The sequence below is a fragment of the Pseudomonas frederiksbergensis genome (genome assembly GCF_003732665.1).
Classification (GTDB): Bacteria; Pseudomonadota; Gammaproteobacteria; order Pseudomonadales; family Pseudomonadaceae; genus Aquipseudomonas; species Aquipseudomonas frederiksbergensis_G.
Map to the genome: position 1 here is coordinate 1 of NZ_MOBP01000021.1, position 51,941 is coordinate 51,941.

49 protein-coding genes and 1 pseudogene are annotated in these 51,941 nt (G+C 60.7%); 29 read left to right on the plus strand and 21 right to left on the minus strand.

Translation table 11 applies throughout. From position 1 onward, the window contains the following. Positions 1-243 precede the first annotated feature (243 nt). From BK665_RS26735 to BK665_RS26750, 4 genes are all read right to left on the minus strand, one after another. Complete coding sequence (locus BK665_RS26735; RefSeq protein WP_185076658.1) at positions 244-753, minus strand: hypothetical protein; 510 nt, start codon at positions 751-753, stop codon at positions 244-246. Positions 754-1,030: 277 nt separating this feature from the next. Beyond that, complete coding sequence (locus BK665_RS26740; protein ID WP_259699662.1) at positions 1,031-1,984, minus strand: ABC transporter substrate-binding protein; 954 nt, start codon at positions 1,982-1,984, stop codon at positions 1,031-1,033. Positions 1,985-2,006: 22 nt separating this feature from the next. After that, complete coding sequence (locus BK665_RS26745; protein WP_123409538.1) at positions 2,007-2,786, minus strand: ABC transporter ATP-binding protein; 780 nt, start codon at positions 2,784-2,786, stop codon at positions 2,007-2,009. A 1-nt stretch (position 2,787) separates the two neighbouring features. Beyond that, a complete protein-coding gene (locus BK665_RS26750; RefSeq protein WP_123409539.1) occupies positions 2,788-3,660 on the minus strand; it encodes an ABC transporter permease in 873 nt (290 codons plus the stop codon). A gap of 361 nt (positions 3,661-4,021) precedes the next feature. On the opposite strand from BK665_RS26750, the gene BK665_RS26755 reads away from it, so the two are divergent. After that, positions 4,022-5,110 carry an LLM class flavin-dependent oxidoreductase gene (locus BK665_RS26755; protein ID WP_123409540.1) on the plus strand — a complete coding sequence of 363 codons (1,089 nt, stop codon included), beginning with the start codon at positions 4,022-4,024 and terminating at the stop codon, positions 5,108-5,110. Between the two features lie 204 nt (positions 5,111-5,314). Here BK665_RS26755 and BK665_RS26760 read toward each other — a convergent pair. Next, positions 5,315-5,959, minus strand: a pseudogene (locus BK665_RS26760) (glutathione S-transferase). A 96-nt stretch (positions 5,960-6,055) separates the two neighbouring features. Here BK665_RS26760 and BK665_RS26765 point away from each other — a divergent pair. Both BK665_RS26765 and BK665_RS26770 read left to right on the plus strand, forming a co-directional pair. Further along, entirely contained in the window at positions 6,056-6,622 is a 567-nt protein-coding gene (locus BK665_RS26765; RefSeq protein ID WP_123409541.1) for a TetR/AcrR family transcriptional regulator, read from the plus strand. 52 nt (positions 6,623-6,674) lie between these two features. Further along, on the plus strand, positions 6,675-7,622 hold the full coding sequence (locus BK665_RS26770; RefSeq protein ID WP_123409542.1) for a Dyp-type peroxidase: 948 nt from the start codon (positions 6,675-6,677) through the stop codon (positions 7,620-7,622). 138 nt (positions 7,623-7,760) lie between these two features. Here the strand turns inward: BK665_RS26770 and BK665_RS26775 are convergent, their stop codons facing one another. Beyond that, positions 7,761-8,555: a class II aldolase/adducin family protein gene (locus BK665_RS26775; RefSeq protein WP_123409543.1), complete on the minus strand. Its 795-nt coding sequence runs from the start codon at positions 8,553-8,555 to the stop codon at positions 7,761-7,763. Between the two features lie 119 nt (positions 8,556-8,674). Beyond that, a complete protein-coding gene (locus BK665_RS26780; protein ID WP_123409544.1) occupies positions 8,675-9,580 on the minus strand; it encodes a LysR family transcriptional regulator in 906 nt (301 codons plus the stop codon). A 230-nt stretch (positions 9,581-9,810) separates the two neighbouring features. Here BK665_RS26780 and BK665_RS26785 point away from each other — a divergent pair, with 230 nt between their 5' ends. The 14 genes from BK665_RS26785 to BK665_RS26870 all read left to right on the plus strand — a co-directional run bounded on the left by BK665_RS26785 (position 9,811) and on the right by BK665_RS26870 (position 30,569). Beyond that, on the plus strand, positions 9,811-10,419 hold the full coding sequence (locus BK665_RS26785) for a cysteine dioxygenase family protein (RefSeq protein ID WP_123409545.1): 609 nt from the start codon (positions 9,811-9,813) through the stop codon (positions 10,417-10,419). Continuing rightward, complete coding sequence (locus tag BK665_RS26790) at positions 10,416-11,999, plus strand: rhodanese-related sulfurtransferase (protein WP_123409546.1); 1,584 nt, start codon at positions 10,416-10,418, stop codon at positions 11,997-11,999. Before BK665_RS26785 ends, BK665_RS26790 begins: the two co-directional genes overlap by 4 nt. Before the next feature lie 238 nt (positions 12,000-12,237). Then, positions 12,238-13,107 (plus strand): TauD/TfdA dioxygenase family protein, encoded by an 870-nt coding sequence (locus BK665_RS26800; protein ID WP_123409548.1) that lies wholly within the window; start codon positions 12,238-12,240, stop codon positions 13,105-13,107. Positions 13,108-13,384: 277 nt separating this feature from the next. Then, on the plus strand, positions 13,385-15,859 hold the full coding sequence (locus BK665_RS26805) for a TonB-dependent receptor plug domain-containing protein (RefSeq protein WP_123409549.1): 2,475 nt from the start codon (positions 13,385-13,387) through the stop codon (positions 15,857-15,859). Positions 15,860-16,953: 1,094 nt separating this feature from the next. Beyond that, entirely contained in the window at positions 16,954-17,916 is a 963-nt protein-coding gene (locus BK665_RS26825) for an ABC transporter substrate-binding protein (protein ID WP_123409551.1), read from the plus strand. Positions 17,917-17,931: 15 nt separating this feature from the next. Further along, positions 17,932-19,278, plus strand: a complete 1,347-nt coding sequence (locus BK665_RS26830; RefSeq protein ID WP_123409552.1) for an LLM class flavin-dependent oxidoreductase — start codon at positions 17,932-17,934, stop codon at positions 19,276-19,278. Continuing rightward, a complete protein-coding gene (locus tag BK665_RS26835; RefSeq protein WP_123409553.1) occupies positions 19,275-19,958 on the plus strand; it encodes a peroxiredoxin-like family protein in 684 nt (227 codons plus the stop codon). The genes BK665_RS26830 and BK665_RS26835 overlap by 4 nt, the downstream gene beginning before the upstream one ends. A 13-nt stretch (positions 19,959-19,971) precedes the next feature. After that, on the plus strand, positions 19,972-20,982 hold the full coding sequence (locus BK665_RS26840; protein WP_123409554.1) for an ABC transporter substrate-binding protein: 1,011 nt from the start codon (positions 19,972-19,974) through the stop codon (positions 20,980-20,982). A gap of 36 nt (positions 20,983-21,018) precedes the next feature. Next, a complete protein-coding gene (locus BK665_RS26845; protein ID WP_123409555.1) occupies positions 21,019-22,206 on the plus strand; it encodes an acyl-CoA dehydrogenase family protein in 1,188 nt (395 codons plus the stop codon). Continuing rightward, the gene (locus tag BK665_RS26850; protein ID WP_123409556.1) at positions 22,203-23,162 is read left to right on the plus strand and encodes a D-isomer specific 2-hydroxyacid dehydrogenase family protein; all 960 of its coding nucleotides are present in this window, start codon (positions 22,203-22,205) and stop codon (positions 23,160-23,162) included. The genes BK665_RS26845 and BK665_RS26850 overlap by 4 nt, the downstream gene beginning before the upstream one ends. 410 nt (positions 23,163-23,572) lie before the next feature. Then, the gene (locus tag BK665_RS26855) at positions 23,573-25,705 is read left to right on the plus strand and encodes a TonB-dependent receptor (protein WP_123409829.1); all 2,133 of its coding nucleotides are present in this window, start codon (positions 23,573-23,575) and stop codon (positions 25,703-25,705) included. 139 nt (positions 25,706-25,844) lie between these two features. Beyond that, positions 25,845-27,419, plus strand: coding sequence for a flavin monoamine oxidase family protein (locus BK665_RS26860; protein WP_123409557.1), 1,575 nt, complete (start codon positions 25,845-25,847; stop codon positions 27,417-27,419). 138 nt (positions 27,420-27,557) lie between these two features. Next, positions 27,558-28,055 (plus strand): RidA family protein, encoded by a 498-nt coding sequence (locus BK665_RS26865; protein WP_123409558.1) that lies wholly within the window; start codon positions 27,558-27,560, stop codon positions 28,053-28,055. A 36-nt stretch (positions 28,056-28,091) separates the two neighbouring features. Continuing rightward, a complete protein-coding gene (locus tag BK665_RS26870) occupies positions 28,092-30,569 on the plus strand; it encodes a TonB-dependent receptor plug domain-containing protein (RefSeq protein WP_123409559.1) in 2,478 nt (825 codons plus the stop codon). A 198-nt stretch (positions 30,570-30,767) separates the two neighbouring features. Here BK665_RS26870 and BK665_RS26875 read toward each other — a convergent pair whose 3' ends face one another. After that, complete coding sequence (locus tag BK665_RS26875; RefSeq protein ID WP_123409560.1) at positions 30,768-31,970, minus strand: NAD(P)/FAD-dependent oxidoreductase; 1,203 nt, start codon at positions 31,968-31,970, stop codon at positions 30,768-30,770. 275 nt (positions 31,971-32,245) lie between these two features. On the opposite strand from BK665_RS26875, the gene BK665_RS26880 reads away from it, so the two are divergent. Next, positions 32,246-32,788 carry an RrF2 family transcriptional regulator gene (locus tag BK665_RS26880; RefSeq protein WP_123409561.1) on the plus strand — a complete coding sequence of 181 codons (543 nt, stop codon included), beginning with the start codon at positions 32,246-32,248 and terminating at the stop codon, positions 32,786-32,788. 37 nt (positions 32,789-32,825) lie between these two features. Here BK665_RS26880 and BK665_RS26885 read toward each other — a convergent pair whose 3' ends face one another. After that, entirely contained in the window at positions 32,826-33,161 is a 336-nt protein-coding gene (locus tag BK665_RS26885; protein WP_123409562.1) for a hypothetical protein, read from the minus strand. Positions 33,162-33,325: 164 nt separating this feature from the next. On the opposite strand from BK665_RS26885, the gene BK665_RS26890 reads away from it, so the two are divergent. Together BK665_RS26890 and osmE are read left to right on the plus strand one after the other, a co-directional pair. Beyond that, the gene (locus BK665_RS26890) at positions 33,326-33,565 is read left to right on the plus strand and encodes a hypothetical protein (RefSeq protein WP_123409563.1); all 240 of its coding nucleotides are present in this window, start codon (positions 33,326-33,328) and stop codon (positions 33,563-33,565) included. 12 nt (positions 33,566-33,577) lie between these two features. Then, positions 33,578-33,934 (plus strand): osmotically-inducible lipoprotein OsmE, encoded by a 357-nt coding sequence (gene osmE / locus BK665_RS26895; protein WP_123409564.1) that lies wholly within the window; start codon positions 33,578-33,580, stop codon positions 33,932-33,934. Positions 33,935-33,989: 55 nt separating this feature from the next. On the opposite strand, the gene BK665_RS26900 is transcribed toward osmE, so the two are convergent. Next, positions 33,990-34,181, minus strand: coding sequence for an SPOR domain-containing protein (locus BK665_RS26900; RefSeq protein WP_123409565.1), 192 nt, complete (start codon positions 34,179-34,181; stop codon positions 33,990-33,992). 212 nt (positions 34,182-34,393) lie between these two features. Between BK665_RS26900 and BK665_RS26905 the strand changes: the two genes are divergently transcribed. After that, positions 34,394-34,756, plus strand: coding sequence for an NUDIX hydrolase (locus tag BK665_RS26905; protein ID WP_123409566.1), 363 nt, complete (start codon positions 34,394-34,396; stop codon positions 34,754-34,756). A 153-nt stretch (positions 34,757-34,909) separates the two neighbouring features. Here BK665_RS26905 and BK665_RS26915 read toward each other — a convergent pair whose 3' ends face one another. From BK665_RS26915 to BK665_RS26935, 5 genes are all read right to left on the minus strand, one after another. Then, the gene (locus BK665_RS26915; protein ID WP_123409568.1) at positions 34,910-35,152 is read right to left on the minus strand and encodes a DUF1652 domain-containing protein; all 243 of its coding nucleotides are present in this window, start codon (positions 35,150-35,152) and stop codon (positions 34,910-34,912) included. A 119-nt stretch (positions 35,153-35,271) separates the two neighbouring features. Then, positions 35,272-36,171, minus strand: coding sequence for a polysaccharide deacetylase family protein (locus tag BK665_RS26920; RefSeq protein ID WP_123409569.1), 900 nt, complete (start codon positions 36,169-36,171; stop codon positions 35,272-35,274). Between the two features lie 152 nt (positions 36,172-36,323). Further along, the gene (locus BK665_RS26925; RefSeq protein ID WP_123409570.1) at positions 36,324-36,632 is read right to left on the minus strand and encodes an AtuA-related protein; all 309 of its coding nucleotides are present in this window, start codon (positions 36,630-36,632) and stop codon (positions 36,324-36,326) included. Then, positions 36,629-37,993, minus strand: a complete 1,365-nt coding sequence (locus tag BK665_RS26930; protein WP_123409571.1) for an acyclic terpene utilization AtuA family protein — start codon at positions 37,991-37,993, stop codon at positions 36,629-36,631. The genes BK665_RS26925 and BK665_RS26930 overlap by 4 nt, the downstream gene beginning before the upstream one ends. Continuing rightward, positions 37,994-39,286, minus strand: a complete 1,293-nt coding sequence (locus BK665_RS26935; RefSeq protein WP_123409572.1) for a CitMHS family transporter — start codon at positions 39,284-39,286, stop codon at positions 37,994-37,996. A gap of 131 nt (positions 39,287-39,417) precedes the next feature. Here BK665_RS26935 and BK665_RS26940 point away from each other — a divergent pair, with 131 nt between their 5' ends. Further along, positions 39,418-40,320 (plus strand): LysR family transcriptional regulator, encoded by a 903-nt coding sequence (locus BK665_RS26940; RefSeq protein WP_123409573.1) that lies wholly within the window; start codon positions 39,418-39,420, stop codon positions 40,318-40,320. Here BK665_RS26940 and BK665_RS26945 read toward each other — a convergent pair. After that, positions 40,294-41,241, minus strand: a complete 948-nt coding sequence (locus BK665_RS26945; protein WP_123409574.1) for an ABC transporter substrate-binding protein — start codon at positions 41,239-41,241, stop codon at positions 40,294-40,296. The genes BK665_RS26940 and BK665_RS26945 overlap by 27 nt on opposite strands. A gap of 296 nt (positions 41,242-41,537) precedes the next feature. Here BK665_RS26945 and BK665_RS26950 point away from each other — a divergent pair, with 296 nt between their 5' ends. From BK665_RS26950 to BK665_RS26970, 5 genes are all read left to right on the plus strand, one after another. After that, positions 41,538-42,518: an aliphatic sulfonate ABC transporter substrate-binding protein gene (locus BK665_RS26950; protein WP_123409575.1), complete on the plus strand. Its 981-nt coding sequence runs from the start codon at positions 41,538-41,540 to the stop codon at positions 42,516-42,518. A 117-nt stretch (positions 42,519-42,635) separates the two neighbouring features. Next, positions 42,636-43,472: an ABC transporter permease gene (locus BK665_RS26955; protein WP_123409576.1), complete on the plus strand. Its 837-nt coding sequence runs from the start codon at positions 42,636-42,638 to the stop codon at positions 43,470-43,472. Between the two features lie 3 nt (positions 43,473-43,475). Beyond that, a complete protein-coding gene (locus BK665_RS26960; protein WP_123409577.1) occupies positions 43,476-44,189 on the plus strand; it encodes an ABC transporter ATP-binding protein in 714 nt (237 codons plus the stop codon). Between the two features lie 243 nt (positions 44,190-44,432). Further along, on the plus strand, positions 44,433-44,705 hold the full coding sequence (locus tag BK665_RS26965; RefSeq protein ID WP_123409578.1) for a hypothetical protein: 273 nt from the start codon (positions 44,433-44,435) through the stop codon (positions 44,703-44,705). 189 nt (positions 44,706-44,894) lie between these two features. Continuing rightward, positions 44,895-45,122 (plus strand): DUF6555 family protein, encoded by a 228-nt coding sequence (locus BK665_RS26970; RefSeq protein ID WP_123409830.1) that lies wholly within the window; start codon positions 44,895-44,897, stop codon positions 45,120-45,122. Positions 45,123-45,792: 670 nt separating this feature from the next. Here BK665_RS26970 and BK665_RS34545 read toward each other — a convergent pair. From BK665_RS34545 to BK665_RS26985, 3 genes are all read right to left on the minus strand, one after another. After that, positions 45,793-45,951, minus strand: a complete 159-nt coding sequence (locus BK665_RS34545) for a hypothetical protein (protein WP_185076660.1) — start codon at positions 45,949-45,951, stop codon at positions 45,793-45,795. A 65-nt stretch (positions 45,952-46,016) separates the two neighbouring features. Continuing rightward, on the minus strand, positions 46,017-46,331 hold the full coding sequence (locus tag BK665_RS26980; RefSeq protein ID WP_123409579.1) for a branched-chain amino acid transport AzlD family protein: 315 nt from the start codon (positions 46,329-46,331) through the stop codon (positions 46,017-46,019). Next, positions 46,328-47,026 (minus strand): AzlC family ABC transporter permease, encoded by a 699-nt coding sequence (locus tag BK665_RS26985; protein ID WP_123409580.1) that lies wholly within the window; start codon positions 47,024-47,026, stop codon positions 46,328-46,330. The genes BK665_RS26980 and BK665_RS26985 overlap by 4 nt, the downstream gene beginning before the upstream one ends. A 160-nt stretch (positions 47,027-47,186) precedes the next feature. Between BK665_RS26985 and BK665_RS26990 the strand changes: the two genes are divergently transcribed. Continuing rightward, on the plus strand, positions 47,187-47,570 hold the full coding sequence (locus BK665_RS26990) for a DUF2784 domain-containing protein (RefSeq protein ID WP_123409581.1): 384 nt from the start codon (positions 47,187-47,189) through the stop codon (positions 47,568-47,570). Positions 47,571-47,690: 120 nt separating this feature from the next. On the opposite strand, the gene BK665_RS26995 is transcribed toward BK665_RS26990, so the two are convergent. Next, entirely contained in the window at positions 47,691-49,268 is a 1,578-nt protein-coding gene (locus tag BK665_RS26995; protein ID WP_123409582.1) for a GGDEF domain-containing protein, read from the minus strand. Between the two features lie 61 nt (positions 49,269-49,329). Next, complete coding sequence (locus BK665_RS27000; protein WP_123409583.1) at positions 49,330-49,857, minus strand: DUF3087 domain-containing protein; 528 nt, start codon at positions 49,855-49,857, stop codon at positions 49,330-49,332. A 217-nt stretch (positions 49,858-50,074) separates the two neighbouring features. On the opposite strand from BK665_RS27000, the gene ppnN reads away from it, so the two are divergent. Continuing rightward, positions 50,075-51,448: a nucleotide 5'-monophosphate nucleosidase PpnN gene (gene ppnN, locus BK665_RS27005; RefSeq protein WP_123409584.1), complete on the plus strand. Its 1,374-nt coding sequence runs from the start codon at positions 50,075-50,077 to the stop codon at positions 51,446-51,448. Positions 51,449-51,941 lie beyond the last annotated feature (493 nt).

The window sequence follows — 51,941 nt, forward strand, 5'->3', positions numbered from 1 at the left end:
GTCGACTGACCCACCTCATTCGCGAGCAAGCCCGCTCCCACAGGAGGTCTGCTGTGTGCGCCGATGATCAACAGTAGGAGCGAGGCTTGCCCGCGAAGGCGGTGTGTCAGGCACATGATGTGTGGACTGACACACCGCCTTCGCGGGCAAGCCTCGCTCCTACATTTTGATTTTTGGTGTTTGCTGGAATGCAAAAGCCCCCGCGGCCTTAGGCTCGCGGGGGCTTTTTTGTGGCGCCTGGGATCAGCAGGTGCAGCACATCAGCGGCATGCCGTTGCAGCTCATCATCATCGGCATGCTGCAATCGTTCATCATTTTCATCATCAGGGTGCAGCAATTTTTCATCATGTCCATGTTCATGCCGGCCATCGGCATGATTTTGCAGGTCATGCAGTCGGCCATCACGGTGCATTCCATCACGCACTTCATCGATGGCATCGGCATGCCCATCATCGGCATCGGCATCATCATGTTCATCATCGGCATGGCCATGGCCGCCGGGGACATGCACATCATGCTCATGTTGCCGCAATGCATCATCATCGGCATGCCGCAGTTCATCATCATCTGCATCATTTCAGCGCTGTTCTTGAACATCGCCATGTCCATGCCCGCAGCCGGCATCATCTTGCACATCATGCCGTCGTCCATCATGTCGCACGTCATGGTCGCCATCATCATCGGCATGCCCATCATCGGCATCATTGGCATGTTGGCGTTCATCGGCATTTGCATCTGCATGGCGTTCATCATGGTGTTGTTCCCCGAAGGATTGAATAGTTGGACGAAGCTGATGGGGAGGATTCTAAGGATTGGCCGACAGGCAACAAGATGGCGATCAAACAGCCGGAATGAATGCTCAAGCGACTTTAAATGGGCGGGCGGAACCAGATTATCCGTTGCTGCAACACTTCAGCTTTGATTGCAGATATACCGCCAACGGCAGCGTGTTTCTCCCGGCTATAGATATGCGATACAAGCCTATATAAATAACCGAAAGAAATAATTGATCTAACGCTGCCGCGTATTTTTACTGGCTGGAAAACACCTGGGCATCGGTGAACTTTTCCACGTCGACCCGATGGGGAAAGATCTTCTTCTCGACGAATAAATCATCGACCTGCTGCAACGCCTGAACGTCCCGCGCCTCGATCGGCAACAACGACTCATCACCCCAACTGCGCAATCGTTGCGAGACTTCCAGCGACACATCGTTGGTCTTGGCAAACACCCTCGCGTACTCGTCGGGGTTTTGCCGGGCCCATTCAAAAGCCTTGGCGAACCGCTGCAACACATCGCTGAGGGCCTGGCGCTTGAGCGGGTCGGTGAGCACTTCATCGGAGGCGGTGATAAAGGTCAGGCCGGTGTTGATCCCTTCGCCGCTGATCAACACCCGGGCGCCCTGCTGTTCGGCGAACGCCTGGTAGATGCCGAACGTGGCCCAGGCTTCGATCTTGCCGGCATTGAACGCCGCAAGGGCATCGGTGGGCAGGACAAAACCGACGTTGACGTCCTTCTCATCGACCCCGGCGCTGGCCAGGGCGCGAATCAACAGGTACTGGGAAATGCTGCCCCGGACCGACGACACCACCACGTTGCGACCTTTCAGATCGGCGACGCTGTGGATCGGCGAGTCGTGCGGAACCAGAATCGCGATCCCCCGGGATTGACTGCGCCGTACCGCGACGATGCGCAACGGTGTGCCACCGGTGGCCGCCGCGAGCACCGGCGTATCCCCCGCCGGCCCCAGGTCCACAGCCCCGGCGCGCAGGGCTTCGAACAGCGGCGCGGCGCCCTGGAAGTTCGCCCACTGGACCTTGTACGGGATGCCCTCCAGGGCGTTGGCGGCTTCGACCACGGTACGCAGGCCCTTGGCTTGATCGCCGAGGATCAGGGTGACGCTGGACAAGTCCGTCTGGGCTTTTTGCTCGACCGCATCGCCGCAACCGCCCAGCAACAACGCCGCACCGCAGAGCAACGCCATCGCCGATTTCCCTAGACCTCGATCAAGCATGGGCAAACCGCCGGATCGCAGTCTGACGCTCAACCACCGCAGCGGTTTCCACTTCGACGCCCAACAGGCTCAGGAGCCGTGCGCGAATCGCCTGGAACCCGTCCTGCCCGGTGTCGCGGCTGCGGGGCAAGTCGATGGTCAGTTGCTCGGCAATCTTGCCGTTGGCCAGCACGATCACCCGGTCGGCCAGCAGGATCGCTTCGTCTACATCGTGGGTCACCAGCAGCACCGCCGGCGTGTGTTTGCGCCACAACTCGATGATCAGCCGATGCATCTTGATCCGGGTCAGGGCATCGAGGGCGGCGAAGGGTTCGTCGAGCAGCAACAACTTGGGTTCGCGCACCAGGCCACGGGCCAGTGCCACTCGCTGCGCTTCACCGCCGGACAGGGTCGCCGGGTAAGCTTCCAGGCGATGGGCCAGCCCGACTTCGGTCAGGGCCTGTACGGCGCGGGCCTTGGCGTCGGGGATGTGCAGGCCGAGGATCACGTTTTTCCAGGCGCGTTTCCACGGCATCAAGCGCGGCTCCTGGAACACCGCCGCCCGCGCCTTGGGCACGCGCAACTGGCCGCTGTCGATGCTGTCGAGCCCGGCCAGGCTACGCAACAAGGTGGTTTTGCCGGAACCGCTGGCCCCAAGCAGCGCCACGAATTCGCCCGGGGCGATGTCCAGGTCCAGGCCATCGATGACCCGTTGCTGACCGAACTGGCGCACCACGTTGCGCAGTTGCACCGGTGCTTCTGATTGCAGGTTTTTCGCCGCGAGAGTCGACATGTCAGTTCCTCACAAAAGATGGGCGCCAGGCCAGGGCAAAACGCTCCAGCGTGCGGATCAGACCGTCGATCAACAGGCCGAGGACGCTGTAGATCAGCAGGCAGATAACGATCACGTCGGTGCGCATGAAGTCCCGGGCGTCACTGGCCAGGAAGCCGATGCCGGCGGTGGTGTTGATCTGCTCGACAAACACCAGGGCCAGCCAGGAAATCCCCAGGGAATAACGCAGGCCGACAAAGAACGAAGGCAGGGAGCCCGGCAGGATCACATGCCAGATCAACTCACGACGATTCAGGCCCAGGGTGTTGGCGGCCTCGATCAATTTGGGGTCAATATTGCGAATGCCGGAGAACAGGTTCAGGTACACCGGGAAGGTTGTGCCGGTGACGATCAGTGCAATCTTGGTGAACTCGCCAATGCCGAACCAGAGAATGAACAGCGGCACCAGCGCCAGAGAAGGAATGGTGCGCAGCATCTGCATGGGCGAATCGAGGATCACCTCGCCGCGCTTCGACAGGCCGGTGATCAGCGCCGCGACAACGCCAACGCTGACGCCGATGCTCAGGCCCAGCAGTGCGCGCTGCAGGGAAACCAATAGATGTTTGCCCAACTCGCCGGAGATGATCATCGCCCACAGCGTGCCGCCAATCTGCGAGGGCGCGGCGATGACCCGCTGCGGGATCAGGCCGAACTGCGACGCCAGTTCCCATAACAGCAGCAGCGCGATAGGGCTGAGCAGGCGTAGCAAGACTTCGGGGGTGCGCCAGTTGCGCAACCAATTGGGCAACAGCCTTGAGGCATCCGGGCGGTCAACAGCCTTATCGACAGAAAACGAGCTGCTGGCGCTCTGGGTATCGAAGGTCTTTTCGGTCATCAGGCTTCCTTCCTATCAAGAACATGGCTTCGGATTCATGCTATTCGCATAAAAAACCTCAGTGAAATTCTTTTTGGGAATAACCTAATATGATTAAAAATCAGATAGGACATCATCCAGATAAATTATTTGCATAATTAAAGCCTTGAGCCCGCGCCCCTTGCGGCGTCGGCTTCTGACGCCGCTTAAAATGCGGATTACTGATATCTGCATTTTCATATGATTCATTAAGTTAATAATTAACTTAGAACAAAACGGCATTTCACAGCATCACCCTCCTGCGCCTACTTTCGACACCACGGACCGACCCCCTGCCCGGTGGAGGCTTGAATCACGCCTATCCAAAGACAAGGAACTCAGCATGAGCATCGAATTTATCGGCTACATCGGCGGCCACCATGCCTCGGAGATTCACCCGCGCAGCGGTCCGGTGTTGCAGCCCGATTATGTGGAGACCGTCGCCCGCGCCCATGACGAAGCCGGGTTCGACCGCGCCCTGGTGGCGTTCCACTCCAACAGCCCGGACAGCACGCTGATTGCCTCCCACGCCGCCAGCGTGACGAAAAACCTGAAGTTCCTGATTGCCCACCGACCCGGCTTCGCCGCGCCCACCCTCGCCGCCCGCCAGTTCAACACCCTCGACGTGTTCAATGGCGGCCGCACCGCCGTGCATATCATCACCGGCGGCGACGACCGCGAACTGCGCGCCGATGGCAGTCACATCGGCAAGGACGAACGTTACGCCCGCACCGACGAATACCTCGACGTACTGCGCCAGGAATGGACCAGCGAGAAACCCTTCGACTATCAGGGCAAGTACTACCAGGTCGAGGGCGCGCACTCGTCGGTGAAGTCGCCGCAACAGCCGCACATTCCCCTTTATTTCGGCGGCTCATCGGCAGCGGCCATCGCGGTGGCGGGCAAGCATGCGGACGTGTATGCGCTGTGGGGTGAGACCTACGATCAGGTACGCGAAGTGGTGAACCAGGTGCGCGCCGAAGCGGCCAAGCATGGGCGCAGCATTCGCTTCAGCCTGTCGTTGCGCCCGATTCTGGCGGACACCGAAGCGCAAGCCTGGGAGCGTGCCGAACAGATCCTGCAACAAGCCACGGCCCTGGCGCAGCAGAATGGCTTTGTGCGGCGCGAACCACCGAACGAAGGTTCGCGACGCCTGCTGGCGGCAGCGGCTCAAGGCTCGCGACTGGACAAGCGCCTGTGGACCGGGATTGCAGGCCTGCTCGGCGCGCAAGGCAATTCGACCTCGCTGGTCGGCACGCCGGAACAAGTGGCCGAGGCGCTGCTCGATTACTACGACCTGGGCATCACCACGTTCCTGATTCGCGGCTTCGATCCGCTTAACGACGCCATCGACTATGGCAAGCGTTTGATCCCACTGACCCGGCAACTGGTGGCCGAGCGGGAGCGGCAGGCGGCGGAAAAAGTGGCCTGATTACAGCGCACACGACAAAGGGGCTTACCTTGCGGCAAGCCCCTAGGCCGTAACGCGATCCGTAGCAGCTGGCGAAGCCTGCGTCCGGCGGCGAAGCCGTCGTGAAATCAGGCGACGCGGTGTTTCAGGTAGATCCCGGGCGCAGGATTTACGACGGCTTCGCCGCCGGACGCAGCCTCGCAGGCTCGGCAGCTGCTACAACATTCAAGCCGGATTTTTCACACTTGGCCGCTCACTGACCTTGGCATTCCACGCCACCAGCGCCGTGCATTCCTCGGGGATCGCAATCTGCGCAAACCCGGCGAAGATCAACCCCGCCCACACGGTGATATCCGCCATCGAGAATTGGTCCCCCGCCACGTAAGGCTGGGTTTTCAGCACCTCGTCAAAATACTTCATGCCGTTGATGGCCTTATCGCGGTGCATCTACCCCCACACCGCACGGTCGCTCCACTCGGGCTTCTTATAGGGTTTGAGTTGCGCGCCGAGACCATCGGTGGCGTGGTGGAAATAGATGCCGATGGCGTCGATCAATTGGTCGTCGGCGCGTTTTTGCATCATGTGAATCAGCCCTTTCTCTTTCGCCGTGGTGCCGGTGAGCGTCGGGTTGCCTTCCAGATTGTCGAGGTATTCGGTGATGGCGGTGCATTCAGACAGGTAAGTGCCGTCGTCCAGCTGCAAAACCGGCACCGTACCAGTCGGGTTGATCGCCAGGAACGCGCTCTGCTTGTGCTCGGCGGCGGGCAGATCGACTTTGATGAACTCGATTTGGGAGGCAAGAGCCTTCTCGGCGATGACCACACGAATGCGTAACGGGCTAGGGAAACCGGGGATGTCGTAGATCTTCACGTGAACTCCGTTGCTATCTATCTATCGGGAGGTAGACAATGCGGGCAACGATCGATTCGGTCAACAGATATCTACCAGTAGATAGGCAAATAGATTATGACGGTAACAGATACCAAACAGACCATCCTCGACGCCGCTCGCCGCGTCGTGCAGGCTCGGGGCTACAACGCGTTGAGTTTTCGCGAACTGGCCAAGGAAGTGGGAATCAAGAGCGCCAGCATCCACTACCACTTCCCCACCAAGGGCGATCTGGGCGCAGCGCTGGCCAAGCGTTACACCGACGACACGGCGGGCTATCTGGAGCAATTGCTAACGCAATCCCAGGACCCCACCGCGATGATGGACGCCTACACCGCGGCTTTCCGTGCAGCATTGGAAAACGACAATCGCATGTGCCTGTGCGGGATTCTCGCCGCCGAGCACCACGATCTTCCAGCCGAAGTCCGGGTTGAAGTGGACGGGTTCACCGACGCGAATGTGCGGTGGCTGGGCAAGGTGCTGGCGCTGAAACAACCGGACGCTTTGCTCGATGATCTGGAACGGCAAGCGCTGTCGGTATTTGCCGCCATTCAGGGTGCGCAACTGGTGTCCCGTGGGCGCAACGACATCGCGGTTTATGACCAAATGATCGAATCCTACCGAGCGGCGGGCTTGATTCCCTGAGGGCGGAATCTGCTACTGTCTTGGCACTTTTTATCGATGACGATCAACGCCCATGACTAATCCAACGCCTGATCCTCAAGCCGTCTGCGCCCCGATCACCAAAAGCGCGATTTTCATCGTCGCCACTGTGGCGCCCGGCAGCGATGCCGCGGAAAAAGTCCGAGGCTGGTGCGGCGACATCGCCGCCCTCACCCGCTCCGTCGGCAAACGTGTGCCGACCGGTTACCTGTCCTGCGTCTGCGGCTTTGGCTCCAGTGCCTGGGACACGCTGTTCGGCGGCCCGCGCCCGGCGTCGCTGCATGCCTTTCGCGAATTCGGCGATGAAGGCCGCCGAGCGCCTGCAACGCCGGGGGACATCCTGCTGCACATCCGTGCTGACCAGATGGACCTGTGTTTCGAGCTGGCCACCCAGTTGCTCTCGGCCCTGGGTGATGCGGTGGCGGTGGTCGATGAGGTCCAGGGTTTCCGCTATTTCGACATGCGCAGCATCATCGGTTTTGTCGACGGCACGGAGAATCCGGATGATCGGCACATGGCCAGATTCACGATCATTGGTGATGAAGATCCGGCGTTTGCTGCCGGCAGCTATGTGTTGGTGCAGAAGTATTTGCACAAGATGGACGCGTGGAACGGGCTGTCGGTCGAGGCCCAGGAGCGGGTGATTGGCCGCACGAAACTGTCCGATATCGAACTCGATGATGCGGTGAAGCCGACCAACTCCCACAGCGCCCTGACCACCATCACCCAGGACGGTCAGGAAGTGAAAATCCTGCGTGACAACATGCCGTTCGGCCGGCCTGGCGCGGGCGAATTTGGCACCTACTTCATCGGCTATGCCCGCTCGCCGAAACCGATTGAGCTGATGCTGGAGAACATGTTTGTCGGCAGGCCCGCCGGCAACTACGACCGCTTGCTGGACTTCAGCACGGCGGTCACCGGTGGGTTGTTCTTCGTGCCTTCGGCGGATTTGCTGGAAGAACTCGCTGACCGCGCGCCTTAATCAAGTCATGACACAAATCCTGTGGGAGCGAGCTTGCTCGCGATGGCGGTGGAACAGTCAACACAGATGTTGAATGTTATGCCCTCATCGCGAGCAAGCTCGCTCCCACAGGGTTTTAATGTGAACCCAGGTTTTGCATCAATCCTTGTAAGCGGTATCACTGCGTTCCAATTGCCGAATAAGCGCATTCCAGTGCCGCGCCACGCCCGGCCCAGTTCCACTCTTGAATGCCTCCGCCTGCTGCTCGACCTTGGCCACCACTTCGGCTGGCGGGAAGATCAGCTCGGCGTTGCCACCCGCCTGAGCGGCAATCTGGATATTGCACGCCCGCTCAAGGCCATGCAGTTGCTGGAACGCGTGTTCAACGCTGACACCGGCGGTCAGCAGACCGTGGTTGCGCAGGATCAACACACTCTTGTCCCCCAGATCCGCCACCAACCGCTCCCGCTCGTCCAGGTCCAGGGCGATGCCTTCGTAACCGTGGTAAGCCACGCGCCCGGAGAAACCGATGGAATGCTGGGAAATCGGCAGCAGCCCATCACGCTGGGCGGAGACCGCGATGCCGTCTCGAGTGTGGGTGTGCAGCACCGCTTGCAGGTCGGGACGCGCACCGTGGATGGCGCTGTGGATCACGTAGCCGGCGTAGTTGATGCCAAGGCCGGTGGGGTCGTCGACGATGGTGCCGTCAAGGTCGACCTTGACCAGGTTGGAGGCGCTGATTTCATCGAACAACAGCCCGAAGGCGTTGATCAGGAAATGCTCCTCCGGCCCCGGCACCCGCGCCGAGAAGTGGGTGTAGATGTGGTCGGTCCACTTGAACAACGCCGCCAACCGGTAGGCCGCAGCCAGTTTGACCCGGACTTCCCATTCTTCGGGGCTGACGCGCTGGCGGACATTTTTCGAGACGCTGGTTAGCGGGCTGACGCTGCTCATGGCAAAACTTCCTGGATGGCCTTAACAAGTGCAGTCAGCCTAGGGGAAGCGAAAAAATAAGAAAAAGCACATTTTAATCTAAGCTAATTATCATTTTTTTTTATGTCTTGAGCCGAGCATCATGCCGCGCTCTTGATCTTCTGCAACGACCCGGCGACCAGTTTGCCAAAGGCATCCACCGGCCCTTGCAGGTTGCCGAGGAAGTGCGGGTAGATCAGCCACAGGTCCATCACTGGTTTGAAGTCCTTGAGCGGAACCACCGCCAACTGCTCGAAATGTGCACTGCGTTCCAGCAACGGACGCGGCACCAGTCCCAGACCGAGGCCGTCGGCGACCAGGCCCAATTGCAATTCGGTGCCGAAGGTTTCCAGGTTGACCCGCAACGCCAGGCCCTGATCCGACAAGGTGCGCTGCAAACCGGCGCGGAAACCACAACCGTCGGGGTTGAGAATCCAGCCGCTCTGGTAAACGTCAGCCAGTTTGCACGGGCGCTTGGGCACCTGGTCTTTGGCGCACACCACCACCAGTTCCATCTTGCCGATGGACTCGCCGACGATGTTGTCCGGGAAAATCTTGCCTGCCGGGAACAGCGCGGCTGCCGCATCCAGTTCGCCGCGTTCGATCTTGCCTACCAATTGACTGCCCCACCCCGTCGCCACCTGGGCGCGCAATTCCGGATATTCGACGCGCAAATGCTTGAGGGCATCGAGCAGTACCACATCGCCAATGGTTTGCGGCACGCCCAGGCGCAGCAGGCCGGTGGGAGGTGCGTCGGTGGCCACCAGTTCCCGCAACGCGTCCATTTCCCGAAGGATCAAACGGCACTGTTCATAGACCCGGGTTCCGATCAAAGTAGGCTTGAGCGGCTTGGTATTGCGGTCGAACAATTCCACGCCCAGGGCTTGCTCAAAGTTCTGCACGCGCCGCGTTATGGCGGGCTGGGTCAGTTGCAAGGACTCGGCCGCGTGGCTGATGGACTGGCAACGAATCACTTCGACGAAGGCATCGATATCATCAATTTTCATTTGGCCCGCACATAGAGAACAGTCAATAAGATGTCTGAAAAGCATAGTTCTATTGATGAAATCTGGATAGCCCGAAGCTTCAGGCGTCCAGATCGATAACGATTAACGCTATTCAATCGAGTTCTAAATTCCCTTCAGCTATAAGCTAATCATTTAAAAATTGCATATTAAGCCAAATCATTATGCTTAGATAACCCACATCAACCTTCGAAACCAACGATGGAATCGCCATGACCCAGGCCCGACACCCGGAGAGACTCAGAGCATTCATAGGCGCCCTGGCGGAATTGATCGACAGCAACCCCCGCGAGGGTGACCTGCTGCATCGCGGCGGCAAGCTGCTCGGCCAATTGGTCAGCCATGACGACTGGCTGCCGCAAGACTTCGCCCGCCCCGACCCCGAGCGTTATCAGCAATTCCTGCTGCATGCCGATTCCCGGCAGCGCTTCAGTGTGGTCAGTTTTGTCTGGGGCCCGGGGCAGCGCACGCCGATCCACGATCATCGGGTCTGGGGCCTGATCGGCATGTTGCGCGGCGCGGAATATTCCCAGGGGTTCGCCCGCCACACCGATGGCACGCTGGTGCCCGAGGGCAACCGGATTCAACTGCAGCCCGGCCAGGTCGAGGCCGTGTCGCCGAAGATTGGCGACATTCATCAAGTCAGCAACGCCTTTGACGACCAGGTGTCGATCAGCATCCATGTCTACGGCGCCAACATCGGTGCCGTGCGCCGTGCGGTGTATCAGCCTGACGGCAGCGAGAAACTGTTTATCTCCGGTTATTCCAACGCCTTTCTCCCCAACATTTGGGATCTGTCCAAAGAGAGCCAAGCCTTATGAGCAACGTACTGACCCGCACCTTCGCCGACATTCGAAAGGCCCTGCTGAACAAGGAAGAACTGGCCCTGGTGGATGTGCGCGAAGAAGCGCCGTTCGCCGAGGCGCATCCGTTGTTCGCGGCCAATATTCCCCTGTCGAAACTGGAACTGGAGGTGTACTCGCGGATTCCACGGCTCGACACCCCCGTGACCGTCTACGACAACGGCGAAGGTCTGGCACAGATTGCCGCCCAGCGCTTGCAGGGTTTGGGTTATGTGAACGTTGCCCTGCTGGAAGGTGGTCTCGACGGTTGGCGCCGGGCCGGTGGCGAGCTGTTTATCGACGTCAACGTGCCGAGCAAGGCCTTTGGCGAATTGGTGGAGAGCCAGCGCCATACGCCGTCCCTGGCGGCGGAAGAAGTGCAGGCGCTGCTCGACAGCGAGGCCGACGTGGTGGTGCTCGACGCCCGGCGTTTCGATGAATACCAGACCATGAGCATCCCCACCGGGATCAGCGTGCCGGGGGCGGAGTTGGTACTGCGCGCCAGGGAACTGGCACCGGACCCGGCGACGCGAATCATCGTCAACTGCGCCGGCCGCACCCGCAGCATCATCGGCACCCAGTCGTTGATCAACTCGGGGATTCCCAACCCGGTTTCAGCCCTGCGCAACGGCACCATTGGCTGGACCCTCGCCGGTCAACAACTGCAACACGGCCAGTCGCGCCGGTTTGCCCCGACCAGCGAAGAGCATCGGCACATCGCCGCCCAGGACGCCCGTCGGGTCGCCGACAAAGCCTTGGTCGGTCGCGCCACCCTGGCTGATCTCCAGCGCTGGCAGCAGGAGTCGACGCGCAGCACTTACCTATTCGATGTGCGCACCCCGGAAGAATTTGAAGCAGGGCACCTGCCCGGCGCCCGCTCCACACCCGGCGGTCAACTGGTGCAGGAAACCGATCACTTCGCCAGCGTGCGCGGTGCGCGCCTGGTGCTGGTGGATGACGATGGCGTTCGGGCCAATATGTCGGCGTCCTGGTTGTCGCAACTGGGTTGGCAAGTGAATGTGCTGGATGACGTGCAGCCGGCACATTTCAGCGAGAAAGGTGCGTGGCAGGCGCCAGTTCCGGCACCGCAACAGGCTGAGGAAATCAGCCCCGAAACCCTGGCCGAATGGCTGACCCACGGCGACAGCGTGGTGCTGGATTTCACCAGCAGCGCCAACTACGTCAAACGCCACATCCCCGGTGCCTGGTGGACGCTGCGCGGGCAATTAAGCGAAGCGTTGCAAAAAGTCCCCGTTGCGCAACGCTACGTGCTGACCTGCGGCAGCAGCCAATTGGCGCGGCTGGCCGTCGCCGAAGTCGAAGCCCTGACCGGCAAACCGGTGTTCCTGCTCAAGGGCGGCACGGCCAGTTGGGTCGCCGCGCAACTGCCGCTGGAGGATGGCGAAATACATCTCGCCTCGCCGCGCATCGACCGCTACCGCCGCCCGTACGAAGGCACCGATAGCCCGCGCGAAGCCATGCAAGCGTATCTGGATTGGGAATATGGCCTGGTCGCGCAACTGGCCCGCGACGCCACCCACGGCTTCTTCGTGATCTAACCACCGTCGTAGCAGCTGCCGAGCAACGCGAGGCTGCGTTCGGCGGCGAAGCCGTCGCAAACCCTGTGCACGCGGTTTACCTGAAACAGCGCGTCGCTTGATTTCACGACGGCTGCGCCGCCGAACGCTGCCTCGCGTTGCTCGACAGCTGCTACAAAACCCGCCACACACAACATGCACCCCACATCCGACCCCTCTCCAGGCGGAGGCTGAACCCACAACCGAGAGGAGTTCCACCATGTCCGCAGTCTTGCACCGCACCGACCCACAGCCGCAACCGACCTTGCACGTCATCCGCCTGGAACCGACCATCGGCGCCGAAATCACCGGGATTGACTTGAGCCAGCCGCTGACACCCGCGCTGCGCGATGAACTGCGCCAGTTGCTGCTGGAACACAAAGTGATTTTCTTCCGCGATCAGGTCATCAGCACCGAACAGCAGATCGCCTTCGCCCGTGAGTTCGGTGAGCTCTACGTTCACCCGACCACCCAGCAAAACGACCCGACGCAACCCCAAGCGCACCTGATTCAAGCCCAGGACGAACGCAAACTCTACGGTCCAAGGATCAGCGGTCGTTGGCACACCGACACCAGTTGGCTGTTGCGCCCGACCCTCGGCGCGATACTGCGCGCAGTGGATTTGCCACCGGTGGGCGGCGACACCTTGTGGGCCGACACCGGCGCGGTGTATCGCGCCTTGCCCGATGACCTGCGCGAAGAAATCGACGACCTGCATGTGGTCCATGACTTCAAGAAAGCCCTGGACAAGGTTGGCTACGATTACCCGATTCTCGCTCATCCGTTGGTGCGCACCCACCCGGAAACCGGTGAGGACGGCTTGTTCATCAACTTCTCGCAGAACCCTTCGGTCATCGGCTGGACGCCGGAGAAGAGCAAGCAACTGATCGATCGCCTGCTGCTGGAATTCAACAAGCCCGAACACCAAGTGCGCTTCAAATGGCGTGAAAACTCGGTGGCGTTCTGGGACAACCGCTCGACCCTGCATTACCCGGTCTACAACTACGGTGATTATCCACGCCGCATGGAACGGGTCCTGATCGCTTATGACGACATTCCACATCGGGTAAAACGCGCCAACGCGGCCTGACTCCACCCCCAAGAAAAGACCTGGCAACCCCAATGCCGATCAATTAGCCGCCCCACTCCCTGTAGCAGCTGCCGAGGCACGAGGCTGCGTTCGGCGGCGAAGCCGTCGTCAAACCAGAGCACGCGGACTTCCTGAACACCGCATCGCCTGATTTCACGACGGCTTCGCCGCCGAACGCAGCCTCGTACCTCGGCAGCTGCTACAAACCAGTTTGGCTGGCGATTTTTAACTGATCGGTATTTTTGCCTGTGCGTGCAATCTTTCAGGAATTCGCGTCATGACCTCATCCAGCACCCGAGTGAAATACGATTATTACGCCGCCGCAGCCTTAAGCCTGTTGACTGCAAGCCTCCAGGTCCACGCCGAAAGCAGCGAGCCGGACAAGACCCTGAGCACGGTGGTGGTGACCGGCAACCGCGGTAATCAGCCGCGCACCATCACCGACAGCCCCTCGCCCATCGATGTGATCAGCGCCGAGCAATTGCAGGCCAGCGGCAAGGTCGGCCTCAAGGAATTGCTCGCTCGCCTGCTGCCCTCCTTCAACCTGCCGGCGATCAATGGCGGCGGAACGTCCTGGTCGGTGCGCGGCGTGACCATGCGCGGTTTGTCCGGGGATCAGGTGCTGGTACTGGTCAACGGCAAACGCCGACACAACACTGCGCTGATCAACAACCTGGCGCGGATCGGCACGGCCGCGGTGCCGGTCAACCTCGACCTGATTCCGGTCTCGGCCATCGACCACATCGAAGTGCTGCGCGACGGCGCCTCGGCGCAATATGGCTCCGACGCCATCGCCGGGGTGATCAATATCATCCTCAAGGAAAACGACAGCGGCGGCAGCGCCGAAACCTCATTCGGGCGTTACGGCAGTGGCGATGGCGACACCGTGCACCAGACCGTCAACTACGGTTTGGCGCTGCCCAACGACGGCTTCGCCAACCTGGCCCTGGACAGCAAGGAACAGGAACCCTTCGACCGCACCGGCAGCGCCACGGGCAATCTGTATTCATCACCCGGTTTCCCCGACAGCCGCGACCAGACCGTCAATCGCCACGGCTGGAACCCCAGCTATGGACTGGGCCGGGAGAAGGTCACCAACGCCAGTTACAACCTGGAACTGCCGATCCACGATGACTTGAGGTTCTATTCCTTTTCCACCGCCAGCTACATGGAAACCACCAAAGTCACCGGCAACTATCGACCCAACGACATCACCTCCCTGGCCGGCGACCCGGACACGCCCTACCCCGACGGCGTACACGCCCAGCGGCGCAACCGCACCATCGACTTCCAGTTCGCCGGCGGCTTCAAGGGCGAGGTCGGCGGCTGGAACTATGACGCCAGTTCGACCTGGGGCGAGGACGATTCGACCCTCAATGCCAACAACACCCTAAACCCGTCCCTGGGGCCAACCAGCCCAACTTCGTTCAACCTGGCGTCGCAGATTTTCGATCAATGGACCAACAACCTCGACTTCAGTCGCGGCTTCGACATCGGTCTGAAAAACCCGCTGCAAACCTCGTTCGGTTTTGAATACCGCTGGGAGAAATACCAGATCGAGCCCGGTGACTATGCGTCCTATACGCCGGGTGATTATGTGATCCCCAGTGGCCCTTTTGCCGGTCGCACACCGCTACCCGGCCTGGCCTCCTACAACGGCACCAGCCCCGCCGATGCCGGGGAAATCAGCCGCAGCAACGTCGCCAGTTACGTCGACCTGGGGCTGGACGTGACCGATAAATGGTACGTCGGCACCGCCGCGCGCTACGAGCACTACACCCAGGACATCGGCAGCACCTGGAGCGGCAAGTTCTCGACCCGCTACAAAATCACCGACGCCTTCGCCCTGCGCGGCACGGTCAACAACGGCTTCCGCGCACCGTCCCTGGCACAGACCATTTATGCCTCGTCCACCTTCACTTCCGGCGGCGTGGTCAATGGCGAGCAGGTCTCGGTGCCGGTCAAGGTGTTGCCGGTGGACACGCCTGAGGCCCAGGCTCTGGGCGCGGAAAAGCTCAAGCCGGAAAAGTCCCTGAACTACAGCCTCGGTTTCACTTACGACCCCACGGCAAACTATCGACTGACCACCGACCTGTATCAGATCGGCATTCGCGACCGCATCGTGTCCACCAGCCTGTTGGGCGGTCCGGCGGTGTCGCAGATCCTTGCCGCTAACGGTTTGTCGCCGGGCTTGTTCGCCCAGTACTACACCAACGCCGTCGACACCCGCACTCGGGGCATCGACATCGTCAACGAGTACCGCCAGCAACTGGACGAGTACGGCCAGGTACGCTGGAGCGCGGCCTATAACTGGAACCAGACCAAGATCGAAAAACTCCAGGACAACCCGGCCAAACTCACCAGCCTGGGCTCGAATTACCAGTTGTTCGACCGCCGTTTGCAGAAGGACCTGACCGTCGCCACGCCGCAATCGAAGCTGATCCTGGCCGCCAACTGGAAAGTCACCGACTACAACTTGAACCTGGCGCTGACCCGCTTCGGCAGCTACACCGAGGGCGACAACAACCCGGTGAACGACCGCAAATTCAGCGCCAAATGGATCACCGACCTCGACGCGGCCTACGACCTGACCAAGCACCTGACTGTGGCCCTGGGCGCGAACAACCTGTTCAACGTGTACCCGGACAAAAACGGCATCAAGGACTGGGCCGGCGGCTACAAATACGGGCAGTTTTCGCCGTTTGGATTTGGCGGGGCGTATTACTACACGCGGTTGGCTTACAACTTCTGATGGCCGACCTGTAGGAGCGAGGCTTGCCCGCGAAAGCGGTTTCCCATTCAACATGGATGGTGGCTGACACACCGCCTTCGCGAGCAAGCCCGCTCCCACAAGGGACCTTCGGTGGGCACAAAATCTGCGCTCTACGATGATCAACTGTGGGAGCGGGCTTGCTCGCGAAAGCGGTTTCCCTTTCAACATGGATAGTGGCTGACCCGACGCCTTCGCGAGCAAGCTCGCTCCCACAAGGGACCTTCGGTGGGCACAAAATCTGCGCCCTACGATGATCAACTGTGGGAGCGGGCTTGCTCGCGAAAGCGGTTTCCCTTTCAACATGGATAGTGGCTGACCCGACGCCTTCGCGAGCAGGCTCGCTCCCACAGGGGACCTTCGGTGGTCACAAAATCTGCGCCCTACGATGATCAACTGTGGGAGCGGGCTTGCTCGCGAAAGCGGTTTCCCTTTCAACATGGATAGTGACTGACCCGACGCCTTCGCGAGCAGGCTCGCTCCCACAGGGGACCTTCGGTGGGCACAAAATCTGCGCTCTACGATGATCCACTGTGGGAGCGGGCTTGCTCGCGAAAGCGGTTTCCCTTTCAACATGGATAGTGGCTGACACACTGCCTTCGCGAGCAAGCCCGCTCCCAAAAGGGACTTTCGGTGGGCACAAAATCTGCGCCCTACGATGATCCACTGTGGGAGCGAGCCTGCTCGCGAAAGCGGTTTCACCTTCAACATGGATGGTGGCTGACACACTGCCTTCGCGAGCAAGCCCGCTCCCACAAGGGACCTTCGGTGGGCACAAAATCTGCGCCCTACGATGATCAACTGTGGGAGCGGGCTTGCTCGCGAAAGCGGTTTCACCATCAACATGGATGGTGGCTGACACACTGCCTTCGCGAGCAAGCCCGCTCCCACAGGGGATTTGTGTTTTGCCCCAATTAAATGCATTTATTTCATATTGATCATCCCGATAATCAACTTACTTAATAATTAGCATATAACCAAAAAGACTTTCCCAACCGCTTTTTATAGAGATAACGTCAACCCCAGACCGACCCCTTCTCCAGGCGGAGGCCACACGAACCCGCCTGGAGCCTGTCATGTCACTCAAACCGCTGTTGTTGAGCCTCTTCTGCACCCTGGGCTTCACCGCCATCAGCCATGCCGCCGACCTGCAACCCTTGCTGGTAGCCAATCAAAAATCCTCGATCAAGGTGCTGCTGGACGTCTCCGGCGAATTGAAGGATGTGCCCTACGAAATCCAGTTCTCCGAATTCCCCGCCGCCGCGCCGTTAGGCGAAGCGCTGAACGCTGGGGCGGTGGACATCGGCGCCCTCGGTGATGCGCCTTATGTATTCGCCCTCGGCGCCGGTGCGCCGCTCAAAGTCGTCAGCATCATCCACGCCGAAGGTCGCTACACCACGGCCATCCTCGCCCTCAAGGATTCGCCGCTGAACAACGCCAGCGACCTCAAGGGCAAGCGCATCGTCACCACCCGCGGTTCCATCGGCCATTTCCTGGCGATCAAGGCCCTGCGCAGCGTCGGCCTGAGCACCCACGACGTGCAGTTCATCTACCTGATGCCCAGCGAATCGCGAATCCTGCTGGATAACGGCAGCGCTGACGCCTGGTCGACCTGGGACCCTTACACCACGATTTCCACCACCCAGAGCCAGGCCAAAGTCCTGGCCAGCGGCGACACCTTGCTGACCAACCATTTGTATCTCGCCGCCACCAGCCAGGCGATCGCCGCCAAGCGCCAGCAACTCGACGATTTCGTCGCCCGGGTCGACCGCGCCTACCGCTGGACCAACGCCCACCCCGAGGAATATGCCGCCGCCCAGGCCAAGGTCACGGGCCTGCCGCTGGACGTGCACATCGCCGTGAACAAAGGCACAAACATGCAACCGGTGAGCATCGACGACACGGTGATCAGCGGCTTGCAGACCACCGCGGACATCTATCAGGAAGAAGGGATTCTCACCCGGCACATCGACGTCTCCCAAGGTTTCGACAAGAGCTTCAACGCCCAGCGTGCCCCGATCAGCCAGGCATCGCGCTAATTCAGGAGTAGAACCATGAGCAAACAACGTCAACTGAAACTCGGTGCGATGGTCCATGGCGTCGGCCACGGCTGGGGCGAATGGCGCCACCCGCAGGCCCAGCCCAACGCCAGCGTGAATTTCGACTTCTACAAGCAGCAGACGCAACTGGCCGAAGGGGCGAAGTTCGACTTCGTGTTCATCGCCGACAGCCTGCACATCCACGAAAAATCCAGCCCGCACTACCTCAATCGCTTCGAGCCGCTGACCATCCTTTCGGCGCTGGCGGCGACCACGAAACATATTGGTCTGGTGGCAACGGTCACCGTCAGCTACACCGAACCTTTCCAGGTCGCGCGTCAATTTGCGTCCCTGGACCACATCAGCGGCGGTCGCGCCGGCTGGAACGTGGTGACCTCCTGGCTCAGCGGCACCGCCGACAACTTCGGCAAGGCCGAGCACCCGCCCCACGCCGTGCGCTACCGCATCGCCAAGGAACACGTGGAAGTGGTCAAGGGTTTGTGGGATTCCTGGGAAGACGACGCCTTCGCCTACAACAAGCAAAGCGGCGAATTTTTCACCCCCGGCAAACTGCATGCGCTGGAGCACAAGGGTGAATTTTTCTCGGTGAAAGGGCCGCTGAATATCGCTCGTTCACAGCAAGGCCAACCGGTGATTTTCCAGGCCGGCACCTCGGAGGCCGGGCGCAATTTTGCCGCCGAGAACTCCGATGCGATTTTCGTCAGCCCCGAAACCTTCGATGAAGCCAAGGCCTACTATCAGGACCTGAAACAGCGCGCCAGCGGCTTCGGCCGGGATGCACAGAAACTGTCGATCCTGCCGGGCATCCGCCCGATTGTCGGTCGCGACGAAGCGGAAGTGGAAAGCCGCTATCAGCAAGCGGTGGAACTGGTGAGCATCGAGGACGCGATTGTCGCCCTCGGCCGGCCATTCAATGACCATGACTTCAGCCAGTATCCACTGGATGCGCCATTCCCCGAGTTGGGTGACTTGGGCGCCAACAGTCAAAAAGGTGGGTCCGACCGGATCAAACAACTGGCCAGGGACGAAGGCCTGACCTTGCGCCAGGTCGCCCTGCGCTTCTCCCGGCCACGAAGGGATTTCGTCGGCACACCCGAGCAGGTCGCCGACGCCCTGCAAACCTGGTTCGAGGCCGGCGCCGCCGACGGTTTCATCATCAATTCGTTGCTGCCCGATGGCTTGCAGTACTTCACCGAACTGGTGGTGCCGCTGTTGCAACAACGGGGTCTGTTTCGCGATGAGTACAGCGGCAACACCCTGCGCGACAACCTGGGTTTGCAAGCACCGCAAAACCGCTACGCCACCACCCAAACTCAAGAGAAAAGCGAGGCCGTGGCATGAGCGAATCCCTCAATCAATTGCTCGCGGACTTGCACGCCGAACGCCTGGCCACCTGGGAGCCGGCGGCGCTGCAAGTCAATATCGATCAGCGTCAACGCCTGGTGGATGAAGCCAGAGTCGAGGACTTCGTCAAGGTCGGCGACACCCTTGAGCCCTTCACGCTGTTGAAAGTTGAAGGCGGCGAACTGAGCCGTGACGAATTGCTCGCCAACGGCCCGGCGGTGCTGATTTTCTTCCGCTTCGCCGGCTGCCCGGCCTGCAACATCGCCCTGCCCTATTACCAGCGCCGGCTCTATCCGCAACTGCACGCCCTCGGTGTGCCGTTGGTGGCGGTCAGCCCACAAGTGCCGCAGCGCCTGATCGAGATCAAGACCCGCCACACCCTGGAACTGCAAGTGGCCAGCGACCCGGACAACCAGCTCGGCCGGCGCCTGGGCATTCTCTATAGCTTCGATGACGCCTCGCGCAATGCCGCGCTGGCCAAGGGCAAAAGCATCGGCGAAACCACCGGCACTGGCACCTGGGAACTACCGCAACCGACCGTGGTGGTGATCGCCCAGGACGGCACCGTGGCCTTCGCCGAGGTCAGCCCGGACTGGCTGGTACGCACCGAAGCCGACCCGGTGTTGCGCGCCGTTGAACAACTGCTCGGGCAAATCCCCGTGCGAATCGCTATCTGACCAGAGCCTGACCATGACGAAACTCATTCAACAAGGACAGTTCAATCGTCGCGGTTTCCTCACCGCCAGTTCGATTGCCGTGGGTGCGCTGGGGCTGTCCTCCCTGGGCTTGAGCCCCCGCGCCTTCGCGCAAAACACCGCGCTGTCGGAGCTGACTCTGGGCGTCGCCACCTATCGCGGCCAGGAGTCGTATTTCACCGAGGACGCCGGCACCGCCAACCGTCCTTACAAGGTCGACTACGCGGAATTTGCCGGCGGCAACCTGATCGTCGAAGCACTGGCCTCGGGCAGCCTGGACATCGGTTCCATGAGCGAAATCCCGCCGATTTTCTCGATCCAGAGCCATCGCCAACCCCGCCTGATCGCGGTCATCCAGGGCGATGTGAACAACCAGGTGATCCTGATTCCCAAAGACTCAACGCTGGAATCCGTCGAGCAATTGCGCGGCAAACGGGTTGGCTACGTGCGCTCCACCACCTCGCACTATTTTCTGATCAAGGCCTTGAAGGAACAGGGCCTGACCATGAACGACATCACGCCGGTCGCGCTCACGCCCCAGGACGGTTTCAGTGCATTCCAGAGCGGCCAGCTCGATGCCTGGGTGATTTATGGCGTGTTTATCCAGTTGGCGAAATTTCGCAGCGGTGCCCGGGTGTTGAAAACGGCGCTGGGCTACCTGTCCGGCAACTACCTGATGGCCGCGCGCCCCGCCGCCCTGGAAGACCCGCTGCGCAAACAGGCGATTCAGGACTACCTGCAACGCACCGCCCGCACCCTGGACTGGATCAACAACAACCCCGAGCCGTGGGCGACAAAATCCGCGCAGTTGCTGGGGGTTGATAAAGCCGTGTTCCTCGACATGTACAACCGCCGCAGCCAGCCGTGGAAAGTCCTCGAAGTGGACGACCAGGCCATTGCCTCACAACAGGAAGTGGCGGATTTGTTCTTTGATGCCGGGGTGCTGAGCGAGCGGCTGGATGTCGCGCCGTTGTGGGACAAAAACTTCAAGTTGCTGCCGCTGTGAACGGATTTCCAGCCTATTTGATCGGATGAATCAATCATGAGTCTTTCTTCTCAACACGCTCCACCGCTGCGCTCTATCGAAGCGGCCAATTTCGAAGCCCTGCTGGAAACCCTCAGCGCTCAACTCAGCGCCACGGCCCACGTCTATGACGAAAGCGGCGCCTTCCCCCAGGCCAATTTCAAGTTGCTGCATGAGCACGGGCTGGTCGCACTGACCGTGCCCAAAGCCCTCGGCGGTGGCGGCGCGAACCTGAGCCAGGCACGCAAGGCCATCAGCGCCATCGCCAAGGGCGAACCCTCGACGGCGTTGATCCTGGTGATGCAGTACCTGCAACACACCCGCCTGCAAGACAGTAAAACCTGGCCCGAAGCCCTACGTTTGCGAGTGGCACAAGACGCCGTGGAGCAAGGTGCATTGATCAACGCCCTGCGGGTTGAACCCGACCTGGGCACCCCGGCCCGTGGCGGTTTGCCGGCCACCGTGGCCCGACGCACCGCTGCCGGTTGGCGTATCAGCGGGAGGAAAATCTACTCCACCGGCAGCCATGGCCTGACCTGGTTCAGCGTCTGGGCGCGCAGCACTGATGAAGACCCTTTGGTCGGCGCTTGGCTGGTGCACAAGGACACGCCGGGCATCAGCATCATCGAGGATTGGGATCACCTGGGCATGCGCGCCACGTGCAGCCATGAAGTGGTGTTCGATAACGTGCTGGTGCCGCTGGAACACGCCGTCAGCGTCAGCCCCTGGAGCGCGCCGCAACCGGAACTCGATGGCGACGGTTTCCTGTGGATGTCGGTGTTGCTGGCGTCGGTGTATGACGGCGTCGCCCAGGCTGCCCGGGACTGGTTTGTCGGTTGGCTGGAAACACGCAAACCGTCGAATCTCGGCGCGGCGCTGTCGACCCTGCCGCGCTTCCAGGAAACCGTCGGCCACATCGACACCTTGCTGTTCGCCAACCGCAGCCTGCTCGATTCCGCCGCCGAAGGCCGCACGCCTGCAAGCCACGCCGCGCAACTCAAATACCTGGTCACCGGCAACGCCATCCGCGCCGTCGAGCTGGCCATCGAGGCCTCCGGCAATCCCGGTTTATCCAGGAACAATCCGCTGCAACGGCACTACCGCGATGTGCTGTGCAGTCGCGTTCACACGCCGCAAAACGATGCCGTGCTGCAAGGCGTCGGCAAAGCGGTATTCGCCCAGCGCCAGCCAAAGGACCGCCCATGAGCCAGCTCGTGATTGCCAGCCAGCTGGACGTCGATTTCAACGATGTGATCCGCCAGCGCCTCGCCCACACCCATCCCGGCGCCGTGGTCCTGGATGTGCCGGCCGGTGTGCCCAGCGACCTGCCCGCCGAGGTCAGCATTTTGCTGGCGCGGCCAATCAATGTACGCGGCTACCTGGCGCCGGACACACCGCCGCCGGGGTGGCCCTATGGTTTGAAGTGGATTCATGTGGTGTCGTCCGGCATCGACTTCTACCCCAAATGGCTGTTCAACGGCCCACCGGTCAGCACCTCCCGAGGCAGCGCCGCCGAGAACATCGCCGAATTCGCCCTGGCCGCGATCTTCGCTGCCGCCAAGCATCTGCCGGATATCTGGGTGCATGACTCGACATGGAATTTCACCGCGCTGACACCACTCAAGGGCACCACCCTGGGGATTCTCGGCTTCGGCGCGATTGGCCGCAGCCTGGCGACCAAGGCCCATGCCCTGGGCATCAACGTGGTTGCGTTGCGCCAGAGCAATACGCCGTTCGAGGTGGAAGGCGTCGAAGCGGCGCGGGATATCCATGAGCTGTTTGCCCGCTCCGATCACTTGGTACTGGCCGCGCCGCTGACCGCTGCCACTCGGCATATCGTCAACAGTGCGGTACTCGCCAGCGCCAAGCCCGGCCTGCACCTGATCAACATTGCCCGGGGTGGTTTGCTGGACCATGGAGCGCTGCTTGAAGCGCTGGACAGCGGCGCGATTGGCCTGGCTTCGCTGGACGTGACCGAGCCCGAACCACTGCCGGATGGACATCCGCTGTACGCTCATCCGAGGGTGCGCCTGTCGCCCCATACCTCGGCGATTTCCAGCAACAGCCGGCATGAAATCGCCGACACGTTCCTGCCCAATCTTGAGCGCTTCCTTAACGGTTTGGCGCCGGAGAATCTGGCGAACGTACAGCGCGGGTATTGATACCGGCCGATCCACCGCCTTCGCGGGCAAGCCACGCTCCCACAATTGGAATGCATTCCCCTGTGGGAGCGTGGCTTGCCCGCGAAGGCGTTTTATCATCCGCCGCAACAACATCAGCATTACGCATTTCATCTAAGCACTTAATGCCTATTTTTTATAATTAACTTATAACTAATCGGACTTTTACAGCGCCGCTTTATACAAATACTGTTACAACCATCACCGACCCCTGACCAGGTGGAGGCCCACGGAACTGCTTGTTTTTCCGGCCGACACCACCCCACGGTCACTTGCCACACCCAAACCCAAAACCGGCTCAAGCCACCCGCCGCCATGGCTTTCGACTCATGGCCCCGGCAACGCTTTGCCCAAAAAAAACGACAACGCCAATGACACACCTGGGGCTCACCATGCACAACACCTTCACTGCAAACCGTCTGACGCTGGCCGTGTCGCTGGCCCTGTTCGGCTTGTCGGCCCACGCCGAAGAAAACACCAAGGATGGTGCCCTCCCCACGGTGACCGTCACCGCCGAACACCACAGCGAGGACCTGCAAAAAACCCCGCTGGCGATCTCGGCGTTCGACGAAAAAACCCTGGACGACAAGCAGATCAAAAGTGTCCGGGACCTCTCCGGGCAAGTGCCGAACCTGACCCTCAGCCGTCAGTCGATCTCCTACAGCGCCCAGACCTACGGCATTCGCGGCATCGGCGAAACCGACCCGATCCAGGAATCCGCCGTGGCGGTGTACGCCGATGACCTGTACATCCCACGGGCCATTTCCTCGATGCTCGATTTCAACGACGTCGAGCGCGTCGAAGTGCTGCGCGGCCCCCAAGGTACGCTGTATGGACGCAACAGCAGCGCCGGCGCGATCCGCGTGATCACCCGCGATCCGACCCAGGAAACCCGCGGTTTCTTCGAACTCGGCGCCGGTAATTACAACGCGCAGAACGGCCGCTTCCTGATCAGCGGCCCGCTGGTGGACAACGCATTGTTTGGCAGCTTTTCGGCGATTCGCCTGACCCGTGACGGCACCGTCTCCAACCCGACCCGGGGCAAGGACGTGAACAACGTCGACATCCAGTCCTATCGCGGCAAGTTGCGCTTCAACCCCATCGATTCGCCGTGGGATGTGCAACTGACCCTGGCCGGCACCTTCGACCGTGGCGACACCACCAGCTACACGCCATTCGATGCCAACGGCCACTTCGACAAATTCAAAAGCTACAGCAGCCTCGATCCGAAAAACCGCCTCGATCAGGGCAGTTCGGTGCTGCGCGCGATCTACACGATCAACGACAACCTGAACTTCAAATCCGTGACCGCCTACTCGGGGTTCAACCAGCCCGTGGACTACGACAACTCGGGGCAAGCGGCGCTGATCCAGCAAAACCTGATCACCTACAAGCAGGACTACGCCACTCAGGAATTCCAGCTCAACGGCGACTACGACAAATTCAGCTTCAGCACTGGCCTCTATCTGTACCGCGAGAAGTTCGAAGCCGACCGCGACAACCTGACCTATTCCGTGGCGCGCAACCGAGTAATCGGCCAGGGCCAATACAGCACGACCAACACCGAAAGCTACGCGCTGTATGGCCAGGGCAGCTACAAGATCACCCCGCAACTGTCGCTGATCGCCGGGCTGCGCTTCACCCGCGAACACAAGAATTTCGACTACACCAACTACGCGATCAACACCGACCGGCAGATCACCGGCACCAACTTCAGCGTCGATTCGAGCAAGTCCTGGCAGTCCACCAGCCCGAAAATCGGCTTCGAATACGCCTGGACCCCGCACCTGAATCAGTACGCCTACGTCGCCAAAGGCTTCAAGGCTGGCGGCTACGACAACCGCGCACCGACCCGGGCCGCCGCCGAGCAAGCGTTCTCCCCGGAAGACGTGACCACCTACGAAACCGGCTTCAAGGGTGACTTCTTCGACCAGCGCCTGCGGGCCAACGTCGCGGTGTTCTACAACGACTACAAGGACCTGCAGACCAACGCCTATGACCCGGCGCTGGGGGTGAGTCTGCGCACCAACGTCGGCCAGGCCCACACCTACGGCGTCGAGCTGGAAACCCTCACCGCCCTGACCCGCGACCTGCAACTGACCGCCAACGTCGGCTACCTGCAAAGCCAGTACGACGACTTCGAAAACGCCAGCGGCGCCGGGGTCGATGCCAACGGTAAACAACTGGTGTTCTCACCGCGCTGGAACGCCAGCGTCGGCCTCAACTACACGATCCCGGCCGGACTGCCCGGCACTTTGCTTGCGGGCACCGATGCGCAGTTCCAGACCAAGTCCTACGCCAACGCATTGAACGACGACGTGCAGCAAATCCCCCAGCAAACCTTCTGGAACGCCAATACCCGCTACATCTCCAGCGACGGTCACTGGACCACCACCCTGGCGGTGAAAAACCTGCTCGACCGTGCCTACCCGCAATCGGTCGGCTACGTGCCGTCCAGTGGCGCCCGCTTCTACTCGATCAACGACCCGCGAACCCTGTTGTTGTCGCTGCGTTACGACCTTTAACCCTCACGTGATCCCCCCGTAGGAGCTGCCGAAGGCTGCGATCTTTTGATCTTGTTTTTCAGGATCAAGATCAAAAGATCGCAGCCTTCGGCAGCTCCTACGGGGGATCCAAATCTCTTCAATGCCAAGGAGCAACACGATGGCTTTTACCCGCAGAGAAATGATTACCCGCATTGCCGCCGTCGGCGGTTATGGCGCCGCCGTTAGCGCCCTCGGTGCACTGGGGCTGACGCCGCAAGCCGTGGCGGCGACGTTCACCCCGTTGCAACTGGGCAGCAGTGGCAAAGGCAAAAACGTGGTGGTGGTCGGCGCCGGGATCTCCGGGCTGGTCAGCGCCTATGAGCTGCGCAAGGCCGGTTTCAACGTGACCATTCTCGAAGCCCGGGAGCGTGTCGGCGGCCGTAACTGGACCTTGCGCCGGGGCACCAAAGTCGATTTCGACGATGGCGTGAGCCAGACCGTCGACTTCGATGACGGGCACTTCTTCAACGCCGGCCCGGCGCGCATTCCCAGCCATCACCAGACCATCCTCGGCTATTGCCGCGAGTTGGGTGTGGAGCTGCAAGTGCTGGTCAACAGCAGCCGCAATGCACTGGCCCTGCCGGACCCGAGCAAACCGGCGTTCCAGTTGCGCCAGGCCGTCAACGACACCCGTGGACAGTTATCGGAGTTGCTGGCGCGCACTGTCAGCCGCAAGGCCCTGGACCAGGACTTGAGTGTCGACGATCGCAAGGCGCTGCTGAATTTCCTCAAGGTCTACGGCGACCTGAATGCCGACCTGCAATACAAAGGCTCGGTGCGCTCCGGCTACACCCGCGTGCCTGGCGCCGGCGATCAAACCGGTGTGACTCGCGCCCCGCTGGAGCTGCAAACCCTGCTCAATCCCAAGCTCTGGGGCGCATTGGTGTTCGATGAAATCCCGGAGTTTTCCTCGACCATGTTCCAACCGGTGGGCGGCATGGACCGGATTCCCTATGCGTTCTACGACAAGCTCAAGGACGCGGTGCGTTTCAACGCCGAGGTCAGCGACATCCAGACGTCCGACAACGGCAGCCGCATCACCTATCGCGATCGCAAGACCGGCAAGACCCAAACCCTGAACGCCGATTACGCGGTAGTCACCGTGCCCCTGCCGTTGCTGGCAAAACTGCCGAGCAACTTCAGTCAGCCGTTCAAGCAGGCGATTCTCAGCGCCCAAAGCGATCAGGCGAACAAGGTCGCCTGGCAGTCGCCGCGCTTCTGGGAAACCGATTTCAACATCTACGGTGGCCTGTCTTACCTCGATCACGAAGTCAAAGGCTTGTGGTATCCCAGCGATCGCTTGAACAGCGCCCAGGGGATTCTGGTCGCGGCCTACAACACCGCAGAATCGGCCCAGTCTTTCAGCCAAAAATCCCTCGCCGAACAGTTCGCCTCGTCCCGGCAAGCGGTCGAACTGCTGCACCCCGGCCATAGCGCCAAACTGCAAAAACCGGTGGCGATCAACTGGGCCAAGGTGCCGTTCAGCAAGGGGCCGTGGATTGTCAACGACGAGGTCGGCGAGAGCGCTTATCAGATTCTCAACCAACCCCAGGGCCGCACCTACCTGGCCAGCGACGCCCTCGCCCACGGCGGGGTCGGCATCTGGCAGAACAGCGCCGCCGACTCGGCACGACGCATCGTCGCGCTGATTGGCCGGCATGCCGAACGCACTCAATCGGGCGTTGCCGCCTGATGCGCAAAACCCTTGTGGGAGCGGGCTTGCTCGCGAAAACGGTGTATCAGTTGATAGAGATGCTGACTGACACGACGCCTTCGCGAGCAAGCCCGCTCCCACAGGTTATTTCTCCCGACTCACTTAAAGGACTGAACGATGAAAGCCATTACCTTGCTCACAGGATTGCTCATGACCGCCACCGCCCTCACCAGCCAGGCTGACGAAATCAAGCGCATCGCCCTGCCCAATTCGAATTTCCCTATTTCCCTGGCGGTGCAAGTGCCGGCGCAAACCGAGTTGTTGTTCGTCAGCGGATTACTCGCCGACTTGCATGATCCGAAAGCGCCTAAAGACTCTTTTGCCGCCTACGGCGATACCGCGACCCAGACCACCTCGATCCTTAACAAGCTCAAAGGCGTGCTGCAAAGCCAGGGCCTGGACCTCGGTGATGTGGTGCAACTGCGGGTGTTCCTGGTGGGTGATCCGGCCAAGGGCAACAAGCTCGATTTCGCCGGTTTGCAGGAAGGCTACACGCCGTTCTTCGGCAGCACCGCGCAGCCGAACAAACCGGCGCGCACCGCGATTCAAGTGGTTGCCCTGCCGCTGCCCGGTGGCCTGGTGGAAATCGAAGCCGTCGCCGCACGCAAGAAGTGACACGGACAACACCAGACATTCAGGAGCTTCACCTTTATGCGCCACTGCCCAGTCCCCGTTTACCGTCCTTTGTTATTGCCGCTGTCCTTCGCTTGCAGCCTGACCTCGTTCAGCCTCGAAGCCGCTGAAACCGGCGCGCCGACCCTCGACACAGTGGTCGTCACCGGCAACCGTGGCGCCGAGCAACGCACCGTCACCACCAGCCCGACACCCATCGATGTGGTGACGGGCGAACAACTGCGCTCGGTCGGCAAACCGAGCCTGCTGGAAGCGTTGAGCAAATTCATTCCGTCGTTCAACTTGCCCGACCGCGCCGGTTGGGATGCCAGCGGCGTGGTGCGTTCGGCGACCCTGCGCGGGCTTACCGCGTCCCATGTGCTGGTGCTGGTCAACGGCAAGCGCAGACACACCAGCGCCACCCTGAATATCAACGGCATCAACAGCGGCGCGGCGCCGAGCGACCTGGACCTGATCCCGGTGGCGTCCATCGACCATATCGAAGTGCTGCGCGACGGTGCGGCGGCGCAATATGGTTCGGACGCGATTTCCGGGGTGATCAATATCATCCTCAAACAGACCACCGGCGGCAGCTCCGACACCACCCTCGGCCAGGGCTACGACGGCAAGCGCGGCACCGGGCAGGAAGCGCTCAATTATGGGTTTCAGGTCGGTGAAGCCGGGGTGCTCAACGTCTCGCTGGACACCCGGTATCAGGAGCGCGACAACAAGGCCGGCAGCAACGGCTACAGCGCTCATTACTATCCCCTGGCCGATGGCTCGCCCGATCCGCGCGAGGCCGGTGCCAGCCACCACACCTACAAAGGCTACGGCTTGCCCCGCAGTCAATTGGCCGATGCCGGCTACAACCTCGACCTGCCGCTCAACGATGGGCTGACCCTGTACTCGTTCTCGACCGTGGCCACCCGGGAGAACAACGACGGCCAGAACTTCCGCCTGCCCAGCGGGCGCAACACCATCACCACCGGCCCCAACGGCTATCCCGATGGCTACAGCCCTTACTGGCTGGTCAACGAAACCGATTTCCAGTCCGCGTTCGGCGCCAAGGGCGACAACTTCGGCGGTTGGGCCTGGGACCTGAGCAGCACTTACGGCCGCAACTACGCCAAGCAACGGACCTACGACAACCAGAACCCGTCCCTGGGCGAAAACACCCCGAACAAGTTCACCTCCGGCATCTACATCGCCGATCAGTTGACCAGCAACCTCGACCTGAAAAACAGCTACGAAATCGGCCTGGCCAAACCCTTGGACGTGGCCTTCGGTTTCGAGCATCGGCGGGAAAGCTACGAGACCCGCGCCGGCTCCGAAGCTTCGTATATCGATGGCGGCTACGTGTTCCCGGACGACAGCCCACGGGCCGGGCAACGTCCGGACCCGGGGGCGCAGGTCACCAACGGCATCATCCCGCAGGACGCGCAAAAAGTCAGCCGCAACAGTGTCGCCAGCTACATCGATCTGGGGTTCTATCCGGTTGAACAGTGGTACGTCGGCGTCGCCGGGCGTTACGAGCATTACAACGAAGGCGTCGGCGGCACCCGTAGCGGCAAACTCAGTACCCGCTATGAATTCAACCCGGTGTTCTCGGTACGCGGCAGTGTCAGCAATGGCTTCCGTGCGCCGTCGTTGGCCAACGAGATCTTCACGGCGCGCTCGACCGGGTTCGACACCATTAATGGCGTCTACCAGTCCTACAACTACGTGATCCTGCCGGTGGATTCAGCAGGCGCCCAGGCCCTCGGCGCCGAAGCGTTGAAGCCCGAACGCTCGACCAACTTCAGCCTCGGCTTCGCCCTGACCCCCAGCGATGACTTGAGCCTGACCGTCGACGGCTACGTGATCAACTTGCGTGATCGCCTGGTGCTCAGCGAACGCTTCCAGGGACCGGGCATCGCCGCCCTGCTCGACGGCATCGGCGTACCGGCCACGGCAGGCGCGCAGTACTTCACCAACGGCGCGAGCACCCGCACTTCCGGGGTCGATGTGGTCGGTAACTATCGGCAGAACCTCAACCGCTACGGCACGGTGAAGTGGACGGCCGCGCTGAACTACAACCACACGCAGATCCTCAGCGTGAACGACACGCCGGAACAACTCACGGCATTGGGCGGCAACTTCCAGCTGATGGGCCGCCAGTCCCGGGCGCTGATCACCAAGACCTCGCCGAGCAGCAAGATGATTTTTTCCGCCGACTGGGGCATCAGCGACTTCGACGTCAACCTGCGCCTGACCCGTTATGGCACCTACACCGAGGTCAACAGTTCGAGTGATTCGAGCCTGGACCGCGAGTACTCGGCCAAGTGGATTACCGACCTCGACGTCGCTTATTCATTGACCAAGCAACTGACCGTGGCCGTGGGCGCGCAGAACCTGTTCGACAAATACCCGGACCATATCGGCGTACCCAACTCGTCGTTCGGCGATAACTGGGGCAGCTATTCACCGTTCGGCTTTACCGGCGGTTACTACTACACCCGGTTGCAGTACGCGTTCTGATGCACAAATCGCGGGCAAAAAAAAATCCCAGGCAGCTGATGGACGCCTGGGACTTAAAAATGCATAAACCGTGGTGGTGAACGCGGGGCAATATTAACCTACTAAAACACTTTGAAACAATATATTTCTGCGCACTGTTCGGTTAATTAACGCCGTAAGCCCTTATATATCATCACTATTTGTGCGGGCTTCAAGACATCAAGCGATTGGAATCAGCGGATCAGCGGCGGCCCATGCCGTCTCACGATTGGCCGCTGGCGGGTAAATCCACACGGTGTTGATCTGAGTCTTGAGCTCCTTGCCTTCCTGCTTCACCAGTTTGACCTGGCGATCCCACCCCTCGGTGTACACCGCGCCCCAGGCCCCCAGGTCCAGGCACGTCACGTACTTGGGCTGGCTGTATGGGGTCGGGTCCACGCCGAGAATCTGCGCTGCCACGTTGTTGCCGGCGTGACGGCCGAGGACGATGGCGTGCTGGCAGGTCATCAGGGCGTGGTTGCCGATGTCATCGCTTGCGGCGTAGGCCACGTCGCCGGTGGCGAAGATATCGTCCTGGCCGATGACTTTCAGGTGCGCATCCACATGCAGGCGGCCGAGGTGATCGCGTTCGGCGGGAACCTGTTCGGTCAGCGAGCTGGCGCGCACGCCGGTGGTCCAGATCACCGTTTTGGCTTCGATGCGTTGGCCGTCGGCCAGGGTCACACCGTTTTGATCGACCGAAACCACCGACGAATTTAGCTGCCACTTCACGCCCAACTCAGTACTCGCCTCAGCGATGGACTGGCTGATTTGCGCGCCCATGGAGGCACCGACCTTTTCGCCGCGATCAACGATGATCACGTTGATGTTCACGTTATCCCCCAGGATCGCTCGCAGACGAGCGGGCATTTCGGTCGCAGTTTCAATCCCGGTGAAGCCACCGCCGGCGACGACCACGGTGTTGCGGGCGTTGCTTTCTGGCAGTTTGGCCAGGGACTTGAGGTGGTTTTCCAGGCGCACGGCGTGTTCGATTTGGTCCACATCAAAGGCGAAATCGGCCACGCCCGGGGTGTTGGATGACGCCAAACGGCTGCCGGTAGCCAGAACGAGTTTGTCGTAGCTGAGTGCCTGTTTGGCACCCGAAGCGTCCAGATAGCCGACGCGTTTTTGCTCGACGTCGATGGTTTCAGCAGCGCCCTGGACGAACTTCACACCCACGGCATCGAACAGCTCGCCAATCGGCGCGGCCAGTTGATGGGCATTCGGTTCGTAGAAGCGCGGACGCACCCGCAGCTCGGCCTGTGGCGCCAGGACGGTCACTTCAACGGCGTCGTGGCCATGAATATCGAACAGTCGCGTGGCGCTCAAAGCCGTCCACATTCCACCAAAACCTGCGCCAATAACCAGAATCTGTTGTTTCATTTTTAACTCCGAAGGGAAAACCAGGTGATGAATGAGTTCAGAGGCACGGCTGCTGCCTGACCGAATAACTACGACTCTATTGGTCGCCTTTATTCTAAACAAGTCAACTTTACTGATCATTCCAATCGGTTTATCGAATGTGTCCCTGCCACCGTTCTAAACCGGCCATCAACGGCCAAACAGACGTTTCAAAAGCAAACAGCCCGCCGATGAAGCGCGTTGCCGCCCTCCCATTCCGCTGCTAATATTTGCGACTAATTCGGTCGGAGATCACTATGTCTCTTTATAGTGCAGGCGTTGAGTACGGCATTCATTGCCTGCTTTTTCTGGTAGGCAATGGCGGCGACTCCCGCGAAGCGAGCGTGCGCGACCTCGCCGAGCTGCAAGGTGTCCCCCTGGACTACCTGGCGAAAATCTTCACCAAACTGGCCAAGGGCAAACTGGTGGTGGCCACTGAAGGGGTGCGCGGGGGGTTCAAACTGGCCAGGCCTTCGGACGAAATCACCCTGCTGGACATCGTCAACGCCATCGACGGCCAGAAGCTGATCTTCGATTGCCGGGAGATCCGTGGCCGCTGCGCCTTGTTCGAAGGCTCGGCGCCAGCCTGGGCGCTGGATGGGGGGTGCGCGGTGCACGGGGCAATGATGACCGCACAAAAACGCATGGAAGACGCCCTGGCCCAGACCACCATTCTGGATTTGGCGCGCAAGGTCGGGCGCAAAGCCCCGCCGGAGTTCTCCGGGCAGGTCGATGAATGGCTGGTGGAGCGCAGGGAAAAGAAAAGCGCGAGCATTGCGGTGACGGACATCACCGAGTAGTCAGTTATGGCGAGCAAGCTCGCTCGCCACAACGGCGTTACAGGCAGTCCCGCACGGCCTGGCGCATCGCCCCCGATTTCGCCCACGGCGGCCCCTGATACAGGGAAACCCGGCTGCCATCCTTCGATTTCACGATATCCAGGATCTCGTCCGCCGTGATGATGCTCGGCGCGGTCAGGCGATAGCCGTTGGAAATCCCGACTTGCCTGGTCTTGGGAATCTGTGCCTGCCACAGCGGCAGCACGCACGCGACGTACTCTTTCGGCGGCTTGGCGCTGTATTTGCTGACATTGGGCTCACCGGGCACCACGGATGCAGGCAACGAACAGCCCGCCAACATCGCCACCCCCAGACCCATTATCAACATCCGCATGACGCTTCCTTATCCTGAAAAACGGCGAATGTAGCGCGTACCTGCCCAGACATCCAGCGCACACTCAGCAAATCTGACAGAACCGTCGTACGCCCTTACGAACGGACTGCCCTGCCCGGTAAACCGGACTAATCTTTCCTAGCCAAGATTTGAAGGAGATCATCATGTGGCTTAACGAGTTCGAACAGGAACTTCGGCGCGACCTGCAGAGCGTGGAGTCGAATCTGCGGTGGTCGGCGGTAGAACTTTTGCGCCTGGCGGAGCAGTTTCGCCAGGCCGGCAATGAAGTGGATGCCCAGGTAGCCCTAAGGCTGCGCGAGGTGCTCCAGGGGGACGAAGAACGGCTGAAAACCTACGCCGAGGAAGTGAAGGCGCGGCACATTAGCCGAACGAAAGTTCACTAACGGACCACTGTCATGAACAAGCCTGTGTTCGCAGTGCTCGCCGTGCTGGCGGCGGCGGGCGGTTGCAGCTCGGAATCAAGCCTCTATCGTAACCAGCCGCTCGTCGCCAAAGTCGAGAACGGCATGACCAGGGATCAAGTCGAGCAGATTGGCGGAAAACCGCTCGCCACCAGCGATCGCACGGTGGAACCCGGTAGCTGTTATGACTACAACTTGTCACAGGCTGGCCATCAGCAACGCTACAACGTCAGTTTTGATGGTAGAGGCAAGGTCGATCACACCAGTTTCATGAGCTGCGCGGAGTGGAGCAACGTCCAGCAAAAAGCCAGGGAGCCGTCCCATTCTTCCAGCGGCGGAGGCGGCTACTAAGCGGATCGCCAATAAAAAGCCCCGGCACAGGCCGGGGCTCATCTCGCTCGAAGCGCTATTGGTCAGTTTTTGGCCGACTCGACCGCGCCTTATACGCCGGTAAAGACGCCGCAAACGCCAGTGCCTCCTCGCGGCTGCCAAATGCACCCAGGCGATCACCTTTGGTGCACACCCGCCATGGGCCGTGGTTCACGCTGAGAACGTCGTAACCGTTCATGTGCATTCTGGTCAGCATCTCAATGCTCATAGTCACCTCCTTTTCGGCAGTGATAATCAAAGATCGACCCGCCTACCTTACACCCGCCCCTTGCCCGGGTGCCGACCAGACGTCGCGACACCCGGTGGCACTTTCGGCCCGCTCGACAACTCCAACCCCTTGAACCTCCCGAAACACGGGGCCTCGGCCTGAATATTGCATTTTAATGACTGTTTTATGACAAGCGAGCAATCAGGTAACACATGAAAGTACGCGCCACCGTGATTTGCGAACAAGACCGACACGTCCTCCTGGTGCGCAAGCCCAGGTGTCGCTGGACATTGCCTGGCGGAAAGGTCGAGCCCGGGGAAAGCAAACTGGACGCGGCCGTGCGCGAACTGGCGGAGGAAACCGGGCTCGGGGTCGACGGCATGCTGTATTTGATGGAGCTGGTCTCAGGCGACACTCGGCACCACGTTTACGAAGCGTCAGTGGTGAATCTGCACCAGGTGCAGCCGCTGAATGAGATTACCGACTGCATGTGGCATCCCCTGGATGCCATTCACAACCTGAACATCAGCGATGCGACGTTGCGGATCGTCAGGGCGTTTCAGCGGCGGTTGTGAGTCTGCCCGCTAAAACCTGAGCACTACAAATCCCCTGTGGGAGCGAGCTTGCTCGCGGTAGCGGCCTGCCAGTCAGTACAGATGTTGAATGTCAGACAGCTATCGCGAGCAAGCTCGCTCCCACAGGGTCGGTGTTTGTCAGGGCTATTTGAGTCACCCGGCAAACGCCCGTCTCCCCGCACGCATTTCAGTGCGAAGTTCACCAATCAGGTTGGACACATCCCGCACGCTGGTCAGCAGCGCCGGCGAAACCCCGGTGATCAATAGATCAATGCGCCCGGTCTCCCGTTCATAGACCTTGATCCGTAGCGTGCCGTCAGGGTTTTCCGTGCAATCACACGAAAGCGGACCAAAACCGGACTCGACAATACGGCGCAGTTCTTGAACGGGGACCATGACGGAGGCCTCCATGGCGATTGATCGGATTCGACCCGATCAGCATAGATGCGCTTTCGCCCGATTGCGTGGGCAAACACCCACAATTAATGCGATCCGCTTATCACTTTGCTGAACAATCAGTGGGAATCCCCATCCCAGAGCCAATTCCAGATCCCCGGCAATTGCACCGGTTCCGCACTTTCCGTGACGGTGCGGGCCATGGCCGCTTGCAGCAGTTGCCCCTGATCGTCGTAAAACGGCTTCGGCGCGGTGGTCACGCCGGTGGCCTTGGCGCTGTCGAGCAGGATTTGCAGGTATTCGCGGGTATGCCGGGCGGTGTAGCGATTGAGGTCATGGAAGGTCACCACCACCGGAATAACCCCGTCCACCGTGGGCAACTCGCCGCTGGCGATGCGCTCGCGCACCTCCGACATCTGCCGCAGCATGTTCGCCCGCCGCCGAGGGCTGGCGTTGAAGCCCCAGATCTTGCCGTCATTGGCGCTCAGGTCGGTCAGCAGCACGTGCATGCCGTGGCGTTGATAGGCGGCGAAGGTGCGTTTGTCGTAGTTCCAGAACGGCGGACGCACCAGGCTCGGCGGCGTGCCGGTGATCGCGGCGATGTCGGTGCTGCCTTTGCTCAGGGACTGTTCCAGGTCTTGCGGGCTGAGTAAACGATGATTGGTGTGGAAATGGGTGGCGGTGTGAAAACCGAGGATCTGCCCGTCGGCATGTTCGCGCTGCATGACCCGTCGGCCGATGTCGCTGTCCCCGGCCCGTGACGCGCCGGTCTGGACGAAGAACACCGCTTTGAGGTTCGGCTGCACATCGTTTTGCGCGAGACTGTCGAGCACAGTGTCGGTCGGGTTCCAGAAACTGGAGGCGCTGGGGCCATCGTCGAAGGTCAGCAGGAAACGGACCGGCGCCTGCGCTTGCAAGCGTTGCTGCGTCTGCGGCGTCATGTCGATGGGCGCCGCAATGCAGCCCGCCAGCCCGAGGGCCAGGGCCAGCGTCGATAGAACCTTGAACAGTTGCGTCATGTTTTGCCTTAAGCCAGACCCTTGCGGTCATCACGTTAATGGCAAAAACCCCTCGCCCGGTGATCCTCCACTCGGCCCGCATCGCCTGTAGCGGCGGGCGCAAGTTGGATAGGGTTACACAGTTTTGGTTCACGTGCCGCTCTATCCTGTGCTCAAAGCTCCAGATCGAGCAACGCGGCGCCCAATGCCTTGCCGTGGGCGTCAAGGGCCAGGGACCGGGTGACGCCACCGCGCAGAATGCCGGGCAGGACAAAATTCAGCGCATGGACGTTGGGCAATTCGTAGCGACGCAACGGCGGGCCTTGGGGCTCCAGCAACTCGGCGAAATGCGCAGTGACCCGCTCCACCGTCAACCATTCACACAAACGCGGGTAGTCTTCGGGGCGATAGGCAATCACCGAGATATTGGAGGTATCACCCTTGTCGCCCGTTCGGGAATGCGCCAGTTCACGCAGTTTCATGCCAAATCCTCCGAATGAATCTGTACCGTAACGGCGTCTCGCGGCAGGAACAGCGAAGCCACCGCCACCACTTGGCGCACCGATTTACTCGCCCCGCCACCGCCATAAGGGCCGTTGGTGTAAAGGGTTTCCACTTCATTGCCGATGCGCACGGCCTCGCCACGCTCGGCGCAACGGGCCGCCACCCGCAGGCGCACTTCCCAGGGTTCGCAGTCCGCTCGTGAACCCAATTCATGACCGTGCAAGGCATCGACGCCGATCAGTTCAGCGCGGATGTCTTCAAACACCACGCCGGTCAGTTTCAAGCGTTCCAGCACCACTTCGCGGGCCAGTCGCCCCCGAGCCAGTGCGCCCGGCCCGCCATAGGAGATCTGGCCCTCGCCGATCCAGCCATCGAGATAACCCACCGACACCTTCAGGGATGAGGGTCGCGCCCGACCATCGGCGCCGTCGGCCAGCACCTGATCCGGCCCTTGAACGCTGAACGCCACCCCGGAAAAATCCGCGCTGACATCCGGCGTCAGATACGCCGCCGGGTCATGCACTTCGTAGATCATCTGCTCGGTGCAGGTCGCGGTATCGATACGCCCGCCGGACCCGGCCACCTTGCTGATCACCGCGCGCCCCGTCGCATCCACCTCGGCCAGGGGGAAGCCCAGGCGCGCCAGGTCCGGCACATCCTTGAATCCCGGATCGGCAAAATAGCCGCCGCTGATCTGCCCGGCACATTCCAGCAGATGCCCGACCAAGGTGCCGCGCCCCAGCAACGACCAATCGTCCGCCGCCCAGTCGAATTCGAACATCTGCGGGGCGAGGAACAGTGAAGGGTCCGCCACGCGACCGGTGATTACCACATCGGCATCGGCGCGCAATGCCTCGATAATGCCGTCCACGCCCAGATAAGCATTGGCCGAAATCAGACGCTCGCCCAGGGACGCCAAGGTCTTGCCGTTATCCAGGGTCTGCGCCGGATCCTGCAACAGTGTCGCCAGCACATCGTCACCGCTCAGCGCGATCACTTTCAGTCCCGACAACCCCAATTCCCCGGCAATGCGCCGCACTTCCCGGGCCGCCGCCAAAGGGTTGGCCGCCCCCATATTGGTGATCACCCGCAAGCGGCGACGCTGACCATCCGCACCCCGCCCGACAAAGGGCAACACCCGGCGCATACGCTCGCCCAGCAAGGGGTCGAAGCCTGCTTGCGGATCGAGCAGCCGCGCCTGTTGCGCCAGGGCGATGGTGCGTTCGGCCAGGCATTCGAACACCAGATAATCGAGGTCGCCGTGCTCGGCCAGTTCGATGGCCGGTTCGATGCGGTCACCGGAGTAACCGGCGCCGGAACCGATGCGTAAGGTTTTCATTCAGAACACTCCAAAGAGCAGCGCGGTCAGGGTCATCAGCACCGAGGCCGCGAACAGAAACGGGATGGTGAAGCGCTGGTGATCCGCCAGTTCGATCTTGCACAGGCCCACCAAAAGGAACGTCGCCGGGGTCAACGGGCTGACCGGGAACCCGGTGGTGTGCACACCCAGCAGCGAGGCCTGGGCCACTTGCAACGGATCGACACCGAGGGCGCGGCCGACTTCGGCCACCACCGGCATGATCCCGAAATAAAAGGAATCGGGATCGAACAGCAGACTCAAGGGCATCGAGATAAAACCCACCACCATCGGAATCAATTTGCCGTGCCCGGCGGGAATCTGCGCCACCGCGACCTCGGCCATGGCCTTGAGCATGCCGCTGCCCTGCATGATCCCGGTGAACACCCCGGCAGCGAGCAGAATGCTGGCCATGGTTAGCGCGGTTTTCGCATGGGCGTCGATCCGCGCCCGTTGCGCATCAACGTTGGGATAGTTGATGCACAGGGCCAACACGGTGCCGAGCATGAACATCACCACCGGGTCGACCACCCCGGCAATCATCACGCCCATCACCACCACCGTCAGCACCAGGTTGAGCCAGAACAAACGCGGCTTGCGCAGGGCGACCTCGGCCTCGGTCAACACCCGTTGCGGCATCACGTCCACCACGGCACCGGCCCCCAGGCCCAGGCGTTTTTCTTCACGACGACCGAGGAACCAGGCGCAGGTGAAGACGAAAATCAGGCCGACGATTTGCACCGGAATCAATGGCTGGAACAGGTCAGCCACCGGCACATGCAACGCCGCCGAAGAGCGCAGCACCGGCCCGGTCCAGGGCAGAAAATTGACCCCGGCGGCCATGGCGGTGACGCAGGCGAGAATGCGTTTATCCATGCCCAGGCGTGTGTACAGCGGCAGCATGGCCGGGATCGTCACGAGAAACGTCACCGCCCCGGAACCGTCCAGGTGCACCAGCAACGCCAGCAGCGCGGTGCCCATGACGATGCGCGTCGGACGGGTGCCGACGCGTTTGAGGATGCGGTCAATGATCGGGTCGAGCATGCCGGCGTCGGTCATCACGCCGAAGAACAGAATCGCGAACACAAACATCCCGACCACCGGGGCGACGTTCTTGATACCGGTAATGATGAAGGCGCTGGTTTGCAGGCCGAAACCGCCGAGCAGCGCGGCGATGATCGGCAAGGCGATCAGCGCCACCAGGGGCGACAGGCGTTTGCTCATCACCGCGACGAGCAAACAGAGAATGGTGATGACACCGAGTGTGGCAAGCATGGGCAGGTCCTGTTCGGCATTTGCGCTCGCGGCGGCGATGAAATGCGCTGTTGTTGTTTTCACCGAGTATTGGAATTGCGGGTAATCTTTGTAAATTGAAATGTTCGGCGGCCTGCATTCGGAAAAACAAAATGAAGAACTCGATCCAGCATATCCGCGCCTTCCTCGTCGTGGCGCAAACCGGCAACTTCGCCAAGGCGGCGGTGGCGCTCAACCTGTCGCCCTCAGCCCTGACCGTGCAGATTCAACAACTGGAAGACTGGCTCGGCGTCGCCCTGCTCGAACGCAGCCCTCGGCATGTGGCCCTGACCAGCGCCGGCCACAGTGCGCTGTTGCCCATGGAGAAATTGCTGCTGGACCTGGACAACATCGTGAGCGCCTCCCGGGATTTGGCTGCGCTACGCCGGGGCGTGGTCACCATCGCCGCCCTGCCCTCACTGTGCGCCGCCGCCCTGCCGCCAGTGCTGAAACAGTTTCGCGAGCAATTTCCGGGGGTCGAAGTGCGGCTGCGGGATGTGGTGGCGCAACGGATCGATACGCTGGTGCGCGATGGCGAGGTGGACTTTGGCCTGGGCGTGCGGGCGCGGATGAGCCATGGGCTGGAGTTTCAAACGGTGCTGGAGGATCGGCTGTGCCTGTTCATCCCCGCCGATCATCCATTGGCTGGGCGACGCGCCGTCAAACTGAGCGACCTGACCACGCAGCCGATGATCCTGACCGGGCGCGACAGCAGTGTGCGGGAGTTGGTGGAGCAACTGTTCGCCGACGCACAGTTGCCGTTGTCGCCGGGGCTGGAGGCCAATTACATGTCGACGGTGCTGGCCCTGGTGCGTCAGGGACTGGGCGTGAGCCTGCTGCCGGAATCAGCCGATGATGGCCGCGATGATCTGGTCAAAGTGCCGGTGGACCATCCCGGCGTTACCCGGCAGATCGGCCTGATCACCCGCACCGGCCAGGCCATGGCCCCGGCAGCACAGCGCTTTATCGACATGCTGCAAGGTAATGCCTTACTCGGCCAACGCCTTCTGGAATGAGTTGTCGATGATCGGCGCGGTGGCCAAGGCTGTCGGCAGGGCCTTGACCTTGAACAGGAAGTCCGCAGTGCTCTGCAAATCCGTTGCCGCTTGCTGATCGACCGGGCCGACGGTCATGTGGGCCTGGCGCAACCAGTGACGGGAGACGTCCTGGTCAAGATTGGCTTTCTTCGCCCACAGGTCGGCGTATTCGTCGGTGTGGTTATCAACCCAGGCCCGGGCCTTTTTCAGGCGTGCGAGGAAGTCGGCGATGGCTTCGCGCTTGCTGTCGATCGACGGCGTTGAAGCGGCGATGGCGCTGAGGCCGGGCATCAGGTTCTTGGCGGTAAGGATCGGACGGGCGCCGGAGAACAGAATCTGTTGCGAGATGTACGGTTCCCACACCGGGAACGCGTCGATGCTGCCCTGGGGCAATGCCGCCGCCGCGTCGATGGGCATCAACTTGATGAAGTCGACGTAATTCTCCGGCAGGTTGGCGCTCTCCAGAGCGCGCAAGGTCAATTGCTGGCTCCAGGCGCCGGGCCAATAAGCGACTTTCTTGCCCTTGAGGTCGGCGATGGTCTTGACCGGCGAGTCCTTGGGCACCAACAAAGCGATGGTGTCCGGGTTCTGCCGCGATACGCCGATCAGCTTCACCGGCGCCTGTTTCGCGGCGAGGAACAGAAAGCCTGAGTCGCCGAGAAAACCCAGGTCCAGCGCCCCGGTGTTCAGCGCTTCCGCCAAAGGCGCGGCGGCCTGGAAGTGTTTCCAGTCGACGGTGTAAGGCGCGCCTTCCAACACCCCCGAAGCCTCTACCGAGGCGCGAACGTTGTAGTAATTCTGATCGCCCACGTGCAGGACGACCGGCTCGGCGGCGTAGGCAAAAGGCGTGGCGAAGAGCGCGCAGGTCAATAGACTGCTCAGGAATCGGGACGGGTTCATCGGAGGCTCCGGGGGTTTTGTTCCGATAGACCATAACGCTCTTATTGCAGGCTTTTTAAATTCGATTTATGCATAAGCTAATGACCGGTGACAGTCAGTGTTGGCCCAGCAACAACGGCGCAACAGACTGTTTCGCTGGCGACAGCGCTTCATCCCTCCAAACCGCGCAAAGCCCCGAAAAACCGCATAGTCGGCAACATGGCACAGAGCCTGCAATATTCCTTTTATGCAGGAAGCATTCATTACAACCATTAATCAGAACATAAGAATCCCGTTGCCTTGCCGGAGTTGCATCCATGAGTTCCCTCTTCCGCTTCCCAAAAGCCAGGCACCTGATCAGCGCCGTCGCCATCGCCCTGAGCCTGCAACCCCTGGCCCAGGCCGCTGAAACCACCCCGGCCGAAGTGCATCTGGATTACGCCTATTACTCGCCGGTGAGCCTGGTACTCAAGCACTTCGGCTTTCTCGAAAAAGCCCTGCCTCAGACCAAAGTCGGCTGGGTGTTGAGCCAGGGCAGTAACCGTTCGCTGGAATACCTGAACAGTGGCGGCGTCGATTTCGCTTCGTCCGCCAGCCTCGCGGCGGTGTTGAGCCGGGCCAATGGCAGCCCGATCAAGTCGGTGTACGTCTACAGCCGCGCCGAATGGACCGCGTTGGTGGTGCGCAAGGATTCGCCCTACAAGACCGTGGCCGATCTGAAAGGCAAAAAGATCGCCGCCACCAAAGGCACCGACCCTTACCTGTTCACCCTGCGCAGCCTGCAACAGGCCGGGCTGAGCAAGGACGATGTGGAACTGGTGCACTTGCAGCACCCGGACGGTCGCACCGCGCTGGAAAAAGGTGACGTCGACGCTTGGGCCGGGCTCGATCCGCACATGGCCGCGAGCCAGGTTCAGGCTGGCTCGCGATTGCTGTATCGCAACACTAATTTCAACAGCTACGGCGTGGTCAGCGTCACCGACAGTTACGCCAAGGAACACCCGAAAACCATCGAAACCGTGCTCAACGCCTATGAACAGGCGCGGGACTGGGCAGTGAAAAACCCGCAGGAACTGGCGCAATTGCTCGCCACGGAATCGGGCCTGCCGCTGGAAGTGGCGAAGTTGCAACTGTCGCGTACTGACTTGAGCAGCCCGCAATTGACGGCCAAGGATGTGCTGGCGTCCAAGGCTGCGGCGCCGATTCTGGTGTCTGAGGAGTTGGTGCGCAAAGGGGTTAACGTCGACCAGGTTATTGATCAATTGATCGACACGAAGGAAACCGTGGCCCGTCAATAAAGCACGCAGCCCTCCTGTAGGAGCGAGGCTTGCCCGCGAAGCTTTTGGCGATTTCAAAGCCCCCTTCGCGGGCAAGCCTCGCTCCTACAGGGGGCTGTGATCTGTCTGGAGAACCCCATGACCAGCAAAAGCAAAGACCTCCCCGCGCACTTGGTACTACCTGAACCACGACGTCTGAATAACGCCTGGAAACTGCGCCTCAAAGGCCTAGCCCTGCCGGTGCTGATCATCCTCATCCTGGAACTCGTCGTCCGCATCGGCTGGCTCCCTTCCTACCAAATGCCCGCCCCCAGCGAAGTCGCCGTAACCCTCGGCGATCTGGCCGAAGGCGCGCTGTGGAAGCACATCAGCGCCAGTCTGTTGCGGGTGCTGCTGGGCTTCGCCATCGGCGCCAGCCTGGCCCTGGTGTTTGCCGCGTGGGTCGGTTTGAGCCGCGAGGCCGAGGCTTATCTGGAGCCGACCTTCGCCGGCCTGCGTTCGATTCCGAGCCTGGCCTGGGTGCCGCTGCTGCTGTTGTGGCTGGGCATCGACGAGACCTCGAAAATCGTCCTGATTGCCATCGGCGCGTTTTTCCCGGTGTACCTCAACGGCGTCGCGGCAATCCGCGACATCGACCGCAAACTGGTGGAAGTCGGGCAGATGTACGGTTTCAGTCGCGCGCGGCTGGTGCGACGGATCCTGCTGCCCGCCGCCCTGCCCGGTCTGTTCACCGGATTGCGCAGCGGCATGAGCCTGGCGTGGATGTTTCTGGTGGCCGCCGAACTGATCGCCGCGACCAAAGGCCTGGGCTATTTGCTCAGCGACGGTCGCGAAACTTCGCGCCCGGACATCGTGCTCGCCGCGATTATCGTGCTGGCGGTGCTGGGCAAACTCAGCGACGGCCTTCTCGCCAGCCTGGAAAAACGCTTCCTGGCCTGGCGTGACACCTTCAACGGCCAAAGCGCAGAGGATTGAGCCATGACCGAACACCTGCTGGACATCCGCGTGGAGCGCAAATCCTTCGCCACCACCACCGTGCTCAACAACATCCACCTGCAATTGAAACCCCGGGAAACCGTCAGCCTGCTCGGCCCCAGCGGCTGTGGCAAAAGCACGTTGCTGCGGATCGTCGCCGGGCTGGAGAAGGACTTTCAGGGCGAACTGAAAAACAACGCCGGTGAAGTGGCGTTCGTGTTCCAGGAGCCGCGCCTGATGCCTTGGCTGACGGTGGAGCAAAACATTGGTTTCAGTGCCGACAACCGTTATGACAAGGCCTGGGTCGCGCAACTGATCGAGGAAGTCGGCCTCGGCGGCTTCGCCCAGGCATTGCCCAAGGCCCTGTCCGGCGGCATGGCGCAACGGGTGGCCATCGCTCGCGGCCTGTATTCGCGGCCACAGGTCTTGCTGCTGGATGAACCGTTCAGCGCGGTGGACGCCTTTACTCGGATGAAGCTGCAGGACCTGCTGCTGCAACTGGCCGAGCGCCACGCCATCGCCCTGCTGCTGGTGACCCATGATGTGGATGAAGCGCTGTACCTGAGCGACCGGGTGCTGGTGATGGACAATCGGCCGAGCAGCATTCGTCAGGAACTGGCGGTGGAACTGGCCCATCCCCGTGATCGCCGGGACCCGTTGCTGGCGCAGCTCAAGGCATTGTCGCTGACCGAGTTGCAACGGGCGCATGTCATTTGATGAGAACAAAATTGTATATACAACTTCAAACGTTACATCGAGTGTTTCATTGAAGAGACACTTATAGATTTGTGGCTAATTGACACATCAACCGCTTGTCTGACATTCCAACCGTCATACATACATTTAACGGGACTACGGATAGCATGCGCGCCGCATTTCCATAAGCATTGCCCGTTGACCAACGAGTCAACAACCCAAGGAAATCCCTACAACTTTTACATACCTTTGCAGAGAAATAAGTTGCGCGACGATTTTGCAATTAATCAAGTCGGTGGGCTGGCGTGTGTCTATCTTTCGATGACCGAACACCTGCAACTCGACTGCTTTATCCGCAATTACATCAAGACTCGAAACTTGCACTCCGTCGAAGATATCGACCGCATCCTGCGCGCGACCCTGCAACATTATCCGGGCCAGCCGCCGGTGATGGTCAACGAAGTAAACGCATGGATCGACAAAACCCTGGGCTATCGCACGGCGCACCCCGACTTTGCGCAACTGGAAGACCTCTAAAACAGCACTTACGGACCATTTCAGCGGCAGAACTGAACGAACCCGCCCCGCAAGCACTCTGAACTATGAGGCCGGATTGGCCTCTTGTTGTTCAGGCGCCCCTATTTCTGCACGACGCTGGCACCGCAGATCTCTCTGAATTCCCGTTCAATGACTAAGCCGATGTCTGGCTGGCTCCAAATGGAATACATGAGCGAATTAGTCCCTTATGCCGTGCACTATCTGCTTGATGGCGTGCGACAGCATTTTTTCAAACTGGCAGTGGGGTTTTCCGATGTGGAAGCCATCCAATCGGCCTCTGCCCATGCCTATCCCGAATCCAGACTCAAAATGCCCCGGCCCGCAAGCCTAGAAAGCGCCCGCAATAATGCCCAGCAAATGGGGATTACAAAGATCCGGTGGAACGAAGCGATCTAAACGCCCATAACAACCTGTGGGAGCGGGCTTGCTCGCGAAGGGGCCGTCAGCTCCAACATCTTCATGGCTGACCCACCGCTTTCGCGAGCAAGCCCGCTCCCACAGGGGATTTTTGTGGGGGCAAAGATCTGATTCACAACGCGATCAACTGTGGGAGCGAGCTTGCTCGCGAAGGGGCCGTCAGCTCCAACATCTTCATTGGCTGACCCAACGCTTTCGCGAGCAGGCTCTCTCCCACAGGGGGATTTGTGGGGGGCGAAGATCTCATTTCCATCGCGATCAAAACTGTGGGAGCGGGCTTGCTCGCGAAGGGGCCGTCAGCCTCGACATCTTCATGGCTGAACCACCGCTTTCGCGAGCAAGCCCGCTCCCACAGGGGGATTTGTGGGGGGCGAAGATCTCATTTCCATCGCGATCAAAACTGTGGGAGCGGGCTTGCTCGCGAAGGGGCCGTCAGCTTCAACATATTCATTGGCTGACACGCCGCTTTCGCGAGCAAGCTCGCTCCCACAAGGGATTTTTGTGGGGGCAAAGATCTGATTCACAACGCGATCAACTGTGGGAGCGAGCTTGCTCGCGAAGGGGCCGTCAGCTTCAACATCTTCATGGCTGACCCAACGCATTCGCGAGCAGGCTCGCTCCCACATTAAATTGTCTTTCACTCGGAAGGTCAGGGTTTCAGCGGTCTCTCGATGTCGCGGTCGGACAGTTCCTTGCCATCGTCCGGATGTTTCCAGTCTGGCGTCGAGCGTCGCTGGCGCTTGATCTCTTCTTCGCTCGGTTCATCCGAGTCATCGTCCAGGTCCGGTTGTTTGGGTTCGGTTGCCATGTTCACCTCGCTTCCTGAAGGGATCGGATATTCCCTTCAGCGTAGAACATTTCCCCCGGCCCGGCTCAAAGCCAACAGCGCAGCAAAAAGAAGAAGCCCATGCTCAACAGCATGCTGAGCAACGTACTGCGCGTATAAATCACCAGCCCCACCGCCACCAGCGAACTGAGCAGATACGGGTTGTCCCACTGCAAGTTCAACTGCTTGTCCGGCATAAACACAATCGGCCCGCAGATCGCCGTCAGCATGCCCGGCACGGCAAAGCCGAGAAACTGCCGCGCATTGCTGCTCAGGCGCACCGGCAAACGTGGTTCGAGGAACACGTAGCGGTTCAAAAATACCAACACACCCATGCCGATAATCACTGCCCAAACGATCATGTGCGCTCCAGATACAACTTATTGCAGATAAACCCGGCGGTCATGCCCGCCAGCCCCGCCAACACCAGGGCCGAGCCCCATTGCCAATAACTGAACAGCACTGAACAGAACAGCGACACCGCCACGCACACCACCGTCGGCACGTTGCGCACCACCGGGGTGATCAGGGCGATAAAGGTCGCCGCGATGGAGAAATCCAGGCCCAGGTGTTCCAGGCCCGGAATGCTGCTGCCCAGGACGATGCCGGCCAGAGTGAACAGGTTCCAGGCAATGTAAAACGTCAACCCCACGCCCAAGGCGTACCAGCGGTTGAATTGTTGTTTGTCGTGCTGACTGGTCAACGCAAACAACTCATCGGTGAGCAAAAAGCCCAACCCCACCCGCCAGCGCCCCGGCAGCGGTGAAATCACCGAGCGCAGGCTCATCCCGTACAGCAAATGCTGTGACGTCAGCAGCAGCGTGGTCAGCAGGATCGAAAAGATCCCGGCCCCGCCCTTGAGCATGCCGATCGCCACCAATTGCGCGGCACCGGCAAACACGATGCTGGACAAGCCCTGGCCTTGCAGGGGCGTGAGGTTGGCCTCGATGGCCATGGAGCCGGCCAGCAGCCCCCACGGCGCGGTGGCCAGGGACAACGGCATGATCGCCGCCGCGCCACGGAGAAAGGCACTGCGCGGCATGTGTGAATTCGACATAACGCTCTACAACCTGGGGAAAGACCGCCGACTGTGCCAGCAGATGCCGGCGAAGGCTTGAACAATCTTGCGCAGTTAGCCTGGGCGCATTGAATCGATAGAGCGCGGGCAACCGCCCGAGTAACATGGAGCAATTCATTTAAAGAGTCAGGGAGTCGACATGCTTTACCGAATCGCCGCCGACGGGCTGGTGCTGTTCCACCTGTTGTTCATTCTGTTCGTGCTGTTCGGCGGACTGCTGGTGCTTAAATGGCGCCACCTGATCTGGTGGCACCTGCCCGCCGCCGCGTGGGGCGTGATCGTCGAAGTCTTTCACCTGACCTGCCCGCTGACCTACTGGGAAAACCTGATGCGCGAAGCCGCCGGGCAAACGGTTTATGGTGGCGGTTTCATCGAGCATAACGTGCTGCCGATCATCTACCCGGCCGGGCTGACACCGACGATTCAACTCGCGCTGGGCAGCGTGGTTTTGGCGATTAACGTGGTGGTTTACGTGCAGTTGATACGCTTGTGGAGATTGCGTCGAACGACACCGTCCTTGTAGGAGCAAGGCTTGCCCGCGATAGCGCCGGCACGGTCAACATGGATCCTCAGGCAGATCGCATTGGCCGCATCGCGAGCAAGCTTTGCTCCTACGGTTCTGCCGTGACTGCTTTGTCTTATCTCAGTTGGCAATCACGCTCATGTTCCGGCCACTGGCCTTGGCCACGTACAACGCTTTGTCCGCCGCACTGACCAAATCGTCGGCCCCGGCTTGTGAGGCCGGGTCGTAAGCGCACACACCCAGGCTGACCGTCACCATGCCTTCGGTGCTTTCACTGTGCTCCATGCCCGCCAACTGAACCGCACGACGGATTTTCTCCGCCACCAGAAAGGCCCCAACGTAGTCGGTGCCGGGCAGCACCACCGCAAACTCTTCGCCGCCATAACGCACCGCCAGATCCCCGGGGCGCTTGATGTTTTCGCTGATGATGGCGCTGATCTGGCGCAAACACACATCCCCCGCCACATGCCCGTAGTGATCGTTGAACAGCTTGAAGTGATCGACATCGATCATCAGCAACGCCAGCCCCGTCTGGCTGCGTCGGGCGCGGCCCATTTCCGCGACCATGAACAGGTCGAACTGACGGCGGTTGGCCAGGCCCGTCAGCGCATCCTCCAGGGCCAGCAGCTCCAGACTGCGGTTGACCTCCAGGAGTTTTTCCTGGGCGCCGAGCAACTCGCTTTGAATGTGATTCTGCTGGCGCATCACGCGAATCAACCGGTAACCGAGCGCGCCAAGGAAGCTCAGCAACAAGGCTACGATCGCCGCCGTGTTCAACGACTCCTGACGCCAGGCTTCCAGCACCTCTTCCTTGTTCAGGGCGGCGGAAACCACCATCGGGTAGCCGTTGACCCGGCGATAACCCAAGACCCGTTCGACGCCATCGACCACCGATTTGATGGTCGCCGTGCCGAAACTGGCATGGGGCAGCAATTGAGTGAACAACGGCCCACTGGCGACACTGGTGCCGATATCGGTTTCCCTGAAGGGGCGGCGCACGATGATGGTGCCGTTGTCGGCCATCAGGTTGATCGCGCCGTTCTGGCCCATGTCGATGCTGTCGTACAGCGACAGAAAGTGCGAGAGGTAAATCGTCGCCACCGCCGTACCGGCGAAGCGGCCGTCGGGATGATTGAGGCGCCGCGACACGGTCATGATCCATTCATTGGTCGAACGGCTTTTGATCGACGGGCCGATATGCGGGCCACGGTCGGGATGGTCGCGATGGAAGATGAAGTATTCGCGGTCCGAGTTATTGGCGTCCGGCACATTGGCGCCATTGGAATTGGCCAGCCAATGACCGTTTTCATCGAAAATGAACAAGCCATGGAGTTGCGTCAGTTCCTGGCGCTGGGCACTGAGCAACCTTTGCAATCGCGGGATCTGGGCCGGATCCATGCCATCGTTTTCGAGACGGTCCACCAGGGAAAACAGCAAGGTGTCGGCCTGCTTGACCGTTGACTGCGCTTGCGCCGCCAGGGTCTGTGCCAGGTTGGACATGGCCACTTCCTTGTCATGCAAGTGGTACTGGCGCGAATTCCAGGCCTCCCAGCACGCAATCGCAGCCATGGACAGGCATACCGCCAGCAGCAGCACCACGGCATAACGAACCTTGAGCTTGGCCTCGACCTGCTCGGCCAGCAACGACGCGGTGGGCTGAAGGTTTTCGATACGAACTTTTACGGACGGTTGTCCCATGACGTTACCTGTAACCGGATGAAGAGGCGATATTTCCTGATCGCTGACGACACTATAGCCATTACCGCGGGGTCTGCTTCACCGCTTCCAGCCAGGCCGGGTCCAGTCGGGTTTGCTCGGTGTCGAGACCCAGGGCTTCCATCCGTTCCTTGTGCCGGTCCATTTCGCGAATCAACTGGCTGTGATCGCTGGAGTTGCCGTCCAGTTCATGCATCTGGTGCAGCCCCAGGTGATAGAAACGCAGCAGCTTCATGGCGTCCGGGTCGTCCTTTTCCACCGCCGCCGTCACCTGATGCATGACATTGGTGACGCTCATCAGGCTGCGCTTGAGCCGCCAGCCGTAGACCGCCGGGGCCATCCACGCCTCGTGCCAGAACCGGCCGCGCATCAGCGCCGCCATCAGCAACACCGCGACGAACACGCCGCCAACGTTGAATCGCAGGTTGTCACCGCCCGGTTCACCGAACAACGCCACCGCCGCAGTCGACAGCACCATCGCCAGGGCCAGGAAAATCAGGGCGATGATCACCGTGCTGCGCCGGGTCTGGCGGCGAAAGGTGTCGGCATTCATCGGCTGGATTTCGAACATAGTGGCAAACGTCCTTGGATCAGTGAGCGAAAAGAGTGCGGGGCATTATCGCCTCTATGGGGGATTTAGCTATGCTGAGGCTCCTTTTCATCTTTTCACCGTCAAAAGGAGAACATGGCGAGACACCGCAGTTCGTGCCATCTTCTTTCATGGATACATATTATTCGGATGCCAATCGCTCCTCCTGTATGACTGGCATCGTTTTAAGGATCATTGAATGTCCCAAAGACAAGTAATCAACGCCTCGGTCAGCCCTAAAGGCAGCCTGGAAACCCTGTCCCAACGTGAAGTTCAGCAATTGAGCGAAGCCGGTTCCGGCAGCACCTACACCCTTTTCCGCCAGTGCGCCCTGGCCATCCTCAACACCGGCGCCCACGTTGATAACGCCAAGACCATCCTCGAAGCCTACAAGGACTTCGAAATCCGCATTCACCAACAGGACCGTGGCGTACGCCTGGAACTGCTGAACGCCCCGGCCGACGCCTTCGTTGATGGCGAAATGATCGCCAGCACCCGGGAAATGCTGTTCAGCGCCCTGCGCGACATCGTCTACACCGAAAACGAACTCGACGCCCAGCGCATCGACTTGAGCACCTCCCAAGGCATCAGCGACTACGTGTTCCACCTGTTGCGCAACGCCCGCACCCTGCGCCCCGGCGTCGAGCCGAAGATCGTGGTGTGCTGGGGTGGCCACTCGATCAACACCGAAGAATACAAATACACCAAGAAAGTCGGCCACGAACTGGGCCTGCGCAGCCTCGACATCTGCACCGGCTGCGGTCCCGGCGTGATGAAAGGCCCGATGAAAGGCGCAACCATTGCCCACGCCAAGCAACGCATCCACGGCGGCCGTTACCTGGGCCTGACCGAGCCGGGGATTATCGCGGCCGAGGCGCCGAACCCGATCGTCAATGAACTGGTGATCCTGCCGGACATCGAAAAACGCCTGGAAGCGTTCGTGCGCGTCGGCCACGGCATCATCATCTTCCCGGGCGGCGCCGGTACGGCGGAAGAGTTCCTGTACCTGTTGGGCATCCTGATGCACCCGGATAACGCGGGCCTGCCCTTCCCCGTCGTCTTGACCGGGCCGAAACACGCGGCGCCGTATCTGGAACAACTGGACGCGTTCGTCGGCGCCACCCTGGGTGACGCGGCGAAACAGCACTACACCATCATCATCGACGACCCGGCGGAAGTGGCGCGGCATATGACGGCCGGGCTCAAGGAAGTGAAACAATTCCGCCGCGAGCGCAACGACGCGTTCCATTTCAACTGGCTGTTGAAGATCGACGAAGGCTTCCAGCGCCCGTTCGACCCGACCCACGAAAACATGGCCAGCCTGCAACTGAGCCGCAGCCTGCCGGCCCACGAACTCGCCGCCAACCTGCGCCGGGCGTTCTCCGGCATCGTCGCCGGCAACGTCAAGGACAAAGGCATCCGCCTGATCGAAGAACACGGCCCGTACCAGATCCGAGGCGATGCGGCGGTGATGCAACCGCTGGATCAGTTGCTCAAAGCCTTCGTCGCCCAACACCGGATGAAACTACCGGGCGGCGCGGCGTATGTGCCGTGTTATCAAGTGGTTGCCTAGCACTCACCCCCTGTGGGAGTGAGCCTGCTCGCGAAGAGGCCGGCACATTCAACACCAATGTCGCCTGCCAGTCCGCCTTCGCGAGCAGGCTCGCTCCCACAATTGATCGGTGACGGACGCATGTTCCGCGCACAACACACATTCCCTGTGGGAGCGGGCTTGCTCGCGAAGAGGCCAGCACATTCAACATCAATGTCGCCTGCCAGTCCGCCTTCGCGAGCAAGCTCGCTCCCACAATTGATCCTGGTCGGACTCATGTTCCGCGCACGCCACACATCCCCCTGTGGGAGTGAGCCTGCTCGCGAAGAGGCCAGCACATTCAACATCAATGTCGCCTGCCAGTCCGCCTTCGCGAGCAGGCTCGCTCCCACAATTGATCGGTGACGGACGCATGTTCCGCGCACAACACACATTCCCTGTGGGAGCGGGCTTGCTCGCGAAGAGGCCAGCACATTCAACATCAATGTCGCCTGCCAGTCCGCCTTCGCGAGCA

Coding starts and splice junctions, on each gene's coding strand:
- BK665_RS26945 (WP_123409574.1), bottom strand. CDS start 41,241: ATGAACCCGTCCCGATTCCTGAGCAGTCTATTGACCTGCGCGCTCTTC.
- BK665_RS26745 (WP_123409538.1), bottom strand. CDS start 2,786: ATGTCGACTCTCGCGGCGAAAAACCTGCAATCAGAAGCACCGGTGCAA.
- BK665_RS26925 (WP_123409570.1), bottom strand. CDS start 36,632: ATGAAACTGCGTGAACTGGCGCATTCCCGAACGGGCGACAAGGGTGAT.
- BK665_RS26905 (WP_123409566.1), top strand. CDS start 34,394: ATGAAAGTACGCGCCACCGTGATTTGCGAACAAGACCGACACGTCCTC.
- BK665_RS26855 (WP_123409829.1), top strand. CDS start 23,573: ATGCACAACACCTTCACTGCAAACCGTCTGACGCTGGCCGTGTCGCTG.
- BK665_RS26845 (WP_123409555.1), top strand. CDS start 21,019: ATGAGTCTTTCTTCTCAACACGCTCCACCGCTGCGCTCTATCGAAGCG.
- BK665_RS26865 (WP_123409558.1), top strand. CDS start 27,558: ATGAAAGCCATTACCTTGCTCACAGGATTGCTCATGACCGCCACCGCC.
- BK665_RS26800 (WP_123409548.1), top strand. CDS start 12,238: ATGTCCGCAGTCTTGCACCGCACCGACCCACAGCCGCAACCGACCTTG.
- BK665_RS26835 (WP_123409553.1), top strand. CDS start 19,275: ATGAGCGAATCCCTCAATCAATTGCTCGCGGACTTGCACGCCGAACGC.
- BK665_RS26740 (WP_259699662.1), bottom strand. CDS start 1,984: ATGGCGTTGCTCTGCGGTGCGGCGTTGTTGCTGGGCGGTTGCGGCGAT.
- BK665_RS26830 (WP_123409552.1), top strand. CDS start 17,932: ATGAGCAAACAACGTCAACTGAAACTCGGTGCGATGGTCCATGGCGTC.
- BK665_RS26840 (WP_123409554.1), top strand. CDS start 19,972: ATGACGAAACTCATTCAACAAGGACAGTTCAATCGTCGCGGTTTCCTC.
- BK665_RS26780 (WP_123409544.1), bottom strand. CDS start 9,580: ATGAAAATTGATGATATCGATGCCTTCGTCGAAGTGATTCGTTGCCAG.
- BK665_RS26935 (WP_123409572.1), bottom strand. CDS start 39,286: ATGCTTGCCACACTCGGTGTCATCACCATTCTCTGTTTGCTCGTCGCG.
- BK665_RS26870 (WP_123409559.1), top strand. CDS start 28,092: ATGCGCCACTGCCCAGTCCCCGTTTACCGTCCTTTGTTATTGCCGCTG.
- ppnN (WP_123409584.1), top strand. CDS start 50,075: ATGTCCCAAAGACAAGTAATCAACGCCTCGGTCAGCCCTAAAGGCAGC.
- BK665_RS26765 (WP_123409541.1), top strand. CDS start 6,056: ATGACGGTAACAGATACCAAACAGACCATCCTCGACGCCGCTCGCCGC.
- BK665_RS27000 (WP_123409583.1), bottom strand. CDS start 49,857: ATGTTCGAAATCCAGCCGATGAATGCCGACACCTTTCGCCGCCAGACC.
- BK665_RS26900 (WP_123409565.1), bottom strand. CDS start 34,181: ATGAGCATTGAGATGCTGACCAGAATGCACATGAACGGTTACGACGTT.
- BK665_RS26930 (WP_123409571.1), bottom strand. CDS start 37,993: ATGAAAACCTTACGCATCGGTTCCGGCGCCGGTTACTCCGGTGACCGC.
- BK665_RS26880 (WP_123409561.1), top strand. CDS start 32,246: ATGTCTCTTTATAGTGCAGGCGTTGAGTACGGCATTCATTGCCTGCTT.
- BK665_RS26955 (WP_123409576.1), top strand. CDS start 42,636: ATGACCAGCAAAAGCAAAGACCTCCCCGCGCACTTGGTACTACCTGAA.
- BK665_RS34545 (WP_185076660.1), bottom strand. CDS start 45,951: ATGGCAACCGAACCCAAACAACCGGACCTGGACGATGACTCGGATGAA.
- BK665_RS26950 (WP_123409575.1), top strand. CDS start 41,538: ATGAGTTCCCTCTTCCGCTTCCCAAAAGCCAGGCACCTGATCAGCGCC.
- BK665_RS26915 (WP_123409568.1), bottom strand. CDS start 35,152: ATGGTCCCCGTTCAAGAACTGCGCCGTATTGTCGAGTCCGGTTTTGGT.
- BK665_RS26890 (WP_123409563.1), top strand. CDS start 33,326: ATGTGGCTTAACGAGTTCGAACAGGAACTTCGGCGCGACCTGCAGAGC.
- BK665_RS26960 (WP_123409577.1), top strand. CDS start 43,476: ATGACCGAACACCTGCTGGACATCCGCGTGGAGCGCAAATCCTTCGCC.
- BK665_RS26985 (WP_123409580.1), bottom strand. CDS start 47,026: ATGTCGAATTCACACATGCCGCGCAGTGCCTTTCTCCGTGGCGCGGCG.
- BK665_RS26790 (WP_123409546.1), top strand. CDS start 10,416: ATGAGCAACGTACTGACCCGCACCTTCGCCGACATTCGAAAGGCCCTG.
- BK665_RS26770 (WP_123409542.1), top strand. CDS start 6,675: ATGACTAATCCAACGCCTGATCCTCAAGCCGTCTGCGCCCCGATCACC.
- BK665_RS26825 (WP_123409551.1), top strand. CDS start 16,954: ATGTCACTCAAACCGCTGTTGTTGAGCCTCTTCTGCACCCTGGGCTTC.
- BK665_RS26735 (WP_185076658.1), bottom strand. CDS start 753: ATGATGAACGCCATGCAGATGCAAATGCCGATGAACGCCAACATGCCA.
- BK665_RS26995 (WP_123409582.1), bottom strand. CDS start 49,268: ATGGGACAACCGTCCGTAAAAGTTCGTATCGAAAACCTTCAGCCCACC.
- BK665_RS26920 (WP_123409569.1), bottom strand. CDS start 36,171: ATGACGCAACTGTTCAAGGTTCTATCGACGCTGGCCCTGGCCCTCGGG.
- BK665_RS26750 (WP_123409539.1), bottom strand. CDS start 3,660: ATGACCGAAAAGACCTTCGATACCCAGAGCGCCAGCAGCTCGTTTTCT.
- BK665_RS26885 (WP_123409562.1), bottom strand. CDS start 33,161: ATGCGGATGTTGATAATGGGTCTGGGGGTGGCGATGTTGGCGGGCTGT.
- BK665_RS26775 (WP_123409543.1), bottom strand. CDS start 8,555: ATGAGCAGCGTCAGCCCGCTAACCAGCGTCTCGAAAAATGTCCGCCAG.
- BK665_RS26875 (WP_123409560.1), bottom strand. CDS start 31,970: ATGAAACAACAGATTCTGGTTATTGGCGCAGGTTTTGGTGGAATGTGG.
- osmE (WP_123409564.1), top strand. CDS start 33,578: ATGAACAAGCCTGTGTTCGCAGTGCTCGCCGTGCTGGCGGCGGCGGGC.
- BK665_RS26805 (WP_123409549.1), top strand. CDS start 13,385: ATGACCTCATCCAGCACCCGAGTGAAATACGATTATTACGCCGCCGCA.
- BK665_RS26850 (WP_123409556.1), top strand. CDS start 22,203: ATGAGCCAGCTCGTGATTGCCAGCCAGCTGGACGTCGATTTCAACGAT.
- BK665_RS26785 (WP_123409545.1), top strand. CDS start 9,811: ATGACCCAGGCCCGACACCCGGAGAGACTCAGAGCATTCATAGGCGCC.
- BK665_RS26860 (WP_123409557.1), top strand. CDS start 25,845: ATGGCTTTTACCCGCAGAGAAATGATTACCCGCATTGCCGCCGTCGGC.
- BK665_RS26940 (WP_123409573.1), top strand. CDS start 39,418: ATGAAGAACTCGATCCAGCATATCCGCGCCTTCCTCGTCGTGGCGCAA.
- BK665_RS26980 (WP_123409579.1), bottom strand. CDS start 46,331: ATGATCGTTTGGGCAGTGATTATCGGCATGGGTGTGTTGGTATTTTTG.
- BK665_RS26755 (WP_123409540.1), top strand. CDS start 4,022: ATGAGCATCGAATTTATCGGCTACATCGGCGGCCACCATGCCTCGGAG.
- BK665_RS26970 (WP_123409830.1), top strand. CDS start 44,895: ATGAGCGAATTAGTCCCTTATGCCGTGCACTATCTGCTTGATGGCGTG.
- BK665_RS26990 (WP_123409581.1), top strand. CDS start 47,187: ATGCTTTACCGAATCGCCGCCGACGGGCTGGTGCTGTTCCACCTGTTG.